This is a genomic window from Prevotella sp. E15-22, from assembly GCF_023204875.1.
Lineage (GTDB): Bacteria > Bacteroidota > Bacteroidia > Bacteroidales > Bacteroidaceae > Prevotella.
This window is the reverse complement of the sequence record NZ_CP096247.1, coordinates 3170277-3227947: the sequence shown is the minus strand read 5'-3', so window position 1 is coordinate 3227947 and position 57671 is coordinate 3170277. Positions and strand designations below refer to the sequence as shown.

At 48.9% G+C, this 57671-nt stretch carries 50 protein-coding genes, 1 pseudogene and 1 riboswitch (2 of these 52 cut by a window edge); of the genes and pseudogenes, 30 read left to right on the top strand and 21 right to left on the bottom strand.

Going from position 1 to position 57671, the window contains the following annotated elements; genetic code table 11:
- From ybeY to ruvB, 5 genes are all read right to left on the bottom strand, one after another.
- Nucleotides 1-14: the 5' end (the start) of an rRNA maturation RNase YbeY gene (ybeY, locus tag M1D30_RS13310; protein WP_248504769.1), read on the bottom strand. Its footprint begins 397 nt before the window's first position; the window shows 14 of its 411 coding nt (coding positions 1-14); its start codon is at nucleotides 12-14; its stop codon lies off the left edge, out of view.
- A 35-nt stretch (nucleotides 15-49) separates the two neighbouring features.
- Nucleotides 50-514: a pantetheine-phosphate adenylyltransferase gene (gene coaD, locus M1D30_RS13305; protein WP_248504767.1), complete on the bottom strand. Its 465-nt coding sequence runs from the start codon at nucleotides 512-514 to the stop codon at nucleotides 50-52.
- Nucleotides 515-615: 101 nt separating this feature from the next.
- The gene (locus tag M1D30_RS13300; RefSeq protein ID WP_256466171.1) at nucleotides 616-831 is read right to left on the bottom strand and encodes a helix-turn-helix domain-containing protein; all 216 of its coding nucleotides are present in this window, start codon (nucleotides 829-831) and stop codon (nucleotides 616-618) included.
- A 39-nt stretch (nucleotides 832-870) separates the two neighbouring features.
- A complete protein-coding gene (locus tag M1D30_RS13295) occupies nucleotides 871-3324 on the bottom strand; it encodes a response regulator (protein WP_248504764.1) in 2454 nt (817 codons plus the stop codon).
- 284 nt (nucleotides 3325-3608) lie between these two features.
- Nucleotides 3609-4649, bottom strand: a complete 1041-nt coding sequence (gene ruvB / locus M1D30_RS13290; RefSeq protein ID WP_248507866.1) for a Holliday junction branch migration DNA helicase RuvB — start codon at nucleotides 4647-4649, stop codon at nucleotides 3609-3611.
- A gap of 188 nt (nucleotides 4650-4837) precedes the next feature.
- Between ruvB and M1D30_RS13285 the strand changes: the two genes are divergently transcribed.
- The 5 genes from M1D30_RS13285 to M1D30_RS13265 all read left to right on the top strand — a co-directional run bounded on the left by M1D30_RS13285 (nucleotide 4838) and on the right by M1D30_RS13265 (nucleotide 12207).
- Nucleotides 4838-5197, top strand: coding sequence for a BlaI/MecI/CopY family transcriptional regulator (locus M1D30_RS13285; protein WP_248504762.1), 360 nt, complete (start codon nucleotides 4838-4840; stop codon nucleotides 5195-5197).
- A 44-nt stretch (nucleotides 5198-5241) separates the two neighbouring features.
- A complete protein-coding gene (locus tag M1D30_RS13280; RefSeq protein WP_248504760.1) occupies nucleotides 5242-7011 on the top strand; it encodes an energy transducer TonB in 1770 nt (589 codons plus the stop codon).
- Entirely contained in the window at nucleotides 7008-9830 is a 2823-nt protein-coding gene (locus M1D30_RS13275; protein WP_248504758.1) for an outer membrane beta-barrel protein, read from the top strand. The genes M1D30_RS13280 and M1D30_RS13275 overlap by 4 nt, the downstream gene beginning before the upstream one ends.
- Before the next feature lie 14 nt (nucleotides 9831-9844).
- A complete protein-coding gene (locus tag M1D30_RS13270; RefSeq protein ID WP_248504756.1) occupies nucleotides 9845-10657 on the top strand; it encodes a hypothetical protein in 813 nt (270 codons plus the stop codon).
- Nucleotides 10658-11412: 755 nt separating this feature from the next.
- A complete protein-coding gene (locus M1D30_RS13265) occupies nucleotides 11413-12207 on the top strand; it encodes a hypothetical protein (RefSeq protein ID WP_248504754.1) in 795 nt (264 codons plus the stop codon).
- 304 nt (nucleotides 12208-12511) lie between these two features.
- Here M1D30_RS13265 and M1D30_RS13260 read toward each other — a convergent pair.
- Both M1D30_RS13260 and M1D30_RS13255 read right to left on the bottom strand, forming a co-directional pair.
- Nucleotides 12512-13363: pseudogene (locus M1D30_RS13260) on the bottom strand (IS3 family transposase); the annotation flags it as partial.
- Complete coding sequence (locus tag M1D30_RS13255) at nucleotides 13348-13854, bottom strand: helix-turn-helix domain-containing protein (protein WP_371874186.1); 507 nt, start codon at nucleotides 13852-13854, stop codon at nucleotides 13348-13350. The gene M1D30_RS13255 and the pseudogene M1D30_RS13260, both read right to left, overlap by 16 nt.
- 198 nt (nucleotides 13855-14052) lie before the next feature.
- Between M1D30_RS13255 and dinD the strand changes: the two genes are divergently transcribed.
- The 3 genes from dinD (at nucleotide 14053) to M1D30_RS13240 (ending at nucleotide 17995) form a co-directional block, all read left to right on the top strand.
- Nucleotides 14053-14910 carry a DNA damage-inducible protein D gene (gene dinD / locus M1D30_RS13250; RefSeq protein WP_248504752.1) on the top strand — a complete coding sequence of 286 codons (858 nt, stop codon included), beginning with the start codon at nucleotides 14053-14055 and terminating at the stop codon, nucleotides 14908-14910.
- Nucleotides 14911-15731: 821 nt separating this feature from the next.
- Nucleotides 15732-17306 (top strand): hypothetical protein, encoded by a 1575-nt coding sequence (locus M1D30_RS13245; protein ID WP_248504750.1) that lies wholly within the window; start codon nucleotides 15732-15734, stop codon nucleotides 17304-17306.
- Nucleotides 17307-17365: 59 nt separating this feature from the next.
- Nucleotides 17366-17995, top strand: a complete 630-nt coding sequence (locus M1D30_RS13240) for a hypothetical protein (RefSeq protein ID WP_248504748.1) — start codon at nucleotides 17366-17368, stop codon at nucleotides 17993-17995.
- Between the two features lie 225 nt (nucleotides 17996-18220).
- Here the strand turns inward: M1D30_RS13240 and M1D30_RS13235 are convergent, their stop codons facing one another.
- Entirely contained in the window at nucleotides 18221-18397 is a 177-nt protein-coding gene (locus M1D30_RS13235) for a hypothetical protein (protein ID WP_248504747.1), read from the bottom strand.
- Between the two features lie 254 nt (nucleotides 18398-18651).
- Nucleotides 18652-18755: riboswitch (SAM-I-IV-variant riboswitch) on the top strand.
- A 20-nt stretch (nucleotides 18756-18775) separates the two neighbouring features.
- On the opposite strand from M1D30_RS13235, the gene M1D30_RS13230 reads away from it, so the two are divergent.
- Complete coding sequence (locus M1D30_RS13230; protein WP_248504745.1) at nucleotides 18776-19033, top strand: hypothetical protein; 258 nt, start codon at nucleotides 18776-18778, stop codon at nucleotides 19031-19033.
- 83 nt (nucleotides 19034-19116) lie between these two features.
- Here the strand turns inward: M1D30_RS13230 and M1D30_RS13225 are convergent, their stop codons facing one another.
- Nucleotides 19117-19734, bottom strand: coding sequence for a DKNYY domain-containing protein (locus tag M1D30_RS13225; RefSeq protein WP_248504743.1), 618 nt, complete (start codon nucleotides 19732-19734; stop codon nucleotides 19117-19119).
- Nucleotides 19735-20000: 266 nt separating this feature from the next.
- On the opposite strand from M1D30_RS13225, the gene M1D30_RS13220 reads away from it, so the two are divergent.
- From M1D30_RS13220 to M1D30_RS13200, 5 genes are all read left to right on the top strand, one after another.
- Nucleotides 20001-21434, top strand: a complete 1434-nt coding sequence (locus M1D30_RS13220; RefSeq protein WP_248504741.1) for a cache domain-containing protein — start codon at nucleotides 20001-20003, stop codon at nucleotides 21432-21434.
- Nucleotides 21421-23328, top strand: a complete 1908-nt coding sequence (locus M1D30_RS13215) for a sensor histidine kinase (RefSeq protein ID WP_248504739.1) — start codon at nucleotides 21421-21423, stop codon at nucleotides 23326-23328. Before M1D30_RS13220 ends, M1D30_RS13215 begins: the two co-directional genes overlap by 14 nt.
- Nucleotides 23329-23406: 78 nt before the next feature.
- Nucleotides 23407-24834 carry a cache domain-containing protein gene (locus M1D30_RS13210; RefSeq protein ID WP_248504737.1) on the top strand — a complete coding sequence of 476 codons (1428 nt, stop codon included), beginning with the start codon at nucleotides 23407-23409 and terminating at the stop codon, nucleotides 24832-24834.
- Nucleotides 24827-26734, top strand: coding sequence for an ATP-binding protein (locus tag M1D30_RS13205; RefSeq protein WP_248504735.1), 1908 nt, complete (start codon nucleotides 24827-24829; stop codon nucleotides 26732-26734). The genes M1D30_RS13210 and M1D30_RS13205 overlap by 8 nt, the downstream gene beginning before the upstream one ends.
- A 91-nt stretch (nucleotides 26735-26825) precedes the next feature.
- Nucleotides 26826-29288 carry a DUF4982 domain-containing protein gene (locus M1D30_RS13200; protein ID WP_248504733.1) on the top strand — a complete coding sequence of 821 codons (2463 nt, stop codon included), beginning with the start codon at nucleotides 26826-26828 and terminating at the stop codon, nucleotides 29286-29288.
- A gap of 31 nt (nucleotides 29289-29319) precedes the next feature.
- On the opposite strand, the gene upp is transcribed toward M1D30_RS13200, so the two are convergent.
- Nucleotides 29320-29976 carry a uracil phosphoribosyltransferase gene (gene upp / locus M1D30_RS13195; RefSeq protein WP_248504731.1) on the bottom strand — a complete coding sequence of 219 codons (657 nt, stop codon included), beginning with the start codon at nucleotides 29974-29976 and terminating at the stop codon, nucleotides 29320-29322.
- 223 nt (nucleotides 29977-30199) lie between these two features.
- Here upp and pckA point away from each other — a divergent pair, with 223 nt between their 5' ends.
- From pckA to M1D30_RS13135, 12 genes are all read left to right on the top strand, one after another.
- Entirely contained in the window at nucleotides 30200-31813 is a 1614-nt protein-coding gene (pckA, locus tag M1D30_RS13190; RefSeq protein ID WP_248504729.1) for a phosphoenolpyruvate carboxykinase (ATP), read from the top strand.
- Between the two features lie 94 nt (nucleotides 31814-31907).
- Complete coding sequence (locus M1D30_RS13185) at nucleotides 31908-32813, top strand: DUF3667 domain-containing protein (RefSeq protein WP_248504727.1); 906 nt, start codon at nucleotides 31908-31910, stop codon at nucleotides 32811-32813.
- A 123-nt stretch (nucleotides 32814-32936) separates the two neighbouring features.
- Nucleotides 32937-33317, top strand: a complete 381-nt coding sequence (locus M1D30_RS13180) for a BlaI/MecI/CopY family transcriptional regulator (protein WP_248504725.1) — start codon at nucleotides 32937-32939, stop codon at nucleotides 33315-33317.
- 3 nt (nucleotides 33318-33320) lie between these two features.
- On the top strand, nucleotides 33321-34862 hold the full coding sequence (locus tag M1D30_RS13175; RefSeq protein WP_248504724.1) for a M56 family metallopeptidase: 1542 nt from the start codon (nucleotides 33321-33323) through the stop codon (nucleotides 34860-34862).
- 12 nt (nucleotides 34863-34874) lie between these two features.
- On the top strand, nucleotides 34875-35261 hold the full coding sequence (locus M1D30_RS13170; protein WP_248504722.1) for a hypothetical protein: 387 nt from the start codon (nucleotides 34875-34877) through the stop codon (nucleotides 35259-35261).
- Between the two features lie 4 nt (nucleotides 35262-35265).
- Nucleotides 35266-36108 carry a GLPGLI family protein gene (locus tag M1D30_RS13165; RefSeq protein ID WP_248504720.1) on the top strand — a complete coding sequence of 281 codons (843 nt, stop codon included), beginning with the start codon at nucleotides 35266-35268 and terminating at the stop codon, nucleotides 36106-36108.
- Entirely contained in the window at nucleotides 36108-38708 is a 2601-nt protein-coding gene (locus M1D30_RS13160; RefSeq protein WP_248504718.1) for a carboxypeptidase-like regulatory domain-containing protein, read from the top strand. The genes M1D30_RS13165 and M1D30_RS13160 overlap by 1 nt, the downstream gene beginning before the upstream one ends.
- Before the next feature lie 32 nt (nucleotides 38709-38740).
- Nucleotides 38741-39655, top strand: a complete 915-nt coding sequence (locus M1D30_RS13155) for a GLPGLI family protein (RefSeq protein WP_248504716.1) — start codon at nucleotides 38741-38743, stop codon at nucleotides 39653-39655.
- 4 nt (nucleotides 39656-39659) lie between these two features.
- The gene (locus M1D30_RS13150; protein WP_248504714.1) at nucleotides 39660-40523 is read left to right on the top strand and encodes a GLPGLI family protein; all 864 of its coding nucleotides are present in this window, start codon (nucleotides 39660-39662) and stop codon (nucleotides 40521-40523) included.
- 1 nt (nucleotide 40524) lies between these two features.
- Nucleotides 40525-41337, top strand: coding sequence for a GLPGLI family protein (locus tag M1D30_RS13145; protein ID WP_248504712.1), 813 nt, complete (start codon nucleotides 40525-40527; stop codon nucleotides 41335-41337).
- Between the two features lie 4 nt (nucleotides 41338-41341).
- The gene (locus M1D30_RS13140; RefSeq protein WP_248504710.1) at nucleotides 41342-42154 is read left to right on the top strand and encodes a hypothetical protein; all 813 of its coding nucleotides are present in this window, start codon (nucleotides 41342-41344) and stop codon (nucleotides 42152-42154) included.
- A complete protein-coding gene (locus tag M1D30_RS13135) occupies nucleotides 42151-43026 on the top strand; it encodes a GLPGLI family protein (protein WP_248504708.1) in 876 nt (291 codons plus the stop codon). The genes M1D30_RS13140 and M1D30_RS13135 overlap by 4 nt, the downstream gene beginning before the upstream one ends.
- A gap of 400 nt (nucleotides 43027-43426) precedes the next feature.
- On the opposite strand, the gene M1D30_RS13130 is transcribed toward M1D30_RS13135, so the two are convergent.
- The 5 genes from M1D30_RS13130 to M1D30_RS13110 form a co-directional block, all read right to left on the bottom strand.
- Nucleotides 43427-44656, bottom strand: coding sequence for an FtsX-like permease family protein (locus M1D30_RS13130; protein WP_248504706.1), 1230 nt, complete (start codon nucleotides 44654-44656; stop codon nucleotides 43427-43429).
- A 36-nt stretch (nucleotides 44657-44692) separates the two neighbouring features.
- Nucleotides 44693-45028 carry a 30S ribosome-binding factor RbfA gene (gene rbfA / locus M1D30_RS13125; protein WP_248504704.1) on the bottom strand — a complete coding sequence of 112 codons (336 nt, stop codon included), beginning with the start codon at nucleotides 45026-45028 and terminating at the stop codon, nucleotides 44693-44695.
- Between the two features lie 6 nt (nucleotides 45029-45034).
- Entirely contained in the window at nucleotides 45035-45661 is a 627-nt protein-coding gene (locus M1D30_RS13120; protein WP_248504702.1) for an O-methyltransferase, read from the bottom strand.
- Complete coding sequence (aroQ, locus tag M1D30_RS13115; protein WP_248504700.1) at nucleotides 45658-46080, bottom strand: type II 3-dehydroquinate dehydratase; 423 nt, start codon at nucleotides 46078-46080, stop codon at nucleotides 45658-45660. Before aroQ ends, M1D30_RS13120 begins: the two co-directional genes overlap by 4 nt.
- Before the next feature lie 82 nt (nucleotides 46081-46162).
- Nucleotides 46163-47065, bottom strand: a complete 903-nt coding sequence (locus tag M1D30_RS13110) for a cation diffusion facilitator family transporter (RefSeq protein WP_371874194.1) — start codon at nucleotides 47063-47065, stop codon at nucleotides 46163-46165.
- Between the two features lie 128 nt (nucleotides 47066-47193).
- Between M1D30_RS13110 and M1D30_RS13105 the strand changes: the two genes are divergently transcribed.
- From M1D30_RS13105 to M1D30_RS13095, 3 genes are read left to right on the top strand one after another with little or no spacing between them, the layout of a single operon-like run.
- On the top strand, nucleotides 47194-48036 hold the full coding sequence (locus M1D30_RS13105; protein ID WP_248504694.1) for a DUF4595 domain-containing protein: 843 nt from the start codon (nucleotides 47194-47196) through the stop codon (nucleotides 48034-48036).
- A gap of 31 nt (nucleotides 48037-48067) precedes the next feature.
- Nucleotides 48068-48901: a DUF4595 domain-containing protein gene (locus M1D30_RS13100; protein ID WP_248504692.1), complete on the top strand. Its 834-nt coding sequence runs from the start codon at nucleotides 48068-48070 to the stop codon at nucleotides 48899-48901.
- A gap of 49 nt (nucleotides 48902-48950) precedes the next feature.
- Nucleotides 48951-49322 carry a hypothetical protein gene (locus M1D30_RS13095; protein WP_248504690.1) on the top strand — a complete coding sequence of 124 codons (372 nt, stop codon included), beginning with the start codon at nucleotides 48951-48953 and terminating at the stop codon, nucleotides 49320-49322.
- A 68-nt stretch (nucleotides 49323-49390) separates the two neighbouring features.
- Here M1D30_RS13095 and M1D30_RS13090 read toward each other — a convergent pair whose 3' ends face one another.
- Together M1D30_RS13090 and cysK are read right to left on the bottom strand one after the other, a co-directional pair.
- Nucleotides 49391-50368, bottom strand: a complete 978-nt coding sequence (locus M1D30_RS13090) for a family 43 glycosylhydrolase (RefSeq protein WP_248504688.1) — start codon at nucleotides 50366-50368, stop codon at nucleotides 49391-49393.
- 147 nt (nucleotides 50369-50515) lie between these two features.
- Nucleotides 50516-51463, bottom strand: a complete 948-nt coding sequence (cysK, locus tag M1D30_RS13085; protein ID WP_248504686.1) for a cysteine synthase A — start codon at nucleotides 51461-51463, stop codon at nucleotides 50516-50518.
- 210 nt (nucleotides 51464-51673) lie between these two features.
- On the opposite strand from cysK, the gene M1D30_RS13080 reads away from it, so the two are divergent.
- Nucleotides 51674-52225 carry a M48 family metallopeptidase gene (locus M1D30_RS13080; RefSeq protein WP_248504684.1) on the top strand — a complete coding sequence of 184 codons (552 nt, stop codon included), beginning with the start codon at nucleotides 51674-51676 and terminating at the stop codon, nucleotides 52223-52225.
- 25 nt (nucleotides 52226-52250) lie between these two features.
- Here the strand turns inward: M1D30_RS13080 and M1D30_RS13075 are convergent, their stop codons facing one another.
- The 4 genes from M1D30_RS13075 to M1D30_RS13060 all read right to left on the bottom strand — a co-directional run.
- Nucleotides 52251-53456, bottom strand: coding sequence for a dicarboxylate/amino acid:cation symporter (locus M1D30_RS13075; RefSeq protein WP_248504682.1), 1206 nt, complete (start codon nucleotides 53454-53456; stop codon nucleotides 52251-52253).
- Nucleotides 53457-53496: 40 nt separating this feature from the next.
- Nucleotides 53497-55437 carry a hypothetical protein gene (locus M1D30_RS13070; protein WP_248504680.1) on the bottom strand — a complete coding sequence of 647 codons (1941 nt, stop codon included), beginning with the start codon at nucleotides 55435-55437 and terminating at the stop codon, nucleotides 53497-53499.
- Between the two features lie 21 nt (nucleotides 55438-55458).
- Nucleotides 55459-56397, bottom strand: coding sequence for a FixH family protein (locus tag M1D30_RS13065; protein ID WP_248504678.1), 939 nt, complete (start codon nucleotides 56395-56397; stop codon nucleotides 55459-55461).
- A 76-nt stretch (nucleotides 56398-56473) separates the two neighbouring features.
- Nucleotides 56474-57671: the 3' portion of a RagB/SusD family nutrient uptake outer membrane protein gene (locus tag M1D30_RS13060; protein WP_248504676.1), read on the bottom strand. It continues 413 nt past the right edge of the window; 1198 of the gene's 1611 nt are visible here — the last part of the coding sequence; its start codon lies off the right edge, out of view; the stop codon is at nucleotides 56474-56476.

Below are 57671 nucleotides of genomic sequence, written 5' to 3'. Positions count from 1 at the left end.
TTGTATGTAATCATAGACAAACAACCTTTATTTTATTGTTCGTAAATCCTTATTTATGTGCTTTTGGCAGGTAGTCGCTCACATCCACGCCGAAGTGCTCCAACTCGCGCACCATGCTCGATGAAATCGACGAAAATTGCGGTTCGCTATACAGAAGGATGGTCTCCACCTCGCCTTTCGTCAGTTGGCGGTTGATGTCGGCCTGCTCTCGCTCATATTCAAAGTCCTTCACTGAGCGTACGCCCTTCACAATGAAGTGGGCACCCACCTCGCGTGCAAAGTCCACGGCCAGTCCGTAGTAGGGTTTCACCTCGATGCGTGGCTCGTCCTTATACAGGTCCTCTATGGCCTTCATTCGTTCTGTGGCAGGCGGAATGTCAGGTTTCGACACATGGTCGCCCACCACGCCAATCACGAGCTTGTCGAACAAGGGAAGGGCGCGACGCACGATGGAGTCGTGGCCGATGGTGAAGGGATTAAAGCTTCCAACGAAGATACCTGTGTTCTGTTTCATGGGTGCAAAGTTACGAAAAGTTGAGAGCAAAACAAAGAAAAACGAGAGAAAACCAACTTTTATTTGGTTTTTCTCTCGATTCGAAGTAATTCAGAAAAAGATTAGTGTCTGGTTCTACCGAAAGTCTCCTCAGACAAATCCTTGAAGAAGTCGTGACCCAGGATGTGGCAGAACTTCAGCAACAGACCGGTGTTGATAGACTCTCTTTCAAAGATGTTGTAAACGTTGGTACGCTCACACTCAATCTCCTTTGCGATAGTAATAACAGATACTCTCTGCTGGTGCATTACTTCTCTAATTTTCTCTCCGATGTGCATAGTTTTTGATTTTATTTTGTATTATAATAAATGATGTGTTTAAACATTTTTTCTATATTGTGTGGGTGTCATGTCGAACGACTGTTTGAACACACGACTGAAGTATCCCATGTCGTCGAATCCGCATTTCAGAGCCACATCGCCCACCGACATGGTGATGTCCGCCTTCAGCAGTCGCTTGGCGCGTGCCAGTCGCAGTTTCATGATGTAGGCCGATGAGTTCTGACCTGTCAGAGCCATGATCTTGCGGTTCAACTGATTTCTGCTCAGTGCCATCTCGCTGGCCAGCGTCTCCATGTCCACATTGCCCTTTGCCATCAGACGGTAGGTTGTGTCGATCACACGGTTCAGGAACTGTCTGTCCGAGGCCGTCATGGTGGTGTCTGGCGTACTGTCGTCCACACTCAGGTTGGCCATCTTCTCACGCATACGCTGCTGACGCTCCAGCAGTTTCTTTACTCTCACCAGCAACTCTTCCGAGTTGAATGGCTTCACCAGATAAGCATCTGCGCCAGCGTCCAGTCCCTCAATACGGTCGTCTTCAGTCGTCTTGGCCGAGATGATGATGATGGGAATATGGTTCAGCAGCTCGTCACTTCTAATGCTGCGACACAGGTCCAGTCCGTTCACCTCGCCAGGCATCATCACATCCGTGATAATCATGTCGGGCACAGTCTCCTTGGCCTTCTGCAGACCCTCGGCCCCATTGCGTGCAAAGAGCAGGTTTGCCTGTGTCAGGTGCTGCGCAATATAGTGTGCAATATCCTGGTTGTCCTCCACGATGAGGATCTGTTTTCCTTCGCTGATAGCCATCTGCAGCGCCTCGTTCTGCATGCTGAACTGTGGCTGGTCGTCGTCCTCCTGGTCCTTGGAAAGTCCAATAGCCTCTGGCGTCAGCTCGCTGGCGTCAAACTGTGGATATTCGTCCGTTTTCTGTGCGTCGGCATGCTTCGTGGGCAGGATGATGGTGAAGGTACTTCCCTGACCTTCAATGCTGTCCACGGTCACTGTGCCGTCCATGGCCTCTACGGTGAGCTTCACCAGCGACAGACCGATACCTGTTCCAATCTCCTCACCCAGGCGCTCACCCTGATAGAAGGCGTCGAAGATGTGCGCTGTCTCCCCCTTGGGAATGCCGCGTCCAGTGTCGAACACCAGCAGCTTAATCTTGTTGCCCCACTGCTCCACTGTGACGTTAATCTTGCCGTATTGAGGCGTATATTTCACGCTGTTTGACAGCAGGTTCGACAGCATCTTCTGTACATAGTCGGGCACGAAGTCCATCTCCAGCTGTGTCAGTGAGTGCGTAAAGGTCAGCTCCTGTCGCTTACTCTCTGCGTAGGGCAGGAAGTTCTGAATAATCATGTTGGTGAAGGCGATGATGTCGCCATGTCGCCAGCGAGGATCGCCCACGGCCGAGCGAATCTTCGAGATATCCAGCAGCTGGTTGATGAGTGCCAGGAGCGAGTTGCCCTGTCTCACAATCATCTTAGCAGCCGAGCGCACCTGACCAAGGTCCTCAATCTCCTGGTTCTCCAGTTGCTGACTGATGCCCAGGATCACGGTGAGTGGCGTGCGGAACTCGTGTGTTACATTTCTGAAAAAGATCTCTCTAACGCGCTGTGTGTCGCGCATCATCATCTGCTTGGTGTCTCTCGACTGCAGGTGATGCCACATAAACAGGATGATGGCGATGGCCAGTAGCAATACCAGGAAGACCACCACTAGAAACGTGTTCTTCTGTGTGCGTTGCATGTCGAAATAGGCCTCCACCTCTTTCTGTTGCTGAACGTGGTTGAAGCGCTCCTGTTCCATACACATATTATAGATGTGTGTGATGGCGCGTCGATCCAGTCGGGCGTTAATCAGACTGTCGTTGGGTGTGAAGGCATCACGGCCCGTCAGCTTGTTGTTGGCAGTCTGCTCCTGATTGTCGTTCAGCAGGCGTTCTATCTTCAGGGCCGCACGGAAAGCACCCTCCGACTGGTCCTGGTTGCGTATCAGGCGGAACACATGACCCATGCCGTTGTAGGTCTCGGCCAGGTTCTGTTGTGCCCTTCTGTTGCCTCTGTCCTTATATTGCGTACATAGCGCCAGCGAGTTCAGCAGGTGCTGTGTTGCATTTTCCAACTGCCCCATCTGCATATAGTTGATGGCAATCTGGTTATGTGCTCTCACAATCTCTATGGTGTCGCCCATCTCGTTGGCGTGAGCCAGTCCGTGTTGATGGCGGTTGAGTGCTGTTTCCAGATGATGCTGTTCGCGATAGCGTATGCCCAGATATCTATAGGCGATGATCTGTCCAAGTCCATCTTTCTGCTCCTCATAGTTCAGCAGCATCTCGTTCAGCGAGTCTACCGAGGCGATGGTTCCCAACATGGCATCCTTCTTGTCTCTCTCCTCGTCCGAGAATACAGCATTGTTATTGTCTTGACTACATGCGGCAGTCATCAACAATAATAATAGTGGTGCTATGATGGTATTTAACTTCATTTTTCCGTTATTCTTGTAGCGCTTGAGCGCATGCCTTTTTTTGACTCCAAATGTTTTTCGGCTGCAAAAGTATAAAAAGAATGTAATCTGTTGTGTAATTAAATTGGAAAATGTGTACATGGTGTGTTGAACTTAATTATACAGGTTTTGACTAGATAAATGCTTCATTTTCAAATACTTTCATCATTTGGATGTTACAAAAGTCCAAAAGTATTTGCACAAAAAAGTTTGGCGAATCCTATAAAAAAGTGAAAAATCAGTATCGGACTGTTTGATGAAAAAAGTCATTCATCAAACAGTCCGGGTTGTAGTAAGCCCCCAGAATAGGGGTTGCGTCCAAAATGTCTGTAGGCCAGTTCCGTCACCATGCGTCCACGAGGTGTTCGTTTAATAAATCCCTCCATAATCAGGAAGGGCTCGTACACCTCTTCCACGGTGCCAGCGTCCTCGCCGATAGCCGTGGCGATGGTGGTGATACCCACGGGTCCACCCTTGAACTTGTCGATGATTGTCAGCAGAATCTTGTTGTCAATCTCGTCAAGTCCATACTTATCAATATTAAGAGCCGTGAGGGCAATGCGCGATATCTTCGTGTCGATGGCACCATTACCCTTCACCTGAGCAAAGTCGCGCACGCGGCGCAGCAGTGCGTTAGCAATACGAGGCGTTCCTCTGCTGCGACCAGCAATCTCCATGGCGGCATCCTCAGTGATGGGCACGCCCAGGATGTTACTCGAGCGCTCAATAATCTTACTCAGCGTCTCTGGGTCGTAGTATTCCAGGTGCATGTTAATGCCAAAACGGGCGCGCAGAGGTGCTGTCAGCAGTCCGCTGCGTGTGGTGGCGCCCACCAGCGTAAACGGGTTCAGGTCAATCTGAATGCTGCGTGCCGATGGCCCTTTGTCTATCATAATGTCTATGCGATAGTCCTCCATGGCGCTGTAGAGGTATTCCTCCACCACAGGTGACAAGCGGTGAATCTCGTCGATAAACAGCACGTCGCGTGGCTCCAGCGAGGTTAGGATGCCAGCCAGGTCGCCAGGCTTGTCGAGCACAGGTCCACTTGTTATTTTAAAGCCCACACCCAGTTCGTTGGCGATGATGTTGCTCAGCGTGGTCTTTCCCAGTCCAGGAGGGCCATGCAGCAGGGTGTGATCCAGTGGTTCGCCGCGATACTTCGCCGCCTCAACGAACACCTGCAGATTCTCCACAATCTTCTGTTGTCCGCTGAAGTCGCCAAAGCGCAGGGGGCGCAAGGCATTCTCAAAGTCCTTCTCGCCTCCGCCAGCAAACCGCTCTTCGCGAATATCAAAATCTTCGTCCATCATAATGTTTGCAAAGTTACGAATAAATGAGAGAAATGCAAAAGGAAAACTTATATTTATTTGTACGCGAGTAAAGAACCAGTTGGTAATATGTTAATAACTACAAATAAAATATTAACAAATGTCACGAAATTTGGAGGTTATTACAAATTGTAGTTATCTTTGCAATGTCCTAAAACGATAAAAGTATGAAGAAGCTAACTGACAAAGAACTCCAAATCATGGAAGTGCTGTGGGAGAAAGGTCCACTTTCCACTCGCGACATCATTGGTCATCTACCTGACACCTCAGCGCATTTCAACACCATTGCCACCTATGTGCGCCGTCTGGAGCAGCATGGCATGATCAGTCACCAGGAACTGAGTCCACGCTTCTATCTCTATAGCGCTGCCCTGACGCGCGAACAGTATGTGTCGCGCATGAACAAAGACAGCATCGACCGTTTCTTTGGAGGCTCCTACATGGATTTTATCTCACGACTGGTGAAGCGCCACGAGGTGAGCGTCGACGAGTTGAAGGAACTCATTAAGATGGTGGAAGAAGAATAAGAGACCATAGACAAAAGAACCAAGAACCTAAAACATAAAAAGATATGGGAACATTCGTCATATATATCCTTGAGTGGTCGGCCTGCCTGCTGCTGTTTCTCCTGCTCTATAAGATGTGCTTCAGTGGCACCACGTTCCACCGTTTCAATCGCATCTTCCTCCTGGGCAGTGTGGTCCTGTCGGCCGTGCTTCCATTGATACACATCGTTCCCACCACCCAGATGGAGCCTGTGGCCGAGGTCTGTCGCACCACAGCCTGGGTAGACCCAACGCCCCTGAGCACCATCACCATCCAGTCGACCATAGAGACCCAAAGCGACAAGATGACGCCAGCCGAGACAGGTGCTGCGCTCCTGCTGGTGGCCTACCTATTATATATTGTTATACAGCTCACAGGGTGGGGCAAGTCGTGCGCCAAGATGCTGTGGTTCCTCAGAGGCAAGCGCAGCCATAGGGTAGGCCGCTGGATTCGCCTGGTGGAGCACGATGGCGAGTATGGCCCCTTCAGTTGGATGAACTTCATAGTTATCTCAAGCAGTGAGCAAGGCTTTGGCCGCCGTGCCAGCATTCGCCACGAGCTCTCGCACATCCTGCTGTTGCACCACCTCGACCTGTTACTCTTGATGATATGCGTCATCATCAACCCCACCTGTTGGCTGGTGATGAAAGAGATAAAAGTTATTCACGAATATGAAGCCGACGATGAAGTGATCAATCATTACAGGATTCAAAGTCGTGACTATCAGCGATTACTAATCCTGCGGACAGTGGGAGCGGAGGCCTACGCACTCGCCAGTTCGTTTAACCTCAACATTAAAAAACGAATTATTATGATGAAGAAAAAGCAATCTCATTGGTGGCGTATGGCGTGGATCGTCATCACCTTCCCCCTTGTAGGCCTTGCCCTAACAGCCTTCTCAAAGCCCAAAGAAGCATTGAAGGAAGTGGTAGACAACAGCGTGGAAATCATCGAGCAGCCCATTGTCAGTGCGCTCTCTGCCGAGTCAGAAGAGGTTGTTGCGCCAGTAAGCCCAACCCCTGTGCCAGCCAAGGCAGAGCAGGCATCGAACGAAGACGCTGTGAAAGCAGGCGACCTTGTTAAAGGCACTGTGAAGGATGCCGCAGGCCCATTGATGAGTGCCAACATCCGCGAGGTTGATGCCGATGGTAGAACAGTGTCCGTAGCCGTCAGCGATATGAACGGTAACTTTGCGTTCAAGGTGAAAAATCCCAATAACAAGATACATATCACCTATGTGGGACAGAAAGAGCAGGTGCTCGACATCAGCAGTCGTCAGTTGGACGTCATGATGGAGGAGAACTCGCAATTCAGAAACGTCGAGGTGGTGGCTTCTCATGTCAGCATTGACAGCAACGACCCTCGATACCAGGATAATGAAAATGGAGCAGGTGTTATGATGGTCGAGCAGATACCACAGTTCCCTGGAGGAACGGCTGAGCTTTTCGATTATATGAGTAAGAGTCTGACCTATCCTTCTGTGGCTCGCGAGATGCAGATTGAAGCCGAGGTTCTTGTGAAGTTCACTGTCGACAAGACAGGCTTTGTGCGCTCGCCAAAGGTTATAAGCATCTCCTCTTCGTGCCCTCTCGTCACTGACAACATGCTGAAGGCCGCCAAGGATGGCAATGCTGAGGCTGTGGAGACAGTAAGAAACCACGACGACGCCATCGAGGCCATGAAGGAAGAAGCCATCCACATGGTGCGCAATATGCCTCGTTGGGAGCCAGCTCGCCAGAATGGCAAACGTGTAGAAACAACCTATACCTTACCCGTTAGTTACAAGTTAAAATGAATCGTTTTTTGCTGGTGTTTTTCATCTCCATGTGCCATCTGATGGCGTATGGTCAGAACAGGGCGTATGGCTATGTTGTTGACAGTTTCACTGGCGAGGCTGTGGATAGCTGTGAGATCATGCTGTATGATGCCGACACTGTTAAGGTGGTGGGCAGAACGCCCAATCACCCTGGCGGGTGGCACATGGACAATGTCTCGAGTGGAGACTACGTGTTAAAAATCTCTGCCAAGAACTATTATCCAGAGTATCATAAGGTGAAGTTGTCGTTCATCAAGTACAGAAAGCCCACCCATCTCGTTGGCACCTTCAAGTTGCGCAAGTTGCCCATGTCGCTGCGCGAGCACCAACTTGGCGAGGTGGTGGTGAAGTCGTCGAAGGTCAAGATGTACTATCGTGGCGACACCATCGTCTATAACGCTGATGCCTTCCAGTTGGCACAAGGCAGCATGCTCGATGGCTTGGTGAGCCGACTGCCTGGTGTGGAGCTGAAGAATGGCCAGATATTCGTGAATGGCGAGTTTGTGGACAACCTGATGGTCAACGGGCGCGACTTCTTCAAGGGCAACCCCAAAATTGCGCTCGACAATCTGCCTGGCTATATGGTGAACACCATCAAGGTCTATCGAAAGGAGTCTGACAGGAACATGGCCCTTGGCATCCAGTCGGTCAACAAGAAAGAAAAGGAACTGGTGATGGATGTTAACCTGAAGAAGATCTACTCCTTTGGCTGGTCTATGAATGTGGAGGGCGGCCTGGGCACAGATAATCACTATGCTGGCAAACTGTTTGGCCTGCGTTTCTCGAACTACAGTCGCTCAGTACTCTTTGGCAATGTGAACAACACCAACAATGCCTCAGTGCCTGGCACCAGTGGCAACTGGAACACCCAGTACAACCTCGTGTCGCCCACTCGCTATTGCTCCACAGGCCTCATGCACTCTATCGATGATCGTCAGAAGCGATTTAAGTACGAGGGCAACGTGACGTTCGACTATAACCATCAGAATAACCAGACCTTTACTTCGGCCTCGCAGTTCCTGACAGGTGGCGACACCTATTCACGCTTCCGTTCACAGAGCACATCGCGCTCTTCTCATCTTAACACCACCCACAAGCTGACGTTGCAGAAGCCCAACAGTAACCTCTATATGGAGATTCAACCCAAGTTAGACTATACTGATAATCGTGGCAATGGCTCTTCGCGCTATGTCGATATGAACGGCAATCCTTCTGAAGCCTATATGGGTGCCTCGCTCGACAGTATCTTTAATAGCGAGAATATGTTCTATCAGAAAAACCTGGTGACCAGTAACCAGCAGATTGAACAACGCAGCAATGGCCACACCTTGCATGCCAACCTCTCGGCCATAGCCACCTTGCGCTTCTTTACAACCGACGTGTTGAACATCCGTCTGAATGGCGGCCTGACCAATGGCAAGAGTCATTCCGACGAGGTGAATATCGTGCGCCACTTCCGTTCGGATGCGCCTACGGCAGAGACCTATAAGCGGATGTATGCTGAGAGTCCTACGGACATCTATAACTATCAGTTGGGGGCCGACTATAGTCTGACGTACAGATTCCAGAAGAGTGCTCTGATTGTTATTCCCAAATACGTCTTTAGCAATAGTTCGGAAGAGGCGCCACGCACCATGTATACTGCTGGCGACGAACTGGCAGAACTCTTCCAGATGCGCGATATTGTCAACTCCTACGATTCAAAGATGCAGACCACTCACCACCAGCCATCGCTCCTTGTGAACTGGCAATATAATCTGCCTAAGCAGTATGGACTCCAGATAACCACCAACCTGAATCAGGACTTCCAGAAACGCCGTCTGACCTACAAGCGCAATACCATCGACACTGTTATGGTGAGAAACGATGCCACCTTTTCGACAAGAGTGAGCTTCAGACTCAACGACGGCAAGCGAGGTGCTGATTATACTGTGAACTATTCTGTGTCGCGCCAGTTGCCCTCGCTCACCAGTATGCTGCCCTATACCGATGATGCCAATCCGTTGGTGGTGATGAATGGCAATCCTGACTTGAAGACGGCGACGACTCATCAAATTGAGTTCTTTTGGAGCAAGCACAATTGGGCGAAGCGCAGGATGCTGGATTTCTCAGCCTACTACCTCACAACCAAAAATTCCATTGCCAACAGCGTGCTCTATGACAGGACGACAGGCATCACCACTATGAGCCAATGCAACACCGATGGCAATTATCAGTTGTCTGCCGTATTCAGATACAGTGGCATCAAACTTTTCCCTAAGGTGCCTGTCACACTGGGTGGCAATACCGCTGTGGATGAGACCAAGAGTCATGAACTGATCAATGTGTTGCAGTCGTCCAAGCGCAATAGCATCAGTCAGCGTCTGTCGCTTGACTATAGTAAGAACAATCTTGAACTCTCGCTTTTCGGCAGGGCAAGCTATCAGCATATCACCACATCGGCCGAAGGCTCTGAGAACATCAACAGCGTGGACTTCTCCTATGGTCTTAATGGTGTCACCTCGCTGCCTTGGAAGATGACCCTTTCTGGCGATATGACGATGTATTGCCGTCGTGGCTATGCTGACCACAGCATGAATACCAACCAACTGGTGTTCAACCTGCAGATTGGTCGTTCGTTCTTCAACGACAAGGTGCAGCTCCGCCTCGTGGGCTACGATCTGCTGGGACAGATAGACAATGTCACCCAGACCATCAACCAGTATGGCAGAAAGGAGACGTGGCGTAATGTCATCACTCGCTATGCGATGGTGCACCTCTCTTATCGTTTCAACAAGCAACCCAAAAAGAAATTATAAACATATATATCAATATGAGAAAGTCCTATTATTTGTTTGTTGTTGGTGCCATGTCGCTGATAATCAGTATGTTCTCCTGTGCTAAGGAGCGCAGGATGCTGGCACCAGAACTGAGTAACACGATTGTTGATTTGAATGGCGACACTGTGCATCTGGTCACATTAAGTGAAAGTGATTATGACTACGTGATTGATGCGGATGCGAACGGCGTTGTCACAGAAAAGAATAAAAAATGGAAGCGAGTGGGCACCAACAGGTTTTCTGGAAATATCCTGCTGTGGCTATGTGACGAGATCATCGAGCTCGACGAGTCAAACCGTATCTGCAAGCTGACTTATGATGGAAAGTACTTCAATACGGGCATGCCCAAGCGCGAGGAGTACGTCATTAGTTACGAGGATGACAGGGTTGCAACGGTCAATTATGTGGAATATGAGGATGGCAAAGAGACTGCTTCGTATGTCGCTCACTACACATGGTCTCATGGCAACCTGATTGAGGTGGTGCGCGAGGGTTCTGTCAACGAAATAATCAGATACAGCTACTCCAAAAAGAAAAATCCCCTGAAAATCTTTTTCACACGTGATGCTTTCTCTCTCGTTGATTATAGCGGCAATCTGTGGGGCGAGTTTGGCTATTATGGTCTGGGAACGGAAAACCTGCCCATCGTGGAGCGCCACTACCAGTATGATGGAAAGGATGGTGAGCCCCAGCTGGTGAGCACGAAGAAAATTAATATCGAGCTTGACGAGAACGGTCTCTGTCGAGTCCTGACCTATAAGCCTGAGGGCGAACGGGCCGAGAAGGTGACGTATAAATACGAATAGAAAAAGTGAAGATATAAAACAACACAAACCATTTTCCTTAATTAGTAAACGGGCGAGTTCTACCTGAAGGGGTAGGTCTCGCCCTATTTCTTTGGATTAAGCGTGCTGGGTTGTCAAGAAAAAGTGCCGAAAAAAGGGGTTCTGAAAAAATGCAAACTAGAACGCAAAAATGGGTCAAAAATGACCTTTCGGAGGACCCCTATCGATTTCACCATGCAACGGAGGCTGTTTTACGATGCAACTCATGCTGTTTTACCATGCAAAACAGCCTCCGTTGCAGTGTAACTCAGGCTCCGTTACAACCTAAACGAATATTCGATTGAGTTCTAAATCTTTACACTTTTCGAGCTAATTTCGTAAGCCTCTCATTTTCAGCGCTTTACAAACTCTCTCATATTTCGCCTGTACGCACAGAAAAAATTTTTGGCTCAGAATTTTTAAATCTCAGAGGCGCTATTGTTAAGTAAATTCAGAATGGTCTTGCAAGGAGAGCATATGGTTTTTCTCTTAGGTACATTCAATGTTGGGCATAATATCTCAGACCATTTTGCTGGTGTCAGCAAAATGGTACCAATGCCAAAAGGCACAGAAAGGGAAAGATATGACTATTTTTTTGTTTTTATTCTCTTAAATCCCTTCTCTTTCCAAACTTTTTCGTATCTTTGCAATCAAAAGAGCAGAATCAGGTTATGGATGTATTAAACAACATTTACGCCGCCATCGCAGCCGAGGGCTTTACGGTCCAAACGCTGCAAATGATTGATAACTACGCTAAAGATATACAAAATGGGAGAGAAGATTTTTCTAGATTCAATCTATCAGAGCATGCAGGACTCTGCAAGGGAGGCTCGCCTCTCATTGGGGCGTCCATCGTCGCATGCTACGCGACAGCAAGCTTTAGAGCAAGTTGCGATGCTGAAGGCCGCAAAGGACAGAGCAAGTCGAGAGCAGAAGTAAGCTCGCTTAACTTATGCCGAGACGCAGCCTGTGCTCGCTCAACAGAGCAAGGAAGCCCAGCAAATTGGGAAATAGACGAACAGCAGGAAAAGTTCATTGAACAATGGGCTAAAGCTGCGAATCTGTGGGAGGACGATTCGGAGCATATACTTACTGCAGAGTTTGGTCCTATGATAGCGCAGGGTGCCGAAGCGAAAGTCTATTATAGAGAAGACAAAACATCGGTTGTCAAAGAGCGAACTTCCATCTATTCTACTTGGTTGAAGGCACTTGATGCTATCGTCCTTCACAACTATCTTTTTCCAGAGACGGCTATGAAAGTGATTGGCTTTACTCGCGACAGCGATAACCTTATGCGAATAGTGCTGACACAGCCATACGTGAATTGTCTGCGACTGGCTACGAAGGAAGAGATTGACGATATGGTTGCTGCCAAAGGTTTTCGTGATAATTGGAACGGCGAGGGCGTAAATTATATCTCCGACCGCTTGGCTCTCGAAGACATGCATCCAGCAAATGTGTTTATCGATACGGTAACGGGCAAGCCTATTTGCATTGACTGCATTGTAAAGTTTGTGAATCCGCTCTCATAAAGTGCCTAAGTGTACCCAGGGACAGTCTCTTGACACACTACCCCATTGCGCCCACACCAGGAACACCATTTTTCTTGTGTGGGCGCATTTTTCTTTCCCCACCACCGCATGGCATATCACATATCACATAACAGCATATCATTTCGTTTTTTCATTTTCATGAAAGGAGTATGCCAAGGGACAGTCCCCCAGGCAAATAGTGGAGTATGCTTACAAATCGCCAGCCAATGGCTGTCGAAATGTAGTCGTCTGAAAATAGAATCACAGGGACAGGTGTTGAAGTGAACCCCAAAGTTTGGACGGATTAAACAATCGAAGCAGTAAGCATCTTCCTGTATTGTACGGGCGACATGCCATTAAGCCTCAGTTTTATTCTCTCGTTATTATAATATTCCATGTATTCTACCAGGTCTTTGATGAAGGTGTCTGCTGATGTGTACTTTCCAGAATACAGCAGCTCTGACTTCATGAGACCAAAGAAATTCTCCATCATGGCGTTATCCAGACAATTTCCCTTGCGAGACATGCTTTGGATAATGCCATGTTTCTTTAGACTATTCTGGTAGGCTACGTGCTGGTAGTGCCATCCTTGGTCAGAGTGCAATACGACACCCTCAGGCAGCTTTATACGCCTGTACATCTGGTTGAGCATACCGAGTACCATTTCCATGTTTGGCTTCTCTGTGATTGAATATGCAAGAATCTCACCATCGCACATGTCAAGTATAGGTGACAGGTAAATCTTGCGTCCGCCTATCGTCATCTGGGTCACGTCTGTTGCAAGCTTCTGATAAGGTCTTTCAGCTGTAAAATCCCTGTCTATGATATTAGGCGCAGTCTTGCCAACTTCTCCTTTATAGGAGTGAAATTTCACCTTCCTCACCTCGCTCTTCAGTTCCATTTCGTCCATAAGCTTCTTGACTGTCTTGTGATTGATAGGACAGCCATCTTTACGGAGTTCCAGCGTTATACGCCTGTAGCCGTAACGACCTTTGTGCTTATGAAATACGGTGTATATCATATCTTTTACTTCCTTGTACCTGTCTTTCTTCTTGCCGTGCTTGAGGTGATAGTAGAACGTGCTACGCGCCATCTTCTTGAGCTCTAGCAGGACATCTAAGTCCGCATGCTCATTACGCCTTAGTTCTTCGATGGCTTGCGCCCAATCGCTCTGTTTTGGGTTTCTCTTTCCTCGACTAAGGCTCTCACTTTTTTTAGCAGGAGATTCTCCAGTCTTAAGCGTTCGTTCTCCTTGCGAAGACGCTCGTTCTCCTTTTCGTACTCTTCTTTTGGTAGTCGTTTAACCATATGCTCACCAGTTTGGAAATGCCTGGATCGTCGAGATTCCAGTGCTTCAAATCCATTTCGCTCAACCAATTTAACCCAATTGCCAATTATCGAGCTTGACAATTGATATTTGGCTGAAAGCTGGAACAAAGTTAATTCACTTTCCTGATAATCACGAACTATTTTGCATTTTTCTTCATATGAAAGCCTCTTTTTCTTCTTCGGCTTTAATTTTAGACCTTCAATGCCAAGGAGTTTGTAACTCTCTATCCACTCATATAGAATATGATGGCCTAAGTGGAGTCTACGGGACACAGAACGGGCTGACTCGCCTTGGAACACAAACCCAATTGCGGACATCTTTTCTTCTAAACTAAATTCTTTTTTCATTTGAACCTTTCTGTTGTGTCCAACTTTCTGGGTTCACTTCAGTGTTTGATTCCTCTGTTGATTACAAGTAAATTGTAACAGTCTGTAACAGTGAATACAAGTTTCCGAAGTTTTATTTGGCATAGTCGTGAAAAATTTGTACCTTTGTATCTATAAATTGATTCAATCATGGATATTTTAAAAATTCAACAATATAAGTCGACATTTGATGCTATAACAAAAAGCATTAAAGACGATGATGGCAACGACATTGATGTGTGGTACGCTCGCGAGTTGCAGACGGTTCTTGGCTACGCTCGTTGGGAAAATTTCGTGGGAGTGGTAGCTCGTGCGATGGAATCGTGTAAGACGCTGGGAATCAGTATCGATGATCATTTTCGTGAGGTCACGAAAATGATAACTTTGGCTAAGGGCGCACAACGTGATGTACAAGACTTCATGCTCACTCGATATGCCTGCTATCTGATTGCTCAGAATGGTGACCCGAAAAAGGAAGAGATTGCTTTTGCTCAGAGCTACTTTGCTGTTCAGACTCGTAAAGCGGAACTAATAGAGGAACGTCTGAAGGAGTTTGCTCGATTAAATTCTCGCGAAAGACTTCGTGCATCAGAAAAGCAACTTAGTCGTAATATCTATGAACGAGGCGTCGATGACAAAGGTTTCGGTCGTATTCGTTCTAAAGGTGATTGTGCTTTGTTTGGCGGACTTTCTACAGAACAGATGAAGAAGCGCCTGGGCATCAAGAGTGGTGCCTTGGCCGATTATCTTCCAACTCTAACCATTGCAGCTAAGAATTTGGCTACGGAGATGACAAATTATAATGTAGAACATAAGGATCTCTATGGTGAGGCCAAGATTACTGCCGAACATGTTCAGAATAACCGCAGTGTTCGTGGAATGCTGAACCAGCGTGGAATCAAGCCAGAAAACCTTCCACCTGCCGAAGACATTAAAAAGGTGGAGCGAAAGTTGGCAAAGGATGAAAAACTGATGCAAAAAGAAACGCAAAGGTTACCAAAGAAGTGATTTCTTGGTGTAGATTCCTCTCGTAGAAACATATAAATCAAATAGAATCGACATGTTTTTTTTCTGTGTCGATTCTTTTTTGTACCGTTGTCCCTGCTATCTGCCTATTGTGGCCATGAAGTCCTTTGAGAAGGATGGAGCCGCTGGGTGGTTAGTGACGACAAAATAGAAGAGTAACTCATAGCCCTACCCATAGCGCCCACACAAGGAACATCGTTTTCCTTGTGTGGGTGCATTTTTCTTTCCCCACCACCGCATGGCATACACCCATACACCCATATCATTTCGTTTTTTCATTTTTCTAAAGCGCTAGTCATTCCCCGTTATTTCCTTTGTTTCTCCATTTTTTTAGTTAAAATGTAGACAGAATGATTTTATTTTATTATCTTTGCGGCATAAAGGTGTTGTCAGGCCTTGCGCACGTTAAGCTAATGCCAGTGGGCGGCTGGTGCGACAAACGATTATGCAGAATGGTGGAATGCAAAAATAACAGTCAGTTCCGCTTGCGGAATGGGAGTATAGAGCAAGTCCCCGAGTATGCTAATCATGGCCTTTTTATTTCATTCCCAGGTGATTATGCACTATAGGGTGTTAATCACCCAGAAATGTAGGCTGTTGACAGGGTGCATCGCTGATTGAGCCGCTAACCTTGTGGTGTTAATCACCCAGAAATGTAGGCTATTGACAGGGTTGCCTTATCCACATAGACGTTTGTGTGGTGTTAATCACCCAGAAATGTAGGCTATTGACAGGGATGGTTCTCCATCGGGTGAAACAGCTTCTGGTGTTAATCCCCCCGAAATTTAGGTTCTTTATGTAAAATGAACGAAGTATTTGTATTGGAATTGCCTTTGCAGGTTGAGAAGTATCAGACAGATATTCTCAACAAGCGTTATGAGCAGCTTCGCCAATTGTACAACTACGTGCAAGGCAAGTTGCTCAGACAATACAGGTACTTTGAGCAGATGAAAGAGTATCAAGCCTGCAAAACCCTTAGGGAGAAAAAAGATTTCTTCAGGAGTCATCCGTTTCAGATAAATGAAACGCTGAAAGGCAACAAGACACCCTTTAAGGTTTCTTTTGATGAATATAGCATAAAGGGCTTTGTAGAGAAGTTGGCTCAGAAGTCTGTTGGCCCCAATATGACCTATGCCGACCTGGGCTTTACCACTTATATCTTAGACCACTTAGGAGCAAGCGTATGGGCTGCTTGGGATAAGAAACTATATGACTTCAAAGCCAAGCGAATCTCATTTAAAAAGTATGGTGAGTTAGATTCTTTTTCAAGTCGCAGAAAGGTCGTACGAGGGGTAGTTTACTTCTCTGGTATGGAGCTTCATCTTGAAACGATGGAACTTGATATTAAGATGAACGGAAAGGTCGGGAAAGGGGCCAAGTACATCACGCTAAAGATGCTGCACAATCCCAAGCACGCAGACTATGAGATGTGGGCGCTGAAAGGTGGTGTTGATAGCGTGAAAGTGGTGAAGGTGGTGCGTCGATTGGTGCGTAGTCAGTACAAGTACTACGTTCAGTTGACTATCGAGGGCGAGAAACCTCAGAAAGGCAGAACGCTGGGCAAGGGCAATGTAGGTATCGACCTTGGACCTACTACGGTGGCTGTGAGTGGCGAGAATGTGGTGAGCATCGACAAGCTGGCTTCGAATTGCGACAATATCCAGGAGGAGATAACCCGACTCAGCAGGAAGATAGATCGCAGCCGCAGAGCCAACAATCCGCAGAACTTCAACGAAGACGGCACCATCAAGCGTGGCATCAAACTGGTTTGGAACGACTCCAAACGTTACAAGGAACTGCGCCGTGAGTTGGCCGAGCTGCGCCGCAAACAGGCTGCTATCCGTAAGCAGCAGCACATAGATTGTGCCAACGCACTACTGAAAGAGGGTGATACGTTTATTGTGGAGAACAATCCCGTGAAGGCTTGGAGTGCCAAAAAGAAAGAAACCAAGAGAGACGAGAAAACAGGAAAGTTCAAATCGAAGAAGGGGTATGGTAAATCTATTGGCAATCACGCTCCTTCAATGTTTGTAGATATCTTAGAAAACAAAGTTAAGTCATTGGGTGGCAGGTTTGAAAGAGTAGACACACAGAACGCTGCCAGTAGATTCGACTTTACTGATGGCAGCCTTACGGAGCACGGAAGAAGCGAGCGTGCAATAACCCTATCGAATGGCGATACCCATCAGCGCGATATGCTTGCTGCTTTTAACCTGCAACATCTGAAGTTAGATGAAGCAAAGATGAAGCAGTACGATACAGAGGCAATGGCGGCAGACTACGAGCGCTTCTGTCAGTTGGAGCAGGAGGAAATTCAGCGCTATAAGAATAAGGAGAAAAAGGACGACCGAAGCACGATTGGGGCGGATAATCTATAATCTATAATTGTTTTTTCTTTTGAATTAGAAGCCAATAATTGAAAATAGATAAATAATTTATGAAGAAATTAAAAAAGTACATATATGGTACAATTATCATATGCTTAATACTAGTAGTGTTTCTATATTTGGGGCACTTCCATGACGGATTAAGTAATCAAATGAGTGATTGGAGCGACTTTGGAAACTATTTCACAGGACTACTATCTCCATTGTTGACTATTATCAACATTGTAGTATTAGTAGAGTTGACAATAGCTGTTTCAGATGCAGACAAATCTCGTACAAGTGCAGGAATAAAGGCTCAAAAGGATTTGCTTCTATTACAAATGAGGCGACAATCCATTGAATCCTTCTCTCAGATTATGAATCATTATTTCAATAATAAGTATTTAGAAGAAGACACAAAAAGAGTTGTTGCTCATGTATCAGAGTATTTGCAGACATTTATTAAAACAGATTTCCAGTATTTTGATTTTGGAGAGAAAACTAATATTGTTAAGCGTAAAATCGAATTTCTAAAATTAAATATTGATATTGTTCATGATGGTATAGTCAATAGAAGAGAGTTAGATCATGAAAAGTATTTGAAAATATTTGCGCTGAGGGAAGAATTACTGCAGGACCTACAATTAAATGCCTTAGAATTAGTAAAAACGGATGCTAAAAACGATAAAGATGGTAATTGAATAATCCTAGGGACAGGTGTTTGATTCCTATGGTGAACACAAGACTTGTGCAAGTGAATACAAGTATACTGTTACAGTCTATGCAAGTGAATACAAGTAAATACAAGCATAATGTAACAGTCTGTAACAGCGAATACAAGTATACTGTTAAACTCTTGTACAAGTAAAAACAAGTTTGTGAAAGTATACTGTTATGGCTTTCCTATCGTAAGTGCTTGGGTTATACTATAGTGAAACGATAGTTCCTGTTAATCCCATCTTTTTCCATTCTTCTGCCATACGCTCCTCTGCGTTGCGCTTGATTTCAAGCGAACGTTTAAAGCGTGCTAAAGCCTCTTCGTATGTAACCTTCTTGATATCCATGATACGATCGTATTCTATTTGTGCTGCAAAATTAAGCATTGTTTTTGAATCCGCAAATAAATCGAAGAAAAAGTGAATCACAGAGACAGGTGTTTGATACCTCTGTTGAATACAAGTGTATTGTAACAGTCTGTAACAGCCAATAACAGTGAATACAAGTAAATAACAGTATAATGTAACAGTCTGTAACAGCGAATACAAGTAAACTGTTACAGTCTGTGAAAGTTTGTAACAGTGAATACAAGTTTTTGATGTTTTATTTGGCTTAATCGTGGAAAGTTAGTACCTTTGCACCCAAGCATCAAGAGCAGTCGCCTAAGGGCAGACTCGCCAACCGAGCTCAAAGGACTTTAGCCACGGTGGTAGAGACGATGCGGAAGTAAAAAAACAAAGTATTCACTTCAAAAACAAAAAGTTATGCAGAATCACATTTATTACATTCGTTATGCTCTGCAATTCGCAGACATGCAAATCCCTGAGTTAGTTAACACCTTCAACGCCCTGATTGGCCATCGAGGCTGGACAGGCATGCGTGCCTATCATGATCAGGCCCTCGTTGATGAGTTCCTGCGTCGAGGCATCGACATCTCAATGATTAGCGATGGTAAGGCCGTCTCGTTTGTTCACCCAGTAAGATACGACATCACCAACAATCAGTTGATTGCCATTGGCTGAGGAGAGCTCTCAAATATAAAAAATACTCCACCCATGCCGTCTGCTCTTGGCATGGGTGGAGTATTGCTTGATGAGAGGCTGTGCTAATCAAGTTTTCGTCCTCTGTAGAAGGCGTTGAAAGTGTCCTCGGCATAGCCTTCGCCAGTATATTTGAATGAGGGAGCATGGGCACCTTCCACCTTCCTGCCATAATAGAACACGTTGAACGCATCCTTTGAATAGCCACCTTCCAGAATCTTAAACGTGGGGGCAGAGGCATCCATCTTCTTGCCATAATAGAACACATTGAAGGCATCCTTGGCATAGCCTCCGCCAAGGTCCTTGAATGATGAGGCCATAGCGTCGATCTTCTTGTCGCCATAGTACACATTGAACTTGGTCTTATGATAGCCCCTGTTGGTTCTGTTGTTGTCGCGCCAACCACGGTTATCGTGGTGATGCATGTCGTGGCCCTCTTTCAGTCGGAATGTGGCTGGGTCGACAAACTCGAGCACATGACCGTCAAGATAGACATTATCGCGATCCTTGGCGTAGCCATAGCCCAGGTCTACAAACGAACGGGCATCGGCAAAAGGCATTGGCTCCCTGTCGAAATACACTCTGTTACGGTCAACCTCGTAGGCCTGTGCGAAGCTTGCCATGCTCCATCCTATAAATCCCATCACCATCAGTGACTTCTGGAAAAATGCATTCTTTTTCATAACTCTGGTCGTTTAAATGATTAATTACTGATGCAAAGGTAAGCATTTTCCTGCATCGCCCCAAACAGAAATTCCCTATCTTGCAGTGGGGATTTTCCTATTTCTCGAAAAAAAGGAAATGTAAGAGGGTGTTATAGAAAATTAACTCAAATTATTTTGTGTTTTTTCTAATCTTTTTGTACTTTTGCGCCCAAATTATGTGGAATCGAACATCATTTGTTACCAAAAATCTGTCTCTGAGGATCAGCTTGTTGGCGGTTCTTTCTATGGCTACCTTGCTCTTTGCGGCCCTGCTTGTCATGTTCTTTTATTCAAAGAAGAGCATGAGGGAGGATGCGCTGAACAGAGCGTCGCAGACCCTCAACGGTACCAATGTGAGGATAGACAATATCCTGCTGAGCGTAGAGGAGACAACGGGTAATATCTTCTATCTTTTGCAACCCCACCTGAAGAACCCCGACTCGGTGGTGGCCTATAGTAGAAAGGTGATGGAGGTGAATCCATACGTCACAGGATGCGCCATTGCCATGAAGCCAGGGTTCTATGCCGACCGTCCTGACTTTATGGCCTATTTCCATCGTGAGGTGAAAGACGGCAAGACGCTGGTGGTGCGTTCCGACTCGTTTGGCGACAAGCACTATACGGAGCAGTCGTGGTTTACCAAGCCTATGGCCGCATTCCAACCCATGTGGCTAAACCCATTGGTCGACATGGATGTTGACATGGAGCCCATCATCTCGTTCTGTCAGCCCATCGTAGGCGATGATGAACAGCCGCAGGGCGTTATCAGTGTCGACGTGTCGCTGAGTCTGCTTTCCGATATCATTAACAACACGAAGCCATCGCCCAATTCCTATTGTGCACTGCTCGACCGTGATGGCTCGTTTGTGGTGCATCCGCTGGGCAAGCATTTGATGACTGTCTCTGTGCCCGATATGGGTAAGATGAACGAGTCGGTGAAGAATGTGGCCGATGCGATGATGTCTGGCGAGACGGGCTATCTGCCCTTCTCAATCAATGGGCGCGACTACTACGTCTTTTACAAACCCTTTGAGCGTGCCTTTGTGCCCAACCGCTCGATGGAGCGCCTGAGTTGGAGTGTGGGTGTGGCCATGTCGAAAGAAGATATCTTTGGCGACTATAACCACCTGTTCAACTATGTATTGGTGATTGCCTTTGGCGGCCTGCTGCTGATGTTTGTGCTCAGCTGGATGATTATCTATCTGCGCCTGGAGCCCCTGAAGATGCTGACCGACAAGATAGAGCGTATTGCCCAGGGCCACTATTACGAGGCCATTCCTGATACGAAGAATAAAGACGAGATTGGCAGTCTGCAACGAAACTTCCAGAGGATGCAGCTGTCGCTAGCCTTGAATGTGGCCGAGTTGCAACAGCTGACCACCACTGCCAACAAGCGTGGAGAAGAATTGAAAGACGCCTATAAGGAAGCCAAGAAAAGCGAAAATCTGAGGACGGTGTTTATGCATAATATGACCAACCAGATGGTGGCACCCGCCGTTGCCATTGACGATGACGTGACGGCACTGCACAAGATTGGCGACAAGAAACATGGTCCTGATGTGGCTATGCTGGCGGATCGTATCCAGCAGAAAGGCGAGGCCATCACCAAACTGCTGAACAACCTGCTGAACCAGTCGGAAAAGGAGATGAGAAAGGAGGTGGAGCATGAGAATGATTAAAGTGCGCCGCTCGTTCTCGGCCAAGATCAGTCTGTGGGTGTTGCTCCTCACTGTGCCCATCTTCATTGGCTCGCTTGGTCTGCTCTACATGCAGTCGCGCCAGTTGGTGCGCGATGAGGCCGTAGACCGTGCCCATGGTGTGCTGAACGCCTCGATGCAGCGTATCAGTAGGTATCTGATAACCACAGAGACCACAGCCAATGCCTATTGTTGGAAGGTGGAGGACACCAAGAACCCAGACTCGTTGATGGCACTGAGTCATCGGATTGTTGAACTAAACCCCTATGTGGACGGCTGTGCCATCAGTTTCGAGCCAGGCGTCATACCAGGTTATCCCAAGCAGTTCATGGCCTACTCCGTCAGGGGGCGCGACACTATTTCCACGGCCATGGCCTTGGAATTTAACTACTTTGCCAGACGCTGGTATCAGTATGCCCGCGACGAACGGAAGTCGGGCTGGGTGTTGTATTACGACGAGCGCAACTCGCTGAAACTGGACAAGGACGGTATGATTGCCGCTTACAGTAAGCCGCTCTATAGTGCCGACAGCACCTTTATCGGTGTTATGTCAATAGCCCTGTCGCTGCCCCACCTGTCGAGAATCGTGTCGTCAGAGCGTGCCTATCCTCATTCCTATTTCTTTATGATTGACGAGAAAGGACGCTATGTGGGACATCTAGACACGTCGCGACTCTTCAAGAAGACCATCTTCTCGGTGGCCAATCCGCAAGACCACATGGACCAGATTGCCCTGGGCTATGAGATGACGCAGGGCCACCTGGGACAGATGTCGGTGGACATCAATGGCGTGCCCTCGCTGGTGTGCTATCAGCCTGTGACGGGCACCTCGTGGAGCTTAGCCATCGTCTGTCCAGACAGTGATATCCTGAAGGGCTATAACACCCTGACTTATATCCTCTTTTCGCTCCTTGTCGTGGGCATGATTCTGATTATATTGAGTGGCTACAAGGTCATCAACTATGCGCTGCGCCCATTGCGCCAGTTGAAGCAGAAGAGTCAGGCCATTGCCGAGGGCGACCTGGAGGTGGACATTAAGCATACGAAGCGTGAGGATGTGGTGGGCCGACTGCAGAACAGTTTCGTGACGATGCTCGAGTCGCTGAAGCTGAACCTGGACAATGTGCATGCTGCCAGCCGAAAGGCGCAGCAATATAACAACGAGCTGGAGCAAGCCACTGTGTTGGTGAAGGAAGCCGAACAGCAGAAGACGCTGTTTATGAAGAACATGACCCACCAGGTGCGTACGCCCCTGAACATCCTTGTGGGCTTTGCCCAGATACTGAAAAACCAGTCGGTTGACAGCTTGGCCGATGAGGAAATTAAGAAGATTGCCGAGACGATGGACGAGAGTTCGAAGCAGTTGAACCGCCTGGTATTGATGTTGTATGACAGTTCGGACAAGGGCATGGAGGAAGCCCAGCAGTGCGATAAGAATGAGAAGGTGAAGGTGAACGAGTTGGCGCGCATCGTGATTAACTATGTCATGGACATCACACCCAACCTCCATATTGGGTTCGAGACCGAGGTGCCCGACACGTTTATCATCAGGTCGAACGAAAAGCTGGTGGCTTATAGCATCAGCGAGGTGATCTTCAATGCCGTGAAATACTCAGATCGCGAGCATATCATGGTACGCATCAACCTGACGCCATCGTCCATTCGCTTTATTGTGGAGGACACAGGTAAGGGCATTGCCGAGGCCGACCGTGAGCGCATCTTCAAGTTCTTCACCAAGGTCGACGACTATAGCGAGGGACTTGGTCTGGGTCTGCCGCTGGCCAGGAGTCATGCCGAGGTGCTGGGTGGCGATTTTACCCTCGACCCAGACTATAAAAAAGGTGCACGCTTTATCTTTGAGTTGCCCTTAAGGTAAAAAAAGGAATAATAATTTGGAAGTATTGGATATTTTTTATACCTTTGCCCACACAGCTAACTACTAACTCACTAGACAATGAGTGACATGACAGACACACACAGCTTTTGGGCATATTATAAGAGAAGCCTGCCGTTGCGACTCAGTATGAGAGTGGCCTTGGCCATGGGCTTGTTGCTGGCAGTGACGCTGACGGTTATGTTCATCGTGTCGCGCAAGGCCATGAAGGAGGATGCCCTGCACAGAGCCTCGCAAACGCTGGAGGGCGCCATGGTTGAGGTGGACAATATCCTTCTGAGCGTGGAGGAGACGACAGGCAATATGTACTATCACATGCTGCCGCAGTTGAATAAGCCTGGCGCTACGTATGAATACAGTAGGAAGGTCATAGAGGTGAACCCCTATATCGTGGATTGCCAGATTGTGTATGGCGACTCTATCGAGATTAAGCATGCCACAGAGCAGAAGTGGTTCTCGCAGACGATGAAGGACGCCAATCCCATGTGGCTGAATCCCCTGGAGAGTATGCAGGACAGGGACTCAGAGCCTGTGATATCGTTCTGCCTGCCCATCATGGGGGGCGACGACAAGGCCATTGGTGTGATGAAGACTGATGTGTCGCTGAGTCTGCTGTCTGAGGCAGTGGCCAACACCAAGCCCACGCCCAATTCGTATTGCGCCCTTCTCGACCGCCAGGGCAAGATCATTGTCCACCCCACAGGCAAGCAACTGATGCAGCCTGACGCCTTTAGTATCCCTGGCGAGATGGTGCACGATGCCGTGAATGCTATCATATCGGGCGAAGAGGGGTATATGCCGTTCAGCATAGCCGGACTCGACTTCTATATCTTCTACAAGCCCTTTAAGCGAGCTGTGGTGCCCAACAGGTCGATGGAGAGGCTGGGGTGGAGCATCGCCGTTATCATGTCGAAAGAGGATATCTTTGGCGAGTTCTATCTGTTGTTCAACTATGTGGTGGCCATAGGCTTCAGCGGACTGCTGCTGCTGTTTGTGTTATGTTGGCTCATTCTCAGTCTGCGCCTGCGCCAGGTGAGGATGCTCACCGACAAGGTTCAACATATTGTGAAAGGACACTATGAGGAACCTATCCCTCGCACGAAAGGACGAGACGAGATTGGCCGACTGCAGCGTAAGTTTATCAAGATGCGCAGGGCCGTGGCCGAAGAGATAGCCGAGTTGGAAGACCTGACGAAGTCTATCCAGCAGCAGGGTAGGGAACTGAAACGGGCCTATAAGGACGCCAAGAAGGCCGACAAGATGAAATCGGCATTCATGCATAATATGACCGACCAGATGGTGGCGCCGGCACAGACCATCGACAAGGATGTGGTGAGCCTGTGCGACCATGGGAAGGATGGTGGTAAACAGGATGTGGCGCAACTGGTAAACGATATCCAGCAGCAGGGTAACACCATCACGCAGGTGCTGAACCAGGTGCTGAACCTGTCGGAGGAGGAAATGAGAAAGGAGGTGGACCATGATTAAGGAAAGCATACGTCGCTCGTTCTCGTTTAAACTCAGTTTCTGGATACTGCTCCTGGCCATCCCTATGTTCTTCGCATCGGTGGGTATGCTGTACAGCAGGATGAGGACGATGGTGCGCGATGAGGCTGTGCAACGTGCTAATGGCGTGCTCGACGCCTCGCTGCAACGTATCTGTCGCTACCTGGTGACGGTGGAGACGGCTACCAATGCCTATAGCTGGCTGGCAGAGCGTTACGTGCAGCCTGACTCGCTGACGGCGTTTGCCTATCGCGTGGTGCACTTCAACCCCTATACTGATGGCTGCGTCATTGGTCTGGAACCTCATGTGCTTCCGCAATATTCCGAGCCTTTTATCACCTGCTCTGTGAGAAAGGAGGGCGACTCAATTCTCACGGTTGGGGCGCAGCAGTATAACTACTTCGATAAGGAATGGTATTTCGTTCCGCAAGACAGGAAAAAGGCCGAATGGGTGATCTATCGGGTGTCGTCGAAACGCCTGGGAATGGGCGGAGAGGGTATGGTTGCCACCTACAGCAAACCGCTCTATACGTCCGACCATCAGTTTATGGGCGTCATCTCTACCGATATGTCGTTGCTGCATCTGTCGGACATCCTGGCAGAAGAAAAGCCCTATCCTCATTCCTATTTCCTGCTGATTGACGAGGAGGGACGTTATGTGGGGCACCCTGACTCCACTCGTCTGTTCAATAAGACCATCTTCGGACAGGCCGACTTGCAGAAGAACAAAGACCTGATAGCTCTGGGTTATGAGATGACTAGCGGCCACCAGGGAGAAATGATGGCACTAATCAACAACAAGCCCTCGCTGGTGTGCTTCAAGCCTGTGCCTGGCACTACGTGGAGTCTGGCCATCGTGTGTCCTGAAAGTGACATCCTGAAGGCCTATAACAGGTTTTCATATATCGTGTTGTCATTGCTCGTCGTGGGACTGATCCTGATTGTGCTGTATTGTCATCGAATCACGTCGCGCGCCATCCAGCCCATACGCGACCTGCTGGAGAAGACGCAGGAGATTGCCAAGGGTAACCTAGATGTGGTGATTACGCGCAGTAAATATACGGATGATATTGGTTGCCTGCAAAACAGCTACGTGACGATGCTGGAGTCGCTGAGGCATTATATGGACAATGTGCGTGTGGCCAGCGAGAAGGAACGCCAGTATAACAAGGAACTGGAAGAAGCCACGAAACTGGTGGTGGAGGCCGACAGACAGAAGACGCTGTTTATGCAGAACATGACGCACCAGGTGCGCACGCCACTCAACATCATCATGGGCTTCGCCCAGATTCTCAGTACTGCCGCTGGTGAGGGGATGCCTGAAGAGGAGATGAGGTCGGTCACTGGTACGATGGATCATAACTCGAAGTTGCTGAACCGCCTGGTGCTGATGCTCTACGACTGTTCCGACTATGGTGTGTCGGAGTCGAACCTGTGTCAGAAGCACGAGCTGGTGCCTGCCAACGAGGCGATGAGGGAGATGGTTGACTATGTGATGCGTGTGTGTCCTGAGACGCATGTGGACTTTGAGACGGAGTTGCCCGATGATATTGTCGTGGCCACCAACAAGAAATACCTGCAGTATAGTCTGGCCGAGGTGCTGCTGAACGCTGTGAAGTATTCGGATCGCGAACATATCGTGGCACGTGTGGCCCGTTCAGACAATGGCGTGCGTTTCGTCATCGAAGATACTGGTCAGGGTATTGCTGAGGCCGACCGTGAGCGCATCTTTAAGTTCTTCACCAAGGCCGATGACTTTAGTGAGGGACTGGGCTTGGGACTGCCGCTGACCAAACGTCATGCACAAACCCTTGGCGGCGATTTCTTCCTCGACCCCGACTATCACGATGGCTGTCGCTTCGTTTTTGAGTTGCCAATATAAGTAACAGGTAATTTCGTAAAAAGGTAGGCGTTATTTTTGCTTGATTCAAAAATAATGCCTACCTTTGTCTTCGCAATAATTAAAAGCATCAATGAGGAACAAACTACTGACAATGGCTGTGCTGCTGGGCTGCATGGCCGCACAAGCACAAACGAGACAAGAGATATTGTTGCAGGACGATTGGCAGTTCTCGCGTGAAAAGCAAGCGTGGACGACTGTCAGCGTGCCGCACGACTGGGCTATCAGCGGTCCGTTTGACAAGAAATGGGACCTGCAGACGGTGGCCATCGTTCAGAACGGTGAGACGCAGGCCACGGAGAAGAGTGGCCGCAGTGGCTCGCTACCCTGGATTGGCGAGGGCTTTTATAAACGTCAGTTCTCTATTCCATCGGGTTTTAAGGGGCATGCCGAGTTGGTGTTCGATGGTGCCATGAGTCAGCCTACGGTATGTGTGAACGGACAGCAGGCCGGCTATTGGGCCTATGGCTATAACACGTTTCGCGTGGATGTGACGCCTTTTATTAAAGAAGGTGATAACCTGCTGGAGGTGAGTCTAAAGAACCTGGAGGAGAGCTCGCGCTGGTACCCTGGTGCAGGCATCTATCGCCCTGTGACGCTGGTACTTACGCCGCAGCAGGCGCGCATTGACGACTGGGGCATCACCACCAGAACGGAGTTGCATGCTCAGAAGAAAGATGGCAAGGACTATACCAAACTGGTGGTGGAGGTTCCCATTCTGAATGCTGGCGAGGGACTGCCTGTCATCATGGAACTCTTCGCTCCAGACAATAAAAGCAAGATTTGGGTCTGTCCTGCACCGCAGAAAAGGGGTTCTGGAAAGGCTGTCGGCACATTCATGATTCCTGATGCCCAACTGTGGACGCCTGAAACGCCTAATCTCTATAAGTTGCGTATCACCCTTTGTGACGGCATTACTGCCCCCAATGTTTATGATGACTTTGGTAAGGCTATCGACAGGAAAACAATGAAATTGGGCTTGCGCACCGTCAGGGTGTCGAAGGAAAAGGGTTTTCAGTTGAATGGCGTGACGCGTAAGTTGAAGGGTGTCTGTCTGCACCACGATCTGGGGCCATTGGGTGCTGCCATCAATAAGGCTGCGCTCATCCGCCAGATAAAGATTCTGAAGGAGATGGGTTGCGACGCTATCCGTACGGCGCACAACATGCCGAGTCAGTGGCAGATGAATATCTGCGACTCGTTGGGTATGATGGTGATGGCCGAGAGCTTTGACATGTGGAAATATCCTAAGTGCAAGAACGGTTATGCGAAGTTCTTTGACGAGTGGGCCGATAGGGATATCACCAACCTGGTGAAGGCTAATCGCAACCACCCATCTATCGTGATGTGGTCGATAGGTAACGAGATTCCTGAGCAGGGAAGCGCCGTGGGTCGTGAGATGGCTATTCACCTGCAGGGATTGGTGCATTCGCTGGATGCAACACGTCCTGTGACGCAGGGAATGGACCGCGTGGACAATGCCATGGCCACTGGCTTTGCACAGGCCATGGAGGTGCCAGGGCTGAACTATCGTTTGCATCGTTATCAGGCGGCCTACGACCGTTTGCAGCATGGCTTCCTGTTGGGTTCTGAGACGGCCTCGACGGTGTCGTCGCGTGGTACATATTATTTCCCTGTGACGCCTACCGATAAAGGTGTTCACCCCGATGGGCAGTGCTCTGGCTATGATGTAGAGTGGTGCTCATGGAGTAACCTGCCCGATGACGACTGGGCTTGGCAGGACGATAAGGACTGGGTGATTGGCGAGTTTGTGTGGACGGGCTTCGACTACCTGGGCGAGCCTACGCCTTATGATGAATACTGGCCTTCTCGCTCAAGCTATTTTGGCATCTGCGACCTGGCAGGATTGCCCAAGGACCGTTATTATCTCTATCGCTCAAAGTGGAATAAAGAGGCACATACCATCCACCTGCTGCCTCATTGGACATGGGGAAAGGAAAGGGTAGGCGAGGTGACGCCCGTCTATTGCTATACGGACTATGACGAGGCCGAACTCTTTGTTAATGGCAAGAGTCAGGGGCGTATCAAGAAGAATCCAAAGGAGCGTCTGGATCGCTATCGTCTGCGTTGGAACAATGTAAAGTATCAGCCTGGCGAGGTGAAGGTGGTGGTCTATGATGCCAATGGTAAGGTGGCAGGCGAGAAGGTGATGAGGACGGCTGGTAAGGCTGCGCGACTCAAGACCGATGTGTGGACGCAGAATGAACAGGGTTCACTGAAGGCCGATGGCAATGACCTGGCCTATGTGACGGTGAGTCTGACGGACAAGAATGGCACACTCATTCCTGACGCGAACGACCAAATAGTTTTCGAGGTGAGTGGCGCTGGCACGTTCCGTGGCGTGTGCAACGGCGATGCCACAAGTCTTGAGGTTTTCACTGAACCTACGATGAAACTATTTGCAGGTCAGCTGGTTGTGGTTTGTCAGGCTGGCAAAGAAAAAGGTCAGCTTACGCTTACTGTCAAAGACAAACAGCGTAAACTGACCAAGAAAATTTCTATTCCAGTAGAATAAAAAAAGCCCCTCAGTTTTGAGGGGTTTTTATTTAAAGTTTTTCTCCGTAGCAGAGATCGCCACAGTCGCCGAAACCTGGCACGATGTACTTGTGCTCGTTCATGCCTGGGTCGATGGCGGCGCACCAAAGGGTGGTGTCCTCTGCTACGCTGTTTTTCAGCATGTCAACACCCTCGGGCGTGCCAATTACACTGGCAATGTGCACCTGATGAGGCTTGCCCGTTTTCAGGAGTGCCTCGTAGGCTGCAACCATCGAGCCGCCTGTGGCCAGCATGGGGTCGACGATGATGACGGTCTTGCCCTTGACGCTGGGTGAAGCCAGATATTCTGTATGGATGCCTACCTCAGTATGCTCACGGTTGGTGTACATGCGGAAAGCCGATACAAAACCATTCTCAGCGTGGTCGAACACACGCAAAAAGCCCTCGTGGAAAGGCAGTCCGGCACGCAGCACAGTGGCCAGCAGTACCTCGTCCTTGATTATGGGGATGTCGATGGTGCCCAGGGGCGTGGTGATGGTCTTGGGCTTGTAGGTGAGGGTCTTTGAGATCTCGTAGGCCATCATCTCGCCAATACGCTCAATATTGTTGCGGAACAAAAGACGGTTTTTCTGGTAACTCTTGTCGCGAATCTCAGCCATGAAATGATTGATGACTGAATTCTGTTCTGAGAAATTAATGACTTTCATAATTGTAGATTTTTGCTTGCAAAGGTAAGAATTATTTTGAGATAATTGTAAACTGCGGGTTGCAAAACCATCTTTTTAAGGTCTGTTTTGAGATACTTTAACATAAAAAAGGTTTGTGTGCGCACATAATTTCCAAACTATTAACTTGTAACTCATAATTATTTCGTACCTTTGCACCCGTTAAAATAGACGAAATTTCATTTTTAAATAAACAAATAAACAAATGGCAAAGTTAGATTTGACACAGTATGGCATCACCGGTTCTACCGTGATTGCTCACAATCCTTCGTATGAGACGCTCTTCGCAGAGGAGACTAAGGCTGGTCTGACTGGTTATGACAAGGGTCAGAACACCGAGTTGAACGCTGTTAACGTGATGACTGGTATTTATACTGGTCGTTCGCCTAAGGACAAGTACATCGTGAAGGACGCACAGAGCCAGGATAAGGTTTGGTGGACTTCAGAGGAGTACAAGAACGATAACCACCCCATGACCGAGGAGGTTTGGGCCAAGGTTAAGGACATCGCTGTTAAGGAGCTCTGCAACAAGGAGCTGTATGTTGTTGACGCATTCTGCGGCGCTAACGAGGGTACTCGCCTGGCTGTTCGCTTCATCGTTGAGGTTGCTTGGCAGGCTCACTTCGTTACCAATATGTTCATTCAGCCCACCGCTGAGGAGCTGGAGAACTTCGAGCCTAACTTCGTCATCTATAACGCTTCTAAGGCTAAGGTTGAGAACTACAAGGAGCTGGGTCTGAACTCAGAGACTTGTGTCGCTTTCAACACCACAAGCCGCGAGCAGGTGATCATCAACACTTGGTACGGTGGTGAGATGAAGAAGGGTATGTTCTCAATGCAGAACTACTATCTGCCTCTCCAGGGCATCGCTTCTATGCACTGCTCTGCTAACACCGATATGGAGGGTAAGAACACCGCTATCTTCTTCGGTCTGTCTGGTACTGGTAAGACCACTCTGTCAACTGATCCTAAGCGTCTGCTGATTGGTGACGACGAGCACGGATGGGACGACGAGGGTGTGTTCAACCTCGAGGGTGGCTGCTATGCCAAGGTTATCAACCTCGACAAGGAGTCTGAGCCCGATATCTACAACGCTATCCGTCGCAACGCTCTGCTCGAGAACGTAACTGTTGACGAGGCTGGTAAGATCGACTTCGCTGATAAGAGCGTAACTGAGAATACTCGTGTATCTTATCCTATCGACCACATCGAGAAGGTTGTTAAGAAGGTGAACGGTAAGAGTGCTGGTCCTGACGCTAAGAACGTTATCTTCCTGTCAGCTGACGCATTCGGCGTACTGCCTCCCGTATCTATCCTGACTCCTGAGCAGACCAAGTACTACTTCCTGAGCGGTTTCACTGCTAAGTTGGCTGGTACTGAGCGTGGCATCACTGAGCCCACTCCTACTTTCTCTGCTTGCTTCGGCCAGGCATTCCTCGAGCTGCACCCCACAAAGTATGCTGAGGAGCTGGTTAAGAAGATGGAGAAGAGCGGTGCTAAGGCATACCTCGTGAACACTGGTTGGAACGGTACTGGCAAGCGTATCTCTATCCGCGATACTCGTGGTATCATCGACGCTATCCTGAATGGCGACATCCTGAACGCTCCTACCAAGAAGATTCCTTACTTCAACTTCGAGGTTCCCACACAGCTCAATGGTGTGGCATGGGGCATCCTTGATCCTCGCGACACTTATCAGAACCGCAACGAGTGGGAAGAGAAGGCTAAGGATCTGGCTGCTCGCTTCATCAAGAACTTCAAGAAGTACGAGGGTAACGAGGCTGGTAAGGCTCTGGTAGCTGCTGGTCCTAAACTCTAAAATACTTATTTGAGAATACAGCAACAGGCATCTACACTATCAACGTGCAGATGCCTGTTTTTGTTTTTACTAATCCATAAGACCTATCAGACCGATGAACCTAAAAGAGAGATACCATGCTTTTAAGGAGTGGCAGAAACAGCCTTATCAGGTGAAACCACTCTCGCAGGAGGAGCACACTTGTGCTACTTGCGGCACTACATTCCAGGGCAACTACTGTCCTCGTTGTGGACAGTCGGCCGTCGTTGGCCGCTATTCTTTGAAAACGGCCTTCTTGCTGTTTCTCGATGTGTGGGGACTGGGTAACCGTGGTATGTTTCGCACCATTCGCGACCTGCTGTTGCGCCCAGGCTATATGATTCGCGACTATCTGGGTGGCATGCAGATGGCCTATTTCCCACCATTCAAGATGTTCTTCCTCATTGCAGCCTTGTCTATCTTGGTGGAAGGCGGCCTGAATATCAAGGGCGAGAATCGCTTCAAGACAACGGTGGAGACCTTTGAGAAGGGTCTTGGCGTGCCTGAGGCGACATCGATATCGGTTGATGACAATGCTACTGCGGATGCAGAGGAATCTCCTGGAACAAAGATGGGAAAGAAGATCAATGCTTCTTTCACAGACTTTTATGATTTCATGGAGAATCATAAGACCTTATTCCTGCTCATGGGACTGCTGATGCTCTCGCTGCCTCTCTATCTGTTTCATCGCCACTGTCCTACCATTCCCGATATTAAGTTTCCAGAGTTCTTCGTGGCACTCATCTATATCACCAACATGATCAACATCGTGTCGGCTGTCGGAGGCTTCTTTTGTGTCAACGTGGTATGGCTGGAACTATTGACATATGTGCTGGCAATCCTGGCCCTGAAACAGTTTTCTGGCTATTCCTACTGGCGTACAATCATGGCTGGCGTAGTGTCGTTCGTCATCTTTTTCTTTGCTGTTTTCATGATGGTAATTGCTGTCCTTGCGGTGATTGCCTTTGCTGCTTATATGTAAAATATTGTTTCATTTCTAAGAATAAAAGTTAAAATACGGGTGGTGGTGTGATTTTGTATATCGGAAAGTTGCGAGATTTAGCATTTTCCTTTTTCTTTGCATACAGAATCAATAACCAGACCGATGAAGAAAAGTGACAATGCGCTAACTAAGACAGAATTTCAAGTGATGTCAATCCTTTGGGACCTGGGCCATGCTGCATGTGCCTGGGACATCCTGGACCGTTGGGAAGAGCCGAAGCCTGCCTATACCACTGTAGCCACCTATCTGAAGGTGCTGCACGAGAAAGGCTATGTGGACTTTTTCAAGAACAAAGGCGAAGGCAAGACCCACCAGTATATGCCCATGATCACCCGTGTGGAATATACCCGCAAGGCCATGCAGGAGGTGAAGAAGAACTATTTTGGCAGTAGTCTCAGGAATATGCTCAGTTTCTTCGTTGAGGAGGAGCATCTGACAGAAGACGATATCAAAGAATTATTTAACCAACTCAAAGAAGTTTAACTAATGACAGCACTCCTTGTTTACACCCTCAAGTCAGCCTTTGTGCTCACGTTGCTCTATCTGCCTTACACGCTGATGTTGCGAAAAGAGCGTTTCTTCAGGTTAAACCGCCTGACGTTGCTTTCAATCCTTCTCTTGGCATTGGTGCAGCCTCTCTGTAAGATTGCCCAGCCAGAAGGTCTGGCACAGTTAGGAGGCGCAGGCACCGCTATTGTCAGCACGCAGGCGTTTGTTCAGCAGACGGAGGCCATCATCAATCCAGATGCGATGACGACGATAACGATGACAGAGACCCCAACAACGTGGGAATGGCAGGCGTGTGTTGCCTGGATATATATAATAGGTGTGTTGCTGGTGTTCTGTCTGCGTTTGTTCCAGATGTTCCAGGTCCGTCAGGCCATGCATCATGGTTGCCTGTGGCGCGAGGAGGAAGACGACCATATCACCGTTTATTGTCATGTGGGCGATGGCGCCCCCTTCAGTTGGATGCGCAATATCTATATCTGTGATGACGACTATAAGCAGAATGGACGCACCATCCTGTTGCACGAACGTGCCCATATCGTCTGCCGCCATTCCTATGATATCCTCCTGCTCACCCTTGTTGAGGCTTTGCAATGGTGGAATCCCTTTGTCTATAAGTTAGGCTCCAGTCTGCGCGATGTGCATGAGTATGAGGCCGACAACCACGTGCTGCACCAAGGCATCTCGCAGGTGGCCTATCAGACCTTGCTGGTGCGCAAGGCCTTGGCCAACACCACCTATGCCTTTGCCAACAACTTCAATCGCAGTCACGTGGCCAAGCGTATCAGTATGATGAAGCGCCCCAGCTCTAATCCCTGGATGCGCAGTAAGGCACTCTATGTTGTGCCCCTGCTCATCTTCTCGCTCCTCATCTCAGCCACGCCCGTGGTCGAGCCGCTTTTCATGCTTGATGGCGTAGAGGTGGAGTCTGAGCGTGTCATGCAGTTGCCCCAGGAAGATATAGACCACATAACGGTACTCAAGGATGGAGCAGCCACAAGGATCTATGGCGAACGAGGCAAGGATGGTGTCGTTGAGATAGGCACCAAAGATGCAGCCAAAGAAGCTGCTTCTGAGGCGACTCAGGACAATATTGAAGATGATATAGTATGGGAAATCTGTGAGGAGATGCCAGAGTATGATGGCGACATGAATGACATTCAGAAGTATATCTCCCAGCATATCAATTATCCAGAAGAAGTCACAGACTATGGTCTTCAAGGCGCACTTCTCATTTCATTTATTGTTGAGAAGGACGGCTCGATATCCAATATCAGGTCTCAATTTGCCGTTGACACCAAGGAAGAGGTTATAGCTACGATTACAGCAGCTCAAAAAAACAGGCCAAAGGTTGCCCAAGACGAGGAGATTGAAAGGATTATGCAGATCTGGAAGTCCTCAGCCGAGAAACTTGTTAGCGACCTTGTTAGAGATGTGCCAGGCCGTTGGAAGCCAGGCCGCCAGAATGGTCATGTGGTAAGAGCCAGAGTCACTTATCCCCTTCATTATCGATTACAATAAATCCCAAATCATATGAAAAAGTTCCTAACCATTATGTTGCTTTCAGTAGCCATGGCTGCTGGAGCTCAAACCGACACGCTTAGCCATTCTGCGTTTACAGCTGTCTATCTCTATGAATGTAAGACTGTCGATGCTGACGGACAGCCAGTGGTCGACTCCCTGTTCCTGGCTGTTCAGGCGGCCGATGGCATCACCAAATGCTTTCCTTATAACGATTATAAGAGGCAGAAGCACGAAAGAGACGATATCATAGACACCTACTATGCCCCCGATGCGATGAATGCCTTTGGATATGTTGAGAAGCATTACAGTGGCGCTTCTGGTAGTTCTGTGAACAGCGTGGCAGGCGTTGTCATCCTGAATAAAGCCCATCAATATCAACCCCTTGAAATTCAATAGGACAATGAAAAAGCATATGTTCATATTTGGCGCCATCACCCTTCTGGTGGGCATGCAGGCCCATGCACAGGAAGAAGTGATTGACACAGCGCAGTTCCTGGCTGTTTACGACTATCAATGCAAGACGCAGAACAATGAGGGAGAGACTGTTGTGGATGCGATGGAGGTCGTGGTGCAGGTGGGACGAACGATGACGAAGTCCATGCCCTGGTCGCAATCGTCGCTGAAGGAGCCGTCGTTAGAAGCCGAAGGAAAATTCTATCAGGAGGCTTACCTGCACATGCCGACGGTATGGATAGGATGGCCTGAGGGACAGACTACCTCGCGCGAACTGATCTTTCCTAACGAGTTCGAGGGCAAGGAACCCACGCCAGAGCTGCAGTGGACGCTGACTGACGACACCCTTCGTGTGGGCGACTATCTATGTCAGAAGGCCACGACCACGTATCGTGGACTCACATGGCAGGCGTATTATACAGAAGAGATTCCCTCGTCGGCAGGCCCTTGGCGCCTGCGTGGCCTGCCAGGCCTCATTGTCAAGGCCGAGAGTGGTGCCCACTCCTTCGTCCTGACGCAGGTGCTTCAGCAGTCGGAGCCTATCACCTATAAGCCTAATCCAGAGGCCCGTCAACTCAGTTACAAAAAGTTGTTGAAGTATCGCACTGATATCTATGGCAATAAGCAATATGTCAAGAACCCCGTCTATTATCTGCCCGAGTTCAACGAGCTGGTGAAGACTATCCCCAATGCGCAAGTAACGGTATTGAAACAGTTTGATGCCCTTTTTGTCAATTGGATGCCCGTGCTTCATAAGGGCCACGTTTATCAACCCCTTGAAAAAGAATAATGAGAAGATTCATAAGCCTTATCATATTGTTGTCTCTGACGTTGATGGCATCGGCCCAGGTGCAAGTCAAGGGCCGTGTCATCAACCTGCAGAACAAGCCCGTGAGCGACGTCATCGTCAAGTTGGTGAAGGGCAGCAAGACGCTGGCCTTCACCACCACGAACGTGCGTGGTGAATACACCATGAGTCTGAAGGAGACGCCCAGTGGCGAGACCCAGTTGCAGTTCAGTCATGTGAGCTACGAGAAGGAGTCTGAGAAGTTGGAACTGAACAGCAAGGTGAAGACAGTCGACATGGTGCTGACACCCAAGACCATCTCGCTGAAGGAGGTGAAGATCAAAGGCAACCCCCTGCGCCAGCGAGGCGATACGCTGGTGCACAACCTGGCGTCGTTCCTGGGCAAGGGCGACGTGACCTTGGAGGACGGTCTGAAGCGCCTGCCTGGCGTCGACGTGGCTACGAGTGGTGCCATCAGCTATATGGGTAAGCCCATCTCGCAGTTCAACATCGAGGGGCTCGACCTGCTGGGCGGCCGATACAACCTGGCCACGAGGAACCTCCCTGCCGACTATGTGACGCAGGTGGAGATTGTGCGCAACCACCACGGCCGTAAGATGGACAAGGACAAGCCCAGCGACGAGGTGTCGATGAATATTAAACTCAACAAGAAGGCGAAGTTCAAGCCCTTCGGCCAGGAAGAGGCTGGCGCAGGCTATATGCAGGACGGCGACGACCGTCTGCAGGCCTTGCTGGGCGTCACTGGCATGATGTTCACAGATAATTTTCAGACCATCTGCTCGGCCAAGGCAGGCAACTATAAGTCGTTCGCCAAGGCCGACCTCTACGACCACTATGGCAGCTCGGAGGTGAGCACCCGTGCCACAGGTCTCTTTGGCGGCTTCGACGGTGGACGCCCCCCACAGGGCGAATACCTCTATCAGCGCAATGCCATGGGCACCATCAACACCATCAACAAGCTCGACTCTGTCACCACCTTCAAGGTGAATGCCGACTATAGCTATCAGCGTGTCACCCACGACATTGGTCAGAGCAGCACCTATCTGACGGGCGACGGCAGCTATGTGACGGTGACTGAGCAGACCTCGCCGCTGACGAAGATTCACCTGCCCAAGCTGTCGATGAACTATCAGAAGAATGCCGATCGCTCCTATCTCGACGAGACCTTTGTGGTGAAGGGTAAGTTCGAGCAGAACGAGGGCGACGTGCTGGCCAACCAGCAGCAGATAGAGCAGAGAAGGAAGGCCTCGTCGTTCGAGGTGGTCGACAATGTGTACTGGTCATCCCGTTCGCTCAAGGGTGCCTATCGCTATCTGAACGGAGGCATATCGTTCAAGCGCACGCCTATGCTGCGCCTGTCGTTCTACGACAATGGTAAGGCCTATGGCCAGACGGCCCAGTCGTCCACGCTCTCGATGAACCTCGGCTCGTCGTTCGACATCCCCATCGGCAAGACATTCAAAATCAATCTGCCTGTCAGCGTGAGTGCCGCCTACGACGACCTCGAGACTGTCTACTCCCCTCCATCACAGGGAGGGGCCGGGGGTGGGTCTGGGTCTATTAATGACATCCGTGGCTGGTCTGTGAACCCCAGTCTGAATCCTGGCTTCGAGATTCATTCGCGCAACCGTCGCTTCTATCTGAGTACTGGTCTGGGCGCCTCGCTCAAGGGACTCTATTATAACAAGCTCCACTACACCAAGCCTGTGATCAACCCCTCGCTCAGCATGAGCTATACCTTCTCAGCCAACAGCAAGCTGTCGTTCTCGTCGAACTACAGCACCTCTATTGGCGACATGATGACGCTGCTCACTAACCCCATGCAGGTGGGCTACCGCACAGAGCGCACCTCATCGGGCATCATTGGCGAGAGCAACAACTGGAACACGTCGGGCAGTTGGAAGTGGCAGTTGCCCATGCAATATTTCACGCTGAGCCTTGGTGCTGGCCACTCAGAGACGAAGCACAACACCCTCTATTCGCAGAGTGTCAGCGGCATCGACATCAGCAGCTCGGCCCTGCAGCGCGACACGCGTTCGCGCTCCACGAGTTTCAACTTCGCCACCACCAAGAACATCCCAACGCTCTTTGCCAAGTTCAGTCTGGATGGCAGCTATGGCTTTGGAAGTGGTGAGCAGGCCGTCAATGGCGAGGTCTTCAAGACCAAGAGCAGCAACTACAGCATCCACAGCAACGTGGCCCTGACGCCCCTCTCGTGGTTGGAGCTGAAGTACGACATCAACTACGGCTGGTCGCAGTCGCGCTATGCCGACAACAAGAACGACGTCACCTCGCTCACCCACAGTGGTGCCATCCACGTGTTCCTCATTGCCGTCCTCGACATCTCGCTCGACTACGACCATGTGCGTCGTCAGATCACCACCAACCAATACAAAAACATGTCGCTCTTCAATGCCTCAGCGCAGTACAAGCTGAAGAAGGCCGTCCTCCGTCTGGAGCTCACCAACCTACTGAACCAGCGCAGCTATGCCTACACCGTGTACGATGGCGTGAACACCTACAGCTACGACTACGGCCTCTGTGGACGCACTGCCCTGTTCAAGGCGACCTTCAAGATATAACAGATATAACCATTCAAATTGTTCTTAGAAAAATGATGAGACAGTTGTTTTTAATCGTGTGTGCTGGTATGTGTTTGCAAATGCAGGCACAAGTTGTCGCAGTGGGATTGTCAAATGATGCCATCGCAGCGATGCATGCCGCCAAAATCCATCAGGACAGCATCGACGTATCGAGCCTTGTAGTGGAATATGACTACGAGTGTCGGACGCAGGATGCTGACAATCAGTCAGTGACAGATAGAATGAAGTTATGTCTTCAAATTGGTCAGCACTGCACACGCAGCTTCCCTTATCGTAAGTTCCGTAAAGACCAGGAAAGAGACAGCAGAGACTACATGGGTGGCTACGAATTCGCGAGCGACGAAGGTCAAGTCTTGCTAAAAATGGAATCCTATTGTTTTATGCCAGAGGTATGGACGAACTATCCTGATGGGCAAACAACGGTTCGCGATGCCGTCTTGCCATCAATTTTCGAGACACAGGAAGAGCGTAAACCCATTAATTGGACACTTAGCGAAGATACTATGACGATTGGTGGCTATCTTTGCAAAACAGCCTCCTGTGAACTGCACGGACGCCAATGGACAGTTCACTATTGTGAGGATATTCCCACGTCAGCCGGGCCTTGGAAACTCTGCGGACTGCCTGGCCTGATTCTCGAGGCTTCAGACCATAGCGGCATTCATCGCTTTATACTCTCCAATGTTCAGCACATCGTCTCCCCCATCTTTATGGAGCACAATGCCATCACCTCAAAGACGTCAGAGGCGAATCTCATCAAGAAGCGCATCAAGATATTTGGAAACAAGCACTATCCAAAGAATCCATTATATCACATCACCGACTTACAAAGTATGGACGGTGTCTATTGTGATAAAGGCAAGATTGAGAATGGTGTTTTCGTGAGTGATACCGCCCACGTCTATCAACCATTAGAATTAAAATAAGGATATGAAAAAACTTATTATCATCATCGCCTGGGCTTTGTCAATAGGAGCACAGGCCCAGAACGACAGTATCGACCAGTGTCAGTTTATGGCCGGCTACGACTTTGTGACTAACACCACAGACAAGGACGGGAATTCCGTGAAGGACTCTGTGCAACTGGGGGTCTTAGTTGGCACCCATACCGCTATGTGTAAGGAGTATAATGTTGCCATGATAAGTGACTTCAAGGATTATATGAATCCTGATTATCAAAAAGGTTGGTGGAATGCCAGAAAATATAACCTGCCGGTTATCTATGTAGGATACCCTGATGGTCAAATCAGTTCATTTGAAAAGATTACGCCCAACTACTTTTTCTTTAGCAATCCATTACCTGACTTCGGTTGGAAATTGTTGCCAGACACGCTAACAATTGGCGGTTTTCTCTGCCAGAAAGCCATAGGTCAGTATGGTGGCAGGACATGGATAGTTTGGTATGCTGAAGAGGTGCCTGTACCTTATGGACCTTGGAAATTGTGTGGATTGCCTGGCATGATTCTGAAAGCAGAAGACAAGGACAACATTTTTTGCTTCAACTTTGTGGGACTTCTCAAAAAAACTACGGCCATCAAATACATCAATAAGGATGACTATAACAAAACAACGCGCGACAAATTCATTGTAAAGAAAAACAAGCTCTTCTGCAGCAAAAAATACGTGCAGCAGCCCAACTACTATATTCCTCAAGGTGCCTACAAACAGTTGGGAGTTACTGAGATGTGGTTCAAAGGAGATGATTACACGCCAGAGAACGCCTTATCGGTTGTTTCCTACGACATGATTATCCCCAAGAAAGTAAATGCTTATCAACCCCTTGAACTGAAATAGAATGATGAAGAAGTATTATTTGGTAATCGTCGTGTCTGCACTAGCGATAGCAGCGCAGGCAGAGAAGATTGATTCATCCCAGTTTGTAGCCTTCTACAACTACACCATTCAGACGCAGGATGAGGAGGGGAAGGATGTTGCTGATTCGCTGAGGCTTGCCCTCATGGTGGGTACTCGCGCCACGGAGTGCACTACATTTCTTACTTATAACAGGGATGGACGTGCTAGTCGTGAGATGATGAATGCCTTCATCATGCACCTTCCAGTGGTTATCACGGATATGGATAAGTCAGAAGTCATTAGCCATGATAATATCTATCCTTATCGCTATGAGGTGCACGAGTCCATGGCTAAGGTGGACTGGGCATTGGACGATGATACGCTGACCATCTGTGGCCTGCTTTGTCATGGCGCAAAAGGAAAGCTCTATGGTAAGCAATGGCGAGTGTGGTATTGTGAGGACATCCCTGCTTCGGCTGGCCCTTGGAAACTTCGTGGCTTGCCTGGCCTCATTGTGAAAGCAGAGGATATAGATGGCATTCATTGCTTTGAACTGTATGAGACGAAGAATGAAGTGAGGGCGATTAACAGGTATTCATCCCCTGATTACCAGAAGTTGAGCCGTAAGAAAATGATGAGCTTTAAAAATAAAGTTCTGGGCAACCATCGTTATGCCAAGGAACCCACCTATTATGTCTCTGAAAATCCAGATGATCTTGGCGAGATAAGACATGATGGCCAAATATATTATGTTGCCAACCACATGATGGTTCCTCAGAAAGCTCACGTTTATCAACCTCTTGAATTAGAATAGAACGATGAAAAAGGTTTTTGTGACGATAATGGTCTTCGCTGCCATGACAACGCAAGCCCAAAGTGTAGTGGATCTGACCAAATGGGAGGATTCAATACTATGTCTTGATGATACGACTGAGCATGTTGACACAATTATTTTGAAGAAGGAAAGTATCAATGTCCAAGCTGTTCAGCAGGCAAACATTCTGATAAATGACAGCGTGATAATGTTTGGAACGACGGATGGCGCCTTATTTCGTATAGATAATGGCCAAAAGGTGCGTCCTTTCTGTAACCCTCCATTCGCTGTTGCACAGTTCAGTGGTGAGCCTTCCGTGTATCCTGGGTCTGCCTTGTTGGATAGTCGTGGTAAATATTGCTATGCCTGGGGTAATGCCATTATTGGTGGTGGACGCATCAACTTCATTAAGAAGATGGACTTCTATACAGGCGAGGTCGTGGATTCAATCGACGTGAATAGTGGCGACTTCTCCCTTAGCAAAGATGATTCCTTGAGGCTGGCAGTGAATAATGACTTCCTAACGTGTTTTCCTGAATATACCTTTCATCTCCCTTCAGAAGGAAGAGTTACTCGAATTAGATTCTTTGGTCGCGATAAGATGTGGATTAGACTCAGCCATGATGGCAGGAGAGATAACTATATCTGCAATCAGGATGGTACCCAGGTGAAGCGCATCATGCAGATTGTCTATCGAGGGCAAAATATAGACCCTCATTCTATCATTGGCTTCAGTCCCTATTCATTGGCTTCTGCCGTTAAGACAGAAACGGGATATATCATTACTATATTTCACCTAAAAAACGAAGAAAGATGAATAGTAAATGCAACTATAAGCACTTGAGTCTGATCATCACATTATTATTGACCATACTCTTCTCCTCCCATACATTAGCGCAAAGTGATAGTATCGACCAAGCACAGTTTGTGGTCATCTACGACTTCCAGATAAACACCACCGACAAGAATGGAAATGCTGCGAAAGATTCTATGCAGTGGGCTGTTGTTGTTGGTAGTCATGTGGCAAAGTGTACGGAGTTTAATCGTGTCATGGGTGAAGACTTTGGTGAGTGGAAGGAATACGGCCTAGGCGAGTTTAATGCGAGGAAGTATAATCTGCCAGTCATCTTCGTGGGCTATCCTGACGGTGAGATTAGTTCGTTTGACAAGGTCGTGCCCAATCGATACTTCTATACAGAGCCGCTGCCTGACTTTGGCTGGAAACTGATGGACGACACGCTGACAGTGGGTGGCTATCTATGTCAGAAGGCCGTTGGAAAGTATGCTGGAAGGACATGGACGGCATGGTACTCAGAAGAGGTGGCGGCAAGTTTTGGCCCTTGGAAATTGCGTGGTTTGCCTGGTATGATTCTGAAGGCAGAGGACAAGGACGGCATTTTCTTATTTGACTGTGTGGGTCTGATAAAACGGTCGGCTCCAATCAAATATTTTAGTAGGGAAGAACACACGACCCTCAAGCGTAACAAGTTCATTGCCCATCGCAATAAAATCCTTTGCGATAAGAAATACGTTAAGCAACCCAACTATTATATCCCTCAGGGAATAAGTGTAATAGAGATGTGGGGTGGTGGACCAGAACCATCTGCTGACGAGAAGTTATCTGTCGTTTCCTACGACATGGTAATCCCCAAGAAAGCCAATGTCTATCAACCCCTTGAGCTGGAATGACAATAATAACCATACAAAAGAATAATTGTCAAGAAATACTGCCGAAAAACAGGGTTCTGAAAAAATGCAAACTAGAACGCAAAAATGGGCCAAAAACGACCTTTCGGAGGACCCCTATCGATTTCACCATGCAACGGAGGCTGTTTTACGATGCAACTCATGCTGTTTTACCATGCAAAACAGGCTCCGTTGCAGTGTAACTCAGGCTCCGTTACAACCTAAACGAATATTCGATTGCGTTCTAAATCTTTACACTTTTCGAGCTAATTTCGTAAGCCTCTCATTTTCAGTGATTTACGAACATGCTCATATTTCGCCTGTACGCACAGAAAAAATTTTTGGCTCAGAATTTTTAAATCTCAGAGGCGCTATTGTCAGAAAAGTTCAGAATGACAACGTGCTATGACAACAGGCGGCGCGAGAAATAACGAACGGGATACCATACTGACAGGAAGCCAACGGCCAGAACGGTGAAGAAGATGATGACAACGTCCAGGGGATGAACGCTGACGGGGTAGGCATTGATGACAAAAGAGCCCTCGCTGCTGCCCAAAGAGATGATGCCGTAGGTCTGCTGAATCCAGCAGAGTAAGAGTCCCACGGCGATGCCTAAAATGGCTCCTATGGCCGAAATGAGTCGGCCTTCAAAGAGGAAAATCTGTGTGATCTGATGATCGCTAGCTCCCAGGTTGCGCAGCGTTACCACATCGTCTTTCTTGTCGATGATGAGCATGGACAGCGAGCCAATGATGTTGAAGCAAGCCACCATAAGAATAAAGGTGAGGAAGATATAGGCGATGAGCTTTTCTATCTTCATGATGCGGAAGGTGTCGTCCTGCTGCTCATAGCGGTCCATCACGCGATACTTATCGCCAGCCACAGCCTTCATGCGCTCTTTCACAGCCTCGAAGTCGCACCCCTGCTTCAGGCGCAGTTCCAGTGAAGAAATCATGCCCTGCTGGTCGAACAGGCGACGGGCAAAGCTGATGCTGGTCAGCACGTAGTTACGGTCGTATTTCGACTGCTGCACCTCGAACACCACACCAGGCGAGAAGAGCATATCCTCGATGAAGCCATCGGTGGGGTCGCTCATGTCCAACTGTCCTTCGCGTCGTGGAGCGTAGATTTTCAGTGGCATAGGGTAGTAGTAGCCCATGCCAAGGGCGTCGATGAGATGGCGCCCAGGGATGCCATAGTGCACATCGGCCAGATGAAGCTCGTATGCGCCATCGCCCTGCAGAATCTCGCGTATATGCGTAAGAGAGTCGAAGTTGTCCTCCACACCCTTGAGGTGAATCATGGCCTGGCGACCGTTATAGACGGCCATGGCCTGGTCTTCCACACATTCTGTGGCCACATAGACCTCAGGCATCGACTTGATCTCAGTGAGGATGGGGTCGTCGGCAGGCGCTGTCTTACCCTCGACGGGCACCACCTTGATCTGTGGGTCGAAGGCTGTGAAGAACGTAGCCACCAGGTCGCTGAAGCCGTTGAACACACTCAGCGTGACCACCAGGGCCATGGTGGCCACAGCCACACCCAACACTGAGATGCCGCTGATGACGTTGATGGCGTTGGTCGACTTCTTTGAGAAGAGGTATCTGCGCGCTATGTAGAATGGGAAGTTCAAGGGTCTGGCGTTTTTCTTTCTACTCTTTCTGCCCTTTTACTTTTTCAGGAGCTCGTCAATGTGCTCGATGTAGTCCAGCGAGTCGTCGATGAAGAAGCGCAACTCAGGCACGATACGCAACTGATGGCGTACGCGCTGACCCAGTGCGAAACGAATCTGCTGACTGTTCTTCTCGATGTTCTGCAGCAATTCCTCGCCCTTCTCAGAGGGGAAGATGCTCAGATAGGCCGTGCAGATGCTGAGGTCGGGCGAGATCTTGGCTCTTGTCACACTCACCATCACGCCATGCATGGCACGTGTCTGTTCCTGAAAAATCACGCTCAGCTCCTTCTGCAGCAAGCGTGCTATTTTGTTCTGTCTTGTTTCTTGCATATATCTTTATTTCTTTCTGATTAGTGTCAATCCGTCGCGCAGTGGCAGAATCACCTGTTCCACCCTCGTGTCCTGCGCTATGTGGTCGTTGAAGCGACGTATGCCTTGCGTCTGATGGTCGCGATCGTAGGCAGGGTCTGTCACATGGCCGTCCCACAGCGTGTTGTCGGCCAGGATGAAGCCACCAGGACGTAGCAGTTTCAGCACCATCTCGTAGGTCTCGACATAGGTGCGCTTGTCGCCATCCACAAAAGCCATGTCGAACGTCACGCCCAACTTTGGCGCCTCAGTGATGGCATCGCCGATGATGAACGCTATCTTGTCGGCCACAGGCGACTGCTCTATCCACGGACGGGTGAAGTCCTCCTGCTCGTCGTTAATCTCGAAGGTGTAGACCTTGCCGCCTTCTTCCAGTCCCTCGGCCATGCAGAGGGCGCTATAGCCACTGAAGGTGCCCACCTCCAGGATGTTCTTCGGCTTGATCATCTGCACCAGCATCTTCAGGAGTCGGCCTTGCAGGTGTCCGCTGGCCATGCGTCCATGAAGCATATAGATGTTCGTGGCGCGCCAAAGACGATACAGGTATTCTGGCTCTGGCTCGATGTGGGAGAGGATATATTCGTCTACCGTCATTTTCCTGCCAGCAGCGCCTCTATTGCCAACCTGTAAGAATCCAGTCCGAAGCCACAGATGACGCCCTTGCAGGCAGCCGATATCATGGACTTGTGGCGAAACTCCTCGCGCTGGTGTACGTTCGAGATGTGAACCTCGATAACGGGACTTTTCAGCGAACGGATGCAGTCGTGCAACGCAATGCTCGTGTGGGTATAGGCACCTGCATTCAGCACAATGCCGTCGTACTTAAAGCCCACTTCCTGCATCTTGTTAATCAGCTCGCCCTCGATGTTGCTCTGATAGTAGTCTATCTGCACATCAGGGTATTTGGCCTGCAACTGGGGCAGAAAAGCCTCGAACGACTCGCTGCCATAGATGCCTGGCTCGCGAACGCCCAGCAGGTTTAAGTTGGGTCCGTTAATAATCTGAATCTTCATTGTCGTGCGTGTTACTTCGGTGCAAAGTTACGAATTTATTTATTAACACACAAATATTTCTGTAACTAACAATCAATCAGGGCTATTTCGGTTCTACGTGCACAGCAATATGGGTGTCGTTGCCATAGTGCTGGCGCAGCAGGTCTTCCACTTCGGAGGCTTTGTCGTGAGCCTCGCACAGGGTGATGTTGCCATCCATCAGGATATGCAGTTCGATGGCATAGTGATTGCCAATGCGGCGTGTGCGCAGGTCGTGGGGCTCGCAGACGCCATCGACAGAGGCTGCCACCTGCAGAATCTCTGTTTCTACCTCATCGGGCAGCGACTGCTCCATCAGATCGCCAATGCCGTCGCGCAGCAGGAAGATGGCCACCTTGATGATGAACAGACCCACCACGACAGAGGCGATGGGGTCGAGCACTGTCCATCGCTGTCCCAGGAAGATGGCGCCACCAATGCCGATGGCCGTACCTATAGACGAGAGGGCGTCGCTGCGATGGTGCCAGGCGTTGGCCTCGACGGCCTGCGACTGCAGTTTGCGTGCTTCCCTCATCGAATAGCGATAGACGCCCTCCTTGAGGACCACTGACAGTAGGGCTGCCCATAGTGCCAGCATGCCTGGTGCCTGCAACTCATGGCCGCTCATCCAGTCGATAATCTTCATGAGTCCGCTATAGACAATGCCGATGGCTACGGCCAGCAGGGCCAGGCCGATGATGGTCATGGCCAGCGTCTCGTACTTGCCATGACCATAGTCGTGCGACTTGTCCTTGGGTTTGCCGCTGATATGTACAAAGACAATCACAATGACATCGGTCACGAAGTCGCTCAGCGAGTGGACGGCATCGGCCACCATGGCAGCACTATGTCCCAGGATGCCTGCCACAAACTTGAACAGCAGCAGAATCACGTTGACCACGCCGCCAACCATCGTCACCTTGTATATCTCTTTGTTTCTTTCCATATCGAGCGCAAAGATACACATTTTTTTCTTTGACAATGGTCTTATTTCTAGTTTTTTTCTATGAAAGATATTTTTACTTATCTTTTTCTTGCTCATCTCAATTATTGTCAGTATCTTTGTGGCTGTAAACTTAACTTAATTAAACAACAATGACAAACAACCCCTTTACCAAAAACCAATCTTGCATTTCAAGATTCTTTTTGCTCATGTCTTTGACATGCGTATCACTCGTTTCCTGCGAGAGTGATAAAGACGAAAAAGCAGATGCTCCTAAGCGTCTCACAGAAATGACCTATCAAGAAACTAGTCTTGACGATGATAGAAAAGATGGAGATGAGTCATGTGTTCTACAGTTATTATATGATTCTGATGGCAGGGTCATAAAGGAAATTTCTAATAGTCAATCAGATAGACGTAATACAAAAACTGAATGCACCTATCAATATGGTGATAAGTTTATTGCCTTACAAATAATTGAGGAAGAGGAGAGAACCGGTGGAACGACAAGGTTAGAGATAGAACGCCATAAATATGTCCTTGAGAATGGCCTGATTGTTAGTGATACGATAAGGGATAGAAGTTCTGTGGACATTTGGTCTTATTCATATGATGATGAGAAAAAGATTAAATTAGCCACGTATAAAACGAGTAATCGAACATATGAATATAATTATGTTTGGGAAGACGGTAACATCATGAAAATACAGGCCAAAAGAGACACGTGTAATTATACGTATACAACATTGCCCTGGAAAAAAGGATTCATAGGTTCTTATGGAAGTCATTTGAATGGTTACTTGTGGGATGCTGGCTATTTTGGCAAGCGTCCTCTGAATCTTCCTGCTGAAATTACGGAAAAGGAAGGTAGTTATAATCTGCGTTGCTCGTATGAGTATACTGTAACTGATGGATTGATAACGAAGCTTAAAGAAGACCGTTTGGATACTGATTTTGGTCAACGTACAACCACATGCACATTGAAGTGGGAATAAAGAAGAAACATGGTATAATAAACTTAAGAAGATGAAAAGGAATAGTATTTTTTATCTGTTGGCCATCGTGATGGTTACTGTCTTTTCTGCAGGACTCTTTTCTTGCAACAGTGATAATGAGGAATCAAACACAGATGGTTCTAAACGACTTGCAAGAATTGTTTCAGAAGATATTGATACAAATGGCGTTAGCCAAAACCATGGCAATGTCAGCCTATCGTATGATTCAGAAGGAAGAGTCGTTAGCTACGTTAATAGTACCCAGGCCTGGAATTATTCAGATATCATTGAAAGTCGTTATCAGTATGGCGATGATTTTATCTTTAACGAGGAAATTGAGGACCGGAATACTGGTTATAGTCAGTCGCTGGTTATAGAAAGACACAGATATAGTCTTGAAAATGGCTTGATTGTGGCTGATTCAATAACCCGCACATATGATAGAGGAAGAAGAGTGAAGACCTATTCGTATGATGACGAAAAAAGACTGGTTGCAATAACCACAAAGAGTTACGGAGGATCTGTTTACACAACTAAATTTGTGTGGGAAGATGGAAACCTTATTGAGATGAAGGATGATAGCTCAGTTTTCTCATATGACTATACAACATTGCCATGGAAAAAGGGCGTTATAGCAGATTTTAGATTCGTGTTGGATGCTTTCTTGTGGGATGCCGGTTATTTTGGAAAGAGATCTGAGAATCTGCTTTCTAAATTTGAGTATAGAGTCGACAATAGCAATGTTTATGGCCAATATTCATACGAATATAGCTTCTCTAACGGTTTTGTCTCAGAAATAATTGAAAGGTGCAAAAAAAGTGATGGAAGCATCAGTAAGACTGTTTCAACATTGTTGTGGGAATAATTTATAAATCAATAAAATGAAAAGAAAAAATCTTCTAAAAGTTACGGCAATGGTGGCAATTGCTCCCATGCTGTTCGCATCGTGTGCCACCATTGCTTCAGGTGGAGATCCTAGTATCACTATATACGGTAATGTTTCAGAGCCTGTTACTATCACGACAGAGAAACAGACCTATGCAGATGTTACTCTTCCTGCAGTGGTACAGGTGAAACGTCATCATCTGGATGGCCAGCGTATCACTATTACATCTGAGAATAATAATTTCAACGATATTGTTCTCAAAAAGAAAGTGAATGAATGGGCCTTTGGAAATATCCTGATTGGAGGACTGATAGGATGGGGTATTGACTTAGGAACAAACAGCGTTAGCAAACCTGCACAAACAGAGTTTAGTGTGGTTCCTCAGCCTAAATCAAAATAATGTTCTGACCAATAAAAAACTCACACGAGGATGGTTGTCCTCGTGTGAGTTTTTTCAATAATCATTCTTTATAGCTTTGGCCAACCGTCTGACGTCCAAGTGATCTTGCGCTGAACGAGGAGGGCAGCACCATCGCGCTTGGTAGAATAGCCATGGCAGATGAAGATGTCGCCATCAGGAAAATGATAGGCGGCACAATGGCCGGCAGCCTCATATTCCTTCTTGTCGCCCTCAAGGATGAGGGTGCCACCACCCTGCGACATGTCTTTGCCGTTGCGATCGAGATAAGGACCTGCCACATGCTTCGAGCGGCCCACAGCCACGCGATAGTTACTCTTGGCACCACGACAGCAGTAGTCCCACGACACAAAGAGATAATAATAGCCACCATGCTTCATGATGAACGGCGCCTCGATGGCATTGCGACCAGCATGTTTCGATGTGGGATTAGGTTCAGCGTTCAGCGTATCGCGCAAGGCCAGTCGACGGGCAATGGTGACAGGTTTCGTGGCCAGGTGCATGCTGTTGTCCAGACGTGCCAGTTGGATGCCGTCCCAGAAAGAGCCCCAGGTCATCCAGGCCGTTCCCTCCTCATCGACGATGAAGTTAGGGTCGATGGCGTTCCAGTTGTCGCGCCCTTCGCGCGAGCAGACAATAGGTCCGCAGTCAGTCCACGGTCCACTCAGCCTGTCGGCACTCATCAGTCCGATGGCACTGGTGTTCTTGCCAAACGTTGAGCAGGAATAAGCCAACCACCACTTGCCGTCCTTGCGAATGATATCGGGCGCCCACACATGAGAGCGAAAACCAGGAACGGAGTCGCGCGTCCACTGTGGTATGTTCTTGATGAAAGGTGTTCTGTTCACTTCCCATGTCTTGCGGTCTGTACTGGTGGCCCAACTGATGCCCATGCCTGTGGACAGAAGGTAGTATGTGCCGTCCTCGTAGGCCATCACGGGGTCGTGGGTCATCAACGTATCGGTTTGGAAGGCTTTGCCAGACAGCATGGCCGTCAGCAAGAGGGTTGTCAGCAATATTCTTTTCATTGTTTTGTTTAATAGTTTTAGTTTCGGGCCCAAAGGTACAAAAAAAACGTGAATCCATCGCTATGGACCCACGTTTTTTTTAAAGATACAAGATATATCATATCGAAAGTATCCTCATAGGAAGTCTATAAAAGAAAATGTGATTTCTTACAGGGGATAATCCTCGAAGGCATAGAGCACTGTTGAGAGGTAGCGCTCACCAGTATCGGGCAGCAGTACCACAATCTTCTTGCCTTTGTTCTCAGGACGCTTGGCCACCTGGATGGCTGCGTAGAGGGCAGCGCCTGCCGAGATGCCCACCAGCAGACCTTCCTGCTGAGCAATCTCGCGACCAGTGCGGATGGCGTCGTCGTTCTCAACATCGAACACCTCGTCGATGACCTCTGAGTTGTAGGTCTTGGGGATGAAGCCGGCACCAATGCCCTGAATCTTGTGAGGACCACTCTGACCACCATTCAGCACGGGGCTCGACTTGGGCTCTACGGCAATGATCTGGATGTTGGGGTTCTGCTCCTTCAGGAACTTACCCGTACCACTGATGGTGCCGCCAGTACCCACGCCGCCAATGAAGATGTCTACCTGACCGTCTGTGTCGCGCCAGATCTCAGGACCTGTGGTGGCATAGTGCTTGGCAGGGTTGGCACCGTTCTCAAACTGCTGCAGGATGACTGCGCCAGGGATAGAGTCGCGCAACTCCTCGGCAGCGCGGATGGCACCAGGCATGCCGTCTTTTCCAGAGGTGAGGCGAACCTCGGCACCATAGGCCTTTACGAGGTTTCTGCGCTCCACGCTCATGGTCTCGGGCATGGTAAGGATAAGGTGGTAGCCCTTAACGGCGCTGACCAGTGCCAGTCCTACGCCCGTATTTCCGCTGGTGGGTTCGATGATGGTGGCACCAGGCTTCAAGATGCCCTTCTGCTCTGCATCCTCGATCATGGCCAGTGCGATACGGTCCTTCACGCTACCGCCAGGATTAAAGAACTCTACTTTGGCAATAACAGGAGTGTCCAGACCCTTTGCCTTTGAATACTTGTTGAGCTCTAAGAGTGGGGTGTTGCCGACGAGCTCGGTCAGCTGCTTTGCAATTTTACTCATAACCTTATCCTTTTTAAATACCTTTATTATCTCTTATGTCTTTTATGTCTTTCCGACGGTGCAAAGATACGGCGATTTTTTGGCTCCCACAATACCCATGCTGTGTTATTTGCATACCATAGATATGGTATTTGTATTGTTTTTGCCTCTTTTTGCCCGTTTTTCGCTGCTTTCTTCGTACCTTTGCAATAGAAAAATGACCCTGTTGGCATGGCAATACGCGTGACTTATAAGTGGACCAGAGGACTGTCGATGCGCATCGTGAAGAATGGCGATGTGCACGTCACTGCACCCATCGGACTGCCAAAGCGTGCAGTTGAAGAGTTTATTGCGAGTCATCGCGACTGGATTACTGCTGCGCGTGCCAAGACTGCCGAACGTCAGCAGCAGCGGGCCGACTTCTACGCTCAGTTGCCGCTGTCCACCCAGAAGCAGCGCGCTGAGGCCGTCATGCGTTTGGACGCCATCGTCAAGCCGATGGTGGCGCATCATGCCATGGTGATGAATGTTGAGCCGTCGGCCATCACCTATCGTAAGATGGTATCGCGTTGGGGCATGTGCAATGTGCATAACCACACGTTATACTTCTCTCTTTATCTGCTCCTGCTGCCCCAGTGGTGCATAGAACATGTGGTGGTTCACGAGTTGTGTCACCTCTTGGAACCTAGTCATAACGCCCGTTTCCATGCTTTGATGGATCGTTACTTTCCTCGCTGGAGAGAGGCAAGGAAGGAAACGCGCGCCTATCTCCAGGCCACCTGACAAAACACCGAAGAACACCTCAGGATCACTGTATGTCCTTGTCTACCATTGCTGCCACACACGAGTCCGACCAGACATTCTCGGCCGTTTCCACCATGTCGATAATGGTGTATATTGGCAGGATAATACCAAGTACGGCGATGGGCGCTCCGATACCCGACATCAGTGAGAGAGTGAGGAAATAGCAACCCATGGGCACACCTGCATTTCCTACTGCTGAGATGACAGAGATGAGCGTCCACAGGAAAATGGTGTCGAATGTGATGGAATCGCCACCCTGTTGCATCACAAAGAGCGAGGTGACGAGGATGAAGGCTGCACAGCCATTCATGTTGATGGTGGTGCAGATGGGGAGCACGAAACGGGCAATATGTTTCTTGATGCCCAAACGGTTCTCTGCTGTATCCATTGTCACGGGCAGTGTGGCGGCACTGCTCTTGGTAAAGAGCGCCATGAGCACGGCGGGCATCATCTTGCCCAGCACATGAATGGGGTTGAGTCCTCTTATAATCAGGAACAACGGCAATACTACGAAGAACTGAATGACGTTGCCGCCCAATACCACCAGCACGTATTTGCCGATACTGTCGGCTACGACACCTGCGGACACTTGTGCTGACAACTGCGCCGCAAAGGCTACAATGCCCAATGGCAGTGTCCAGATGAGCCAGCGAATGAGCAGGAAGAGCAGTTCCTGCAATCCCTGCAGTCCCTTTGTAACCACCGCCTTGTTCTCGGAATCGGGCAACTTTGACAGGCCGATGCCAATGGCGAAGGCCAGCAAGAGCAACGAGAGCACATTGCCATCGAATAGGGGTTTGATGATGTTATTAGGGATGATGCTGATGATGTGGTCAAGATAGGAAGGTTGAGCGTGTAGCGTGTGGAATGTAGAGTTTGCTACCGCATCACCTTCTGCTGTAATGACCTCGATAGGTAGGTTGCCAGGGGCAACTAATATATAAAGCACAGCGCCTACGGCCGCTGCGGCAAAGGTGGTCAGCAGCGTATAACTCAGAGTGTGACGGAAGATGCGGCCAGAGCCGTTTGAGCCAAAGGTGGCGAAGGTGGTGACGACGGCCAGCACGATGGTGGGCACGGCCAGTAACTGAAACAGACGGGTATAGATGGTGGCCACGAAGTTCATCACCTCGTTGAGCCATGCAATGCCCAGCAGTCCTAATATAGCACCCACTACGAGTGCTGCAATCCAAATAATTGTTTTTTTCATTCTTCTTCAGTAATGCCTCCCCTCCCTTGGGAGGGGTCTTTTATATCTCAAACGAAAGATTCACGTATATATTGCGTCCCTTCTGAGGAATATGACACCAGTCGGCATAGGTGGTGTACTGCTTGTCGAAGAGATTCTCGACACCAGCACGAACGGTAACCGAAGAAAACTGATATTGCGCAGCCAGGTTGACTATTGTCCAGGCTTTTGCCGCCGTCTCACCGTATTTCTCGCCGTAATTGTTTTGTCGGGCATTACCCTTGATGGCAAGTTGTGCCTGCAGGCGTTGGTGCTGATAAATCCATTCCGATTGCCAACTGATGGGCGAAATCAGTGGTAGAGGGTCGCCATCGGCGTCGCGTCCGCTGCTGTAACTCACTTTTTTGTTCCATTGCAGGTGTTCCGTTATCTGCCAATCCCACGATAGCGAGATGTTGGCGATGGTGGCATGACTGATGTTTCCGTATACTTTCACACCCTCGGCTCCGACGGTCATGGGACTGAGACGTGTCTCAAACTGTCCGATGATGTAATTGCTGAAGAGAAATACATTTCCATCGAGCGTCACGTTGACGCCTTCCGAAGGACGCCACTTCACTGCCCCATTCAATTCCACTGCCGACTCGTTTTTCAGCGAAGGATTGCCTATGTAATCATACTGATCGAACGTGTTGTTCAGATAGTAGCCGTAGGCCTCGGTCACCGTGGGCGCACGACTGCCCCAGCCGGCACCAAGGGAAAACTGAGAGTTGTAAGCTGAGATTTGATAGTTGGCGGCGATGCGTCCTGTGGTCTGATGATAGGCATCGGTCATGCCAGGGAAGAACACTTTCAGGGCATGATAGCCCTCCTCATTGTTCAGTCGCTGCTGCTGCCAAGCCACCTTAGCCGACAACCGTAGCGACTGGTTGCTGGCGATGCTTATATGATCTGTTATGGCCACACCCGTGTTCAGGGTTCCTACATCGGGCCACGTCACCATATACATGGGAGCTGCGCCGCCGGGATACATCGTCATGTCGGCAAACAGGCGATTGTAGTAGAGGTCGTAATTCAGTGCCACATCGTGATGCTTCAATGCCGTTGTCAGCAGACTGTAAACGCCGGCAGTCCAGCTCTTACCGGGCATGTCCATGTGGATGGCAACATCAGGACGTGTTGTGTCGTCCATCACGTGTGTGATGTGGTTGTAGTAGGCCTTCGTCTCCCAGTTGGCATGGCGAAAGAGGTGCTTGTACGACAACGATGTAATCAGTCCCTCGGCCTTTGCCACGTCCATGTTCAGGGCGGGATAGCCAACATCGGTGGCACGATCAAAAATAAACGTGGCCTCCAACATGTCCTTTTCGGCCAACCGTAGTCCGGCATTCGTAAACACGTTCACCTTTTGGAACTGCGAGAACTGCAGCTTCTCGCCACCGCCAATCTCATAATTGTCGGCATGGCGATAGAAGGCGCCAGCATTCAGATACGTGTTATGGTTGCTTAGCGCTGCGTCAGCACCATATACCTGTACATGACCATTCCACTCGTGACCAACCGATGCGCTGGCATGAAAAGGAATGTTATCGAAACCTGTCTTGCGCAACTTCAAATCAAGACTGCCACCAATGTTTCCCGTAGCCTGCGGATTGCCGTCGAGTCCGCTGTTCAGACTGATGCTCTGCAGGTTGCCGCTCTCCACATATGAGGTCACAGGGTCCATCTTGTCCGTGCAGGCATAGAATATCTTCATGCCGTCGATGGTTGTCGACAGACGTTCGGTCTGCATATTGTTTACAGTAGGCTCCCATGCATACGAGCCACGGCGTACCAGTTCCACGTGGTTCAGTTTCTGCAGATGCTCGTCGATGGTAGCCGCCTGTCCTTTTACAGAGCGTTTGCCGCTCTGACTCCTTGATACAATCACCACCTCGTCCAGATTCTGCGACGAGGTGGTGTCCGTTTGTAAACCAATAATAAGCAAAAGTAGTTCAATCATATAATCAATATCTTCTCTCTCTTATATTGTAACATCCCAGTAAAGTGAACTCAGATCGCCGCCTCCGGCAACGATGTTTCCTTCCGCATCCTTTACCGTCAGGTGTATTCGCCATAAGCCTGTCATCGTCAGGTTGATGCTGCCCTTATAGCTACCATCCGCTTGTTTCACCAGCGATGTGTTGTCGGGCGAGGTGTGGTTGCCCATATCCGGCATGCGTGGGTCAATATCGATGGTAAAGGTCTCTGCAGCCACCTGATAAGGCTCAGTTGCTTTGGCATTCTTTTTCGATACGTAAGCCACAATATCGTTTGTCCCTGTCTTATAGTCCAGCGGGTTGACCAGTGACAGATAGTAAGTGTCGCTTTCCACCTTGAACGATTTTAGCCAGACCTGACCCTCGGGCAGTTCATTGACCACAATTGTTTTGTTCTCGATACTTGCCTCGCTGTTGACCACCTTGACGTCGTATGACAAAGTCCACGAGCCAGCATCGCTGGTGCTCATCACAAACGATATCCATCCGCGTTTCACTGCAGGATAGTCATAGCTGATGAGAGAGGTGCCCGATGAAACGGCAGTACTGTGATACATATCCATCTTCACCATGTGCATCAGCGGCGTGATGTTTGTGACGTCCAGATACTTCACATAGTTACCTGTCTCCTTCTTGGTTGCCACAAAATATACGTCGTTGTAGCCCGTGTGCAGACTGCCAGTCTTTGTATATACATACAGGTAATACTTGCCGTCCACTTCGGTTGTCAACTCCGGGATGAGTTTGACTCCTTGCAGGAACTTATAGGTGTAAAGAGCCTCTTCTGCCGAGCAACAGTCAGCATCGTCTGTAATCGTGATACCCGGGATCTCAATACCAGTCAGTCCACCATCATCGTTGCTGTTGCAGGCTGTCAGCACAGCAACGAGCATCATCAAAAACAATCCTTTTATTTTCTTCATAATCATCTTTCTTTTTATCTGTTATATGTGAGATATAAATGTTTCGGGTATGGCGAAACAGCGTTGACAGCGAGAATTAATAGCCGGGGTTCTGAGGCTTAATGCCCAGATCCTCACCGCTCTTACCTACAGGGATGGGGAAGCGGTAGTACTTGCCCTGACGGTTCTCGTATTTAGCATGCAGATGCTTGTAGGTCTTGGCAAAGAATTCGTTGACCACCTTACCGTTGCGACCAATGCTACCGGCATTTGCATAGCTGTCATCAAAATATTCGTTGTCTTTTACGCTCTCCAGATCCTTGATAACTTCCTTCCAGCGAGCCAGGTTAAACCATTCTTTCTGCTCGTAAACGAACTCCAGTCCCCATTCACGTTTCACATCGTCGAGTGTAACCGTCGACAGGTTGTGTGAGTCGTTGCCATAGGCACGCTTGCGTAGTTGGTTGATGGGATCAACAGCCTCGTTGGCTCTGCCAAGAAGAACCAGTGCCTCTGCTTTGTTGAGCAATACCTCGGCATAGCGCAGCTCAATGCGGTCCAGGTCGTTGAGCTTGTAGCACTCGCCAGGACCTTCAGAACCGCGGTCAACAAACTTACCATAGCGGGGCAGGGTGATGGGAGCGCGGAACAGGGCAATGCTGTCTCCGTCTGTATCATAGAGTGAGTCGATATAGCTCACGTCGCGACGCGTATCGTTCTTGTCCCATGCGGCCAGGAAACTGTCTTGTGCGGGTGAGAGGTGGTTCTCCTGTTCTACATTAAAGCCGAAGGTCCATGAGCAGTGAACCTGGTGGTTGCCAGTGCCCACGGCATCGCCGTCATGAACAAAGGTCAGGATCTTCTCGTCCTTGACAGCCTCGTTGTCTTTACCCCAGATGCTGGCGAAGTCGCTGTTGAGGCTATAGCCCGTAACCTTATTGGCATATTCCACAGCTTTCTCCAGGCGACTGTTCGTGTATGAGGGAGTTGGGTCGGTGGTACTGTTTTCAATGTCTTTCACCTGTTCAAAGGTCAGAGGATTGCTTCCCCAGTCCAGATAGACTCTCGACAGCAGACCGTAGGCAGCAGCCTTGGTGGGAACAGAAGGCAGATTGGATGTGGCGGGCAGTCCGTTGGCAGCATCTTCAAGATCGGCCACAATCTGTTCGTAGATTTTATCAATGCTGGCACGTGTCTTGGTGTCGCCGTCTGTGGTGGTATAGAGAGGCACCTCGCCCCACAGTCTTACCAGCACATGATAGGCCAGTGCGCGGGCCAGTTTGGCGCGGGCAATA

What these genes read in the sequence shown, in the direction of transcription:
- M1D30_RS13275 (WP_248504758.1), top strand. Translation starts at nt 7,008, where the DNA reads ATGAATCGTTTTTTGCTGGTGTTTTTCATCTCCATGTGCCATCTGATG.
- M1D30_RS13205 (WP_248504735.1), top strand. Translation starts at nt 24,827, where the DNA reads ATGATTAAGGAAAGCATACGTCGCTCGTTCTCGTTTAAACTCAGTTTC.
- M1D30_RS13295 (WP_248504764.1), bottom strand. Translation starts at nt 3,324, where the DNA reads ATGAAGTTAAATACCATCATAGCACCACTATTATTATTGTTGATGACT.
- dinD (WP_248504752.1), top strand. Translation starts at nt 14,053, where the DNA reads ATGGATATTTTAAAAATTCAACAATATAAGTCGACATTTGATGCTATA.
- M1D30_RS13210 (WP_248504737.1), top strand. Translation starts at nt 23,407, where the DNA reads ATGAGTGACATGACAGACACACACAGCTTTTGGGCATATTATAAGAGA.
- M1D30_RS13245 (WP_248504750.1), top strand. Translation starts at nt 15,732, where the DNA reads ATGAACGAAGTATTTGTATTGGAATTGCCTTTGCAGGTTGAGAAGTAT.
- M1D30_RS13215 (WP_248504739.1), top strand. Translation starts at nt 21,421, where the DNA reads ATGAGAATGATTAAAGTGCGCCGCTCGTTCTCGGCCAAGATCAGTCTG.
- M1D30_RS13160 (WP_248504718.1), top strand. Translation starts at nt 36,108, where the DNA reads ATGAGAAGATTCATAAGCCTTATCATATTGTTGTCTCTGACGTTGATG.
- M1D30_RS13165 (WP_248504720.1), top strand. Translation starts at nt 35,266, where the DNA reads ATGAAAAAGCATATGTTCATATTTGGCGCCATCACCCTTCTGGTGGGC.
- M1D30_RS13150 (WP_248504714.1), top strand. Translation starts at nt 39,660, where the DNA reads ATGAAAAAACTTATTATCATCATCGCCTGGGCTTTGTCAATAGGAGCA.
- upp (WP_248504731.1), bottom strand. Translation starts at nt 29,976, where the DNA reads ATGAAAGTCATTAATTTCTCAGAACAGAATTCAGTCATCAATCATTTC.
- M1D30_RS13265 (WP_248504754.1), top strand. Translation starts at nt 11,413, where the DNA reads ATGATTGATAACTACGCTAAAGATATACAAAATGGGAGAGAAGATTTT.
- M1D30_RS13240 (WP_248504748.1), top strand. Translation starts at nt 17,366, where the DNA reads ATGAAGAAATTAAAAAAGTACATATATGGTACAATTATCATATGCTTA.
- M1D30_RS13095 (WP_248504690.1), top strand. Translation starts at nt 48,951, where the DNA reads ATGGTGGCAATTGCTCCCATGCTGTTCGCATCGTGTGCCACCATTGCT.
- M1D30_RS13300 (WP_256466171.1), bottom strand. Translation starts at nt 831, where the DNA reads ATGCACATCGGAGAGAAAATTAGAGAAGTAATGCACCAGCAGAGAGTA.
- M1D30_RS13185 (WP_248504727.1), top strand. Translation starts at nt 31,908, where the DNA reads ATGAACCTAAAAGAGAGATACCATGCTTTTAAGGAGTGGCAGAAACAG.
- M1D30_RS13065 (WP_248504678.1), bottom strand. Translation starts at nt 56,397, where the DNA reads ATGAAGAAAATAAAAGGATTGTTTTTGATGATGCTCGTTGCTGTGCTG.
- M1D30_RS13175 (WP_248504724.1), top strand. Translation starts at nt 33,321, where the DNA reads ATGACAGCACTCCTTGTTTACACCCTCAAGTCAGCCTTTGTGCTCACG.
- M1D30_RS13235 (WP_248504747.1), bottom strand. Translation starts at nt 18,397, where the DNA reads ATGCTTAATTTTGCAGCACAAATAGAATACGATCGTATCATGGATATC.
- aroQ (WP_248504700.1), bottom strand. Translation starts at nt 46,080, where the DNA reads ATGAAGATTCAGATTATTAACGGACCCAACTTAAACCTGCTGGGCGTT.
- M1D30_RS13270 (WP_248504756.1), top strand. Translation starts at nt 9,845, where the DNA reads ATGAGAAAGTCCTATTATTTGTTTGTTGTTGGTGCCATGTCGCTGATA.
- pckA (WP_248504729.1), top strand. Translation starts at nt 30,200, where the DNA reads ATGGCAAAGTTAGATTTGACACAGTATGGCATCACCGGTTCTACCGTG.
- M1D30_RS13200 (WP_248504733.1), top strand. Translation starts at nt 26,826, where the DNA reads ATGAGGAACAAACTACTGACAATGGCTGTGCTGCTGGGCTGCATGGCC.
- ruvB (WP_248507866.1), bottom strand. Translation starts at nt 4,649, where the DNA reads ATGGACGAAGATTTTGATATTCGCGAAGAGCGGTTTGCTGGCGGAGGC.
- M1D30_RS13110 (WP_371874194.1), bottom strand. Translation starts at nt 47,065, where the DNA reads ATGTGTATCTTTGCGCTCGATATGGAAAGAAACAAAGAGATATACAAG.
- M1D30_RS13280 (WP_248504760.1), top strand. Translation starts at nt 5,242, where the DNA reads ATGGGAACATTCGTCATATATATCCTTGAGTGGTCGGCCTGCCTGCTG.
- M1D30_RS13120 (WP_248504702.1), bottom strand. Translation starts at nt 45,661, where the DNA reads ATGACGGTAGACGAATATATCCTCTCCCACATCGAGCCAGAGCCAGAA.
- rbfA (WP_248504704.1), bottom strand. Translation starts at nt 45,028, where the DNA reads ATGCAAGAAACAAGACAGAACAAAATAGCACGCTTGCTGCAGAAGGAG.
- M1D30_RS13140 (WP_248504710.1), top strand. Translation starts at nt 41,342, where the DNA reads ATGAAAAAGGTTTTTGTGACGATAATGGTCTTCGCTGCCATGACAACG.
- M1D30_RS13100 (WP_248504692.1), top strand. Translation starts at nt 48,068, where the DNA reads ATGAAAAGGAATAGTATTTTTTATCTGTTGGCCATCGTGATGGTTACT.
- cysK (WP_248504686.1), bottom strand. Translation starts at nt 51,463, where the DNA reads ATGAGTAAAATTGCAAAGCAGCTGACCGAGCTCGTCGGCAACACCCCA.
- M1D30_RS13230 (WP_248504745.1), top strand. Translation starts at nt 18,776, where the DNA reads ATGCAGAATCACATTTATTACATTCGTTATGCTCTGCAATTCGCAGAC.
- M1D30_RS13220 (WP_248504741.1), top strand. Translation starts at nt 20,001, where the DNA reads ATGGCTACCTTGCTCTTTGCGGCCCTGCTTGTCATGTTCTTTTATTCA.
- M1D30_RS13285 (WP_248504762.1), top strand. Translation starts at nt 4,838, where the DNA reads ATGAAGAAGCTAACTGACAAAGAACTCCAAATCATGGAAGTGCTGTGG.
- M1D30_RS13180 (WP_248504725.1), top strand. Translation starts at nt 32,937, where the DNA reads ATGAAGAAAAGTGACAATGCGCTAACTAAGACAGAATTTCAAGTGATG.
- M1D30_RS13090 (WP_248504688.1), bottom strand. Translation starts at nt 50,368, where the DNA reads ATGAAAAGAATATTGCTGACAACCCTCTTGCTGACGGCCATGCTGTCT.
- M1D30_RS13145 (WP_248504712.1), top strand. Translation starts at nt 40,525, where the DNA reads ATGATGAAGAAGTATTATTTGGTAATCGTCGTGTCTGCACTAGCGATA.
- M1D30_RS13075 (WP_248504682.1), bottom strand. Translation starts at nt 53,456, where the DNA reads ATGAAAAAAACAATTATTTGGATTGCAGCACTCGTAGTGGGTGCTATA.
- M1D30_RS13070 (WP_248504680.1), bottom strand. Translation starts at nt 55,437, where the DNA reads ATGATTGAACTACTTTTGCTTATTATTGGTTTACAAACGGACACCACC.
- M1D30_RS13105 (WP_248504694.1), top strand. Translation starts at nt 47,194, where the DNA reads ATGACAAACAACCCCTTTACCAAAAACCAATCTTGCATTTCAAGATTC.
- coaD (WP_248504767.1), bottom strand. Translation starts at nt 514, where the DNA reads ATGAAACAGAACACAGGTATCTTCGTTGGAAGCTTTAATCCCTTCACC.
- M1D30_RS13135 (WP_248504708.1), top strand. Translation starts at nt 42,151, where the DNA reads ATGAATAGTAAATGCAACTATAAGCACTTGAGTCTGATCATCACATTA.
- M1D30_RS13155 (WP_248504716.1), top strand. Translation starts at nt 38,741, where the DNA reads ATGATGAGACAGTTGTTTTTAATCGTGTGTGCTGGTATGTGTTTGCAA.
- M1D30_RS13170 (WP_248504722.1), top strand. Translation starts at nt 34,875, where the DNA reads ATGAAAAAGTTCCTAACCATTATGTTGCTTTCAGTAGCCATGGCTGCT.
- M1D30_RS13080 (WP_248504684.1), top strand. Translation starts at nt 51,674, where the DNA reads ATGGCAATACGCGTGACTTATAAGTGGACCAGAGGACTGTCGATGCGC.
- M1D30_RS13255 (WP_371874186.1), bottom strand. Translation starts at nt 13,854, where the DNA reads ATGTCCGCAATTGGGTTTGTGTTCCAAGGCGAGTCAGCCCGTTCTGTG.
- M1D30_RS13225 (WP_248504743.1), bottom strand. Translation starts at nt 19,734, where the DNA reads ATGAAAAAGAATGCATTTTTCCAGAAGTCACTGATGGTGATGGGATTT.